The 57,331-nt window shown below is 62.3% G+C and carries 45 protein-coding genes, 1 tRNA gene, 1 pseudogene and 1 riboswitch; of the genes and pseudogenes, 11 read left to right on the top strand and 36 right to left on the bottom strand.

Translation table 11 applies throughout. The features are described from left to right. Positions 1-279: 279 nt before the first annotated feature. From AC6R19_RS18680 to djlA, 5 genes are all read right to left on the bottom strand, one after another. Entirely contained in the window at positions 280-1,095 is an 816-nt protein-coding gene (locus tag AC6R19_RS18680) for an OmpW/AlkL family protein (protein WP_500581369.1), read from the bottom strand. Between the two features lie 125 nt (positions 1,096-1,220). After that, on the bottom strand, positions 1,221-1,892 hold the full coding sequence (locus tag AC6R19_RS18675) for an OmpW/AlkL family protein (RefSeq protein ID WP_500581368.1): 672 nt from the start codon (positions 1,890-1,892) through the stop codon (positions 1,221-1,223). A gap of 465 nt (positions 1,893-2,357) precedes the next feature. Then, the gene (locus AC6R19_RS18670; RefSeq protein WP_500581367.1) at positions 2,358-3,158 is read right to left on the bottom strand and encodes an OmpW/AlkL family protein; all 801 of its coding nucleotides are present in this window, start codon (positions 3,156-3,158) and stop codon (positions 2,358-2,360) included. A gap of 327 nt (positions 3,159-3,485) precedes the next feature. Continuing rightward, positions 3,486-3,791: a BolA family protein gene (locus AC6R19_RS18665; RefSeq protein ID WP_500581366.1), complete on the bottom strand. Its 306-nt coding sequence runs from the start codon at positions 3,789-3,791 to the stop codon at positions 3,486-3,488. Between the two features lie 33 nt (positions 3,792-3,824). After that, the gene (djlA, locus tag AC6R19_RS18660; protein ID WP_500581365.1) at positions 3,825-4,607 is read right to left on the bottom strand and encodes a co-chaperone DjlA; all 783 of its coding nucleotides are present in this window, start codon (positions 4,605-4,607) and stop codon (positions 3,825-3,827) included. 361 nt (positions 4,608-4,968) lie between these two features. Between djlA and AC6R19_RS18655 the strand changes: the two genes are divergently transcribed. From AC6R19_RS18655 to AC6R19_RS18645, 3 genes are all read left to right on the top strand, one after another. Continuing rightward, positions 4,969-5,277 (top strand): hypothetical protein, encoded by a 309-nt coding sequence (locus tag AC6R19_RS18655; protein ID WP_500581364.1) that lies wholly within the window; start codon positions 4,969-4,971, stop codon positions 5,275-5,277. Further along, positions 5,274-5,573, top strand: coding sequence for a hypothetical protein (locus tag AC6R19_RS18650; protein WP_500581363.1), 300 nt, complete (start codon positions 5,274-5,276; stop codon positions 5,571-5,573). Before AC6R19_RS18655 ends, AC6R19_RS18650 begins: the two co-directional genes overlap by 4 nt. A 680-nt stretch (positions 5,574-6,253) precedes the next feature. Further along, positions 6,254-8,254 (top strand): NHL repeat-containing protein, encoded by a 2,001-nt coding sequence (locus AC6R19_RS18645; protein ID WP_500581362.1) that lies wholly within the window; start codon positions 6,254-6,256, stop codon positions 8,252-8,254. Between the two features lie 149 nt (positions 8,255-8,403). Here AC6R19_RS18645 and AC6R19_RS18640 read toward each other — a convergent pair whose 3' ends face one another. From AC6R19_RS18640 to AC6R19_RS18630, 3 genes are read right to left on the bottom strand one after another with little or no spacing between them, the layout of a single operon-like run. After that, the gene (locus AC6R19_RS18640) at positions 8,404-9,717 is read right to left on the bottom strand and encodes a sodium ion-translocating decarboxylase subunit beta (RefSeq protein WP_500581361.1); all 1,314 of its coding nucleotides are present in this window, start codon (positions 9,715-9,717) and stop codon (positions 8,404-8,406) included. 19 nt (positions 9,718-9,736) lie between these two features. Further along, positions 9,737-11,524 carry a sodium-extruding oxaloacetate decarboxylase subunit alpha gene (oadA, locus tag AC6R19_RS18635; protein WP_500581360.1) on the bottom strand — a complete coding sequence of 596 codons (1,788 nt, stop codon included), beginning with the start codon at positions 11,522-11,524 and terminating at the stop codon, positions 9,737-9,739. A gap of 54 nt (positions 11,525-11,578) precedes the next feature. Next, on the bottom strand, positions 11,579-11,812 hold the full coding sequence (locus AC6R19_RS18630) for an OadG family protein (RefSeq protein WP_500581359.1): 234 nt from the start codon (positions 11,810-11,812) through the stop codon (positions 11,579-11,581). A gap of 413 nt (positions 11,813-12,225) precedes the next feature. On the opposite strand from AC6R19_RS18630, the gene AC6R19_RS18625 reads away from it, so the two are divergent. The 4 genes from AC6R19_RS18625 (at position 12,226) to AC6R19_RS18610 (ending at position 18,189) form a co-directional block, all read left to right on the top strand. Continuing rightward, positions 12,226-13,224, top strand: coding sequence for a tRNA dihydrouridine synthase (locus tag AC6R19_RS18625; protein WP_500581358.1), 999 nt, complete (start codon positions 12,226-12,228; stop codon positions 13,222-13,224). A 213-nt stretch (positions 13,225-13,437) separates the two neighbouring features. Beyond that, on the top strand, positions 13,438-15,501 hold the full coding sequence (gene ligA / locus AC6R19_RS18620; protein ID WP_500581357.1) for an NAD-dependent DNA ligase LigA: 2,064 nt from the start codon (positions 13,438-13,440) through the stop codon (positions 15,499-15,501). Positions 15,502-15,684: 183 nt separating this feature from the next. Beyond that, the gene (gene polX / locus AC6R19_RS18615; RefSeq protein ID WP_500581356.1) at positions 15,685-17,403 is read left to right on the top strand and encodes a DNA polymerase/3'-5' exonuclease PolX; all 1,719 of its coding nucleotides are present in this window, start codon (positions 15,685-15,687) and stop codon (positions 17,401-17,403) included. Positions 17,404-17,406: 3 nt separating this feature from the next. Then, on the top strand, positions 17,407-18,189 hold the full coding sequence (locus tag AC6R19_RS18610) for an Fpg/Nei family DNA glycosylase (RefSeq protein WP_500581355.1): 783 nt from the start codon (positions 17,407-17,409) through the stop codon (positions 18,187-18,189). A 9-nt stretch (positions 18,190-18,198) separates the two neighbouring features. Here the strand turns inward: AC6R19_RS18610 and ftsH are convergent, their stop codons facing one another. After that, positions 18,199-20,130, bottom strand: coding sequence for an ATP-dependent zinc metalloprotease FtsH (gene ftsH, locus AC6R19_RS18605; protein ID WP_500581354.1), 1,932 nt, complete (start codon positions 20,128-20,130; stop codon positions 18,199-18,201). 347 nt (positions 20,131-20,477) lie between these two features. Between ftsH and AC6R19_RS18600 the strand changes: the two genes are divergently transcribed. Beyond that, positions 20,478-20,554 (top strand) — tRNA-Arg (locus tag AC6R19_RS18600). 174 nt (positions 20,555-20,728) lie between these two features. Here the strand turns inward: AC6R19_RS18600 and AC6R19_RS18595 are convergent. Further along, entirely contained in the window at positions 20,729-21,100 is a 372-nt protein-coding gene (locus AC6R19_RS18595) for a hypothetical protein (protein WP_500581353.1), read from the bottom strand. A gap of 198 nt (positions 21,101-21,298) precedes the next feature. Here AC6R19_RS18595 and AC6R19_RS18590 point away from each other — a divergent pair, with 198 nt between their 5' ends. Then, the gene (locus AC6R19_RS18590; protein ID WP_500581352.1) at positions 21,299-22,174 is read left to right on the top strand and encodes a M90 family metallopeptidase; all 876 of its coding nucleotides are present in this window, start codon (positions 21,299-21,301) and stop codon (positions 22,172-22,174) included. Between the two features lie 49 nt (positions 22,175-22,223). On the opposite strand, the pseudogene AC6R19_RS18585 reads toward AC6R19_RS18590, so the two are convergent. The 14 genes and pseudogenes from AC6R19_RS18585 to AC6R19_RS18520 all read right to left on the bottom strand — a co-directional run. Then, a pseudogene (locus AC6R19_RS18585) lies at positions 22,224-22,733 on the bottom strand (nucleotidyltransferase family protein); the annotation flags it as partial. 41 nt (positions 22,734-22,774) lie between these two features. After that, positions 22,775-23,962 (bottom strand): c-type cytochrome, encoded by a 1,188-nt coding sequence (locus AC6R19_RS18580; RefSeq protein ID WP_500581351.1) that lies wholly within the window; start codon positions 23,960-23,962, stop codon positions 22,775-22,777. A gap of 288 nt (positions 23,963-24,250) precedes the next feature. Further along, positions 24,251-24,796 (bottom strand): (2Fe-2S)-binding protein, encoded by a 546-nt coding sequence (locus AC6R19_RS18575; RefSeq protein ID WP_500581350.1) that lies wholly within the window; start codon positions 24,794-24,796, stop codon positions 24,251-24,253. Positions 24,797-24,812: 16 nt separating this feature from the next. After that, entirely contained in the window at positions 24,813-27,638 is a 2,826-nt protein-coding gene (locus tag AC6R19_RS18570; RefSeq protein WP_500581349.1) for a xanthine dehydrogenase family protein molybdopterin-binding subunit, read from the bottom strand. Between the two features lie 185 nt (positions 27,639-27,823). Continuing rightward, positions 27,824-31,891 (bottom strand): translocation/assembly module TamB domain-containing protein, encoded by a 4,068-nt coding sequence (locus AC6R19_RS18565; protein ID WP_500581348.1) that lies wholly within the window; start codon positions 31,889-31,891, stop codon positions 27,824-27,826. A gap of 1 nt (position 31,892) precedes the next feature. Further along, positions 31,893-33,704 carry an autotransporter assembly complex protein TamA gene (locus AC6R19_RS18560; RefSeq protein WP_500581347.1) on the bottom strand — a complete coding sequence of 604 codons (1,812 nt, stop codon included), beginning with the start codon at positions 33,702-33,704 and terminating at the stop codon, positions 31,893-31,895. A gap of 67 nt (positions 33,705-33,771) precedes the next feature. Then, positions 33,772-34,152: a hypothetical protein gene (locus AC6R19_RS18555; protein ID WP_500581346.1), complete on the bottom strand. Its 381-nt coding sequence runs from the start codon at positions 34,150-34,152 to the stop codon at positions 33,772-33,774. A gap of 467 nt (positions 34,153-34,619) precedes the next feature. After that, positions 34,620-34,760, bottom strand: a complete 141-nt coding sequence (locus tag AC6R19_RS18550; protein WP_500581345.1) for a hypothetical protein — start codon at positions 34,758-34,760, stop codon at positions 34,620-34,622. Continuing rightward, positions 34,760-36,511, bottom strand: a complete 1,752-nt coding sequence (locus AC6R19_RS18545) for an asparagine synthase-related protein (RefSeq protein WP_500581344.1) — start codon at positions 36,509-36,511, stop codon at positions 34,760-34,762. The genes AC6R19_RS18550 and AC6R19_RS18545 overlap by 1 nt, the downstream gene beginning before the upstream one ends. Beyond that, positions 36,508-37,449 (bottom strand): hypothetical protein, encoded by a 942-nt coding sequence (locus AC6R19_RS18540; protein ID WP_500581343.1) that lies wholly within the window; start codon positions 37,447-37,449, stop codon positions 36,508-36,510. Before AC6R19_RS18540 ends, AC6R19_RS18545 begins: the two co-directional genes overlap by 4 nt. Beyond that, on the bottom strand, positions 37,446-37,883 hold the full coding sequence (locus AC6R19_RS18535; RefSeq protein ID WP_500581342.1) for a lasso peptide biosynthesis B2 protein: 438 nt from the start codon (positions 37,881-37,883) through the stop codon (positions 37,446-37,448). The genes AC6R19_RS18540 and AC6R19_RS18535 overlap by 4 nt, the downstream gene beginning before the upstream one ends. Then, on the bottom strand, positions 37,880-38,155 hold the full coding sequence (locus AC6R19_RS18530) for a PqqD family protein (RefSeq protein WP_500581341.1): 276 nt from the start codon (positions 38,153-38,155) through the stop codon (positions 37,880-37,882). The genes AC6R19_RS18535 and AC6R19_RS18530 overlap by 4 nt, the downstream gene beginning before the upstream one ends. A gap of 21 nt (positions 38,156-38,176) precedes the next feature. Beyond that, the gene (locus AC6R19_RS18525) at positions 38,177-39,418 is read right to left on the bottom strand and encodes a nucleotidyltransferase family protein (protein ID WP_500581340.1); all 1,242 of its coding nucleotides are present in this window, start codon (positions 39,416-39,418) and stop codon (positions 38,177-38,179) included. 361 nt (positions 39,419-39,779) lie between these two features. Further along, a complete protein-coding gene (locus tag AC6R19_RS18520) occupies positions 39,780-41,756 on the bottom strand; it encodes an acetoacetate--CoA ligase (RefSeq protein WP_500581339.1) in 1,977 nt (658 codons plus the stop codon). 334 nt (positions 41,757-42,090) lie between these two features. Here AC6R19_RS18520 and AC6R19_RS18515 point away from each other — a divergent pair, with 334 nt between their 5' ends. Beyond that, positions 42,091-42,978 (top strand): LysR family transcriptional regulator, encoded by an 888-nt coding sequence (locus AC6R19_RS18515; RefSeq protein ID WP_500581338.1) that lies wholly within the window; start codon positions 42,091-42,093, stop codon positions 42,976-42,978. Positions 42,979-43,019: 41 nt separating this feature from the next. On the opposite strand, the gene AC6R19_RS18510 is transcribed toward AC6R19_RS18515, so the two are convergent. The 9 genes from AC6R19_RS18510 to thiC all read right to left on the bottom strand — a co-directional run bounded on the left by AC6R19_RS18510 (position 43,020) and on the right by thiC (position 51,628). Continuing rightward, on the bottom strand, positions 43,020-43,490 hold the full coding sequence (locus AC6R19_RS18510) for a Dps family protein (RefSeq protein WP_500581337.1): 471 nt from the start codon (positions 43,488-43,490) through the stop codon (positions 43,020-43,022). A gap of 158 nt (positions 43,491-43,648) precedes the next feature. Continuing rightward, positions 43,649-44,671 (bottom strand): Vgb family protein, encoded by a 1,023-nt coding sequence (locus AC6R19_RS18505; RefSeq protein WP_500581336.1) that lies wholly within the window; start codon positions 44,669-44,671, stop codon positions 43,649-43,651. A gap of 26 nt (positions 44,672-44,697) precedes the next feature. After that, positions 44,698-45,072: a c-type cytochrome gene (locus AC6R19_RS18500; RefSeq protein WP_500581335.1), complete on the bottom strand. Its 375-nt coding sequence runs from the start codon at positions 45,070-45,072 to the stop codon at positions 44,698-44,700. A gap of 6 nt (positions 45,073-45,078) precedes the next feature. Next, complete coding sequence (locus AC6R19_RS18495) at positions 45,079-45,831, bottom strand: HesA/MoeB/ThiF family protein (protein ID WP_500581334.1); 753 nt, start codon at positions 45,829-45,831, stop codon at positions 45,079-45,081. Between the two features lie 88 nt (positions 45,832-45,919). Beyond that, the gene (thiE, locus tag AC6R19_RS18490) at positions 45,920-47,458 is read right to left on the bottom strand and encodes a thiamine phosphate synthase (protein WP_500581333.1); all 1,539 of its coding nucleotides are present in this window, start codon (positions 47,456-47,458) and stop codon (positions 45,920-45,922) included. 9 nt (positions 47,459-47,467) lie between these two features. Further along, positions 47,468-48,274 carry a thiazole synthase gene (locus tag AC6R19_RS18485; protein ID WP_500581332.1) on the bottom strand — a complete coding sequence of 269 codons (807 nt, stop codon included), beginning with the start codon at positions 48,272-48,274 and terminating at the stop codon, positions 47,468-47,470. A 14-nt stretch (positions 48,275-48,288) separates the two neighbouring features. Next, positions 48,289-48,489 (bottom strand): sulfur carrier protein ThiS, encoded by a 201-nt coding sequence (thiS, locus tag AC6R19_RS18480; RefSeq protein ID WP_500581331.1) that lies wholly within the window; start codon positions 48,487-48,489, stop codon positions 48,289-48,291. Beyond that, positions 48,489-49,562, bottom strand: a complete 1,074-nt coding sequence (thiO, locus tag AC6R19_RS18475) for a glycine oxidase ThiO (protein WP_500581330.1) — start codon at positions 49,560-49,562, stop codon at positions 48,489-48,491. The genes thiS and thiO overlap by 1 nt, the downstream gene beginning before the upstream one ends. 140 nt (positions 49,563-49,702) lie before the next feature. Beyond that, positions 49,703-51,628: a phosphomethylpyrimidine synthase ThiC gene (gene thiC, locus AC6R19_RS18470; protein WP_500581329.1), complete on the bottom strand. Its 1,926-nt coding sequence runs from the start codon at positions 51,626-51,628 to the stop codon at positions 49,703-49,705. Positions 51,629-51,710: 82 nt separating this feature from the next. Further along, positions 51,711-51,809, bottom strand: a riboswitch (TPP riboswitch). A gap of 301 nt (positions 51,810-52,110) precedes the next feature. Between thiC and AC6R19_RS18465 the strand changes: the two genes are divergently transcribed. After that, positions 52,111-53,037, top strand: a complete 927-nt coding sequence (locus AC6R19_RS18465) for an SGNH/GDSL hydrolase family protein (RefSeq protein WP_500581328.1) — start codon at positions 52,111-52,113, stop codon at positions 53,035-53,037. Positions 53,038-53,091: 54 nt separating this feature from the next. Here AC6R19_RS18465 and AC6R19_RS18460 read toward each other — a convergent pair whose 3' ends face one another. The 3 genes from AC6R19_RS18460 to AC6R19_RS18450 form a co-directional block, all read right to left on the bottom strand. Then, positions 53,092-54,663: a thioredoxin domain-containing protein gene (locus AC6R19_RS18460; RefSeq protein ID WP_500581327.1), complete on the bottom strand. Its 1,572-nt coding sequence runs from the start codon at positions 54,661-54,663 to the stop codon at positions 53,092-53,094. 139 nt (positions 54,664-54,802) lie between these two features. Continuing rightward, positions 54,803-56,170, bottom strand: a complete 1,368-nt coding sequence (gene safD / locus AC6R19_RS18455; protein ID WP_500581326.1) for a sulfoacetaldehyde dehydrogenase SafD — start codon at positions 56,168-56,170, stop codon at positions 54,803-54,805. A gap of 10 nt (positions 56,171-56,180) precedes the next feature. Further along, positions 56,181-56,933, bottom strand: a complete 753-nt coding sequence (locus AC6R19_RS18450; protein ID WP_500581325.1) for a sulfite exporter TauE/SafE family protein — start codon at positions 56,931-56,933, stop codon at positions 56,181-56,183. Positions 56,934-57,331: the final 398 nt, after the last annotated feature.

Below are 57,331 nucleotides of genomic sequence, written 5' to 3'. Positions count from 1 at the left end.
GGGGTGAGGGCCAGGGATGGCCCGAATGACAAAACGGTACGGACAGCCGTTTTGCACAGCCGAAAGGCTGCCCCAAAGGGGTGAGGGCCAGGGATGGCCCGAATGACAAAACGGTACGGACAGCCGTTTTGCACAGCCGAAAGGCTGCCCCAAAGGGGTGAGGGCCAGGGATGGCCCGAATGACAAAATCATGGACAGCCGTTTTGCACAGCGGGAACACCGCCCATACAAAAAAGGCGCCGAAGCGCCTTTCTCTGCCGATTGGCAATCGGGAGAAGATCAGAACTTGTAGCCGATGCCCAGGTTGTATACCCAGGAATCGAGTTCAATTTCTGTTCTCGCCGCATTGATGACGACGGGGTCGAAGAATCCGGGCACCGGATAGTGCAAGTCGGTCTGGACTTCCAAATCCAGGTACTGCACGGCGGCGTTCACCAGCCAGTTGCTGTCCCGGCCCAGCATGATGTCCACTCCTATCTGGCCCGCCCAGCCCCAGTCGTCGTCCACAATCAACCGGGCCGGCCCGATTGCGCCGGCCACTTCTGCCAGATAGTCATTTGCGATCTGGCGGTAGCTCTCATTGTCAAAGTCCGTGTAGTGACCGCCGAGACCGATATAGGGCTGTACCCAGGATTCCTTGCACACCGGGAACCAGTTGACCATCAGGGTACCGGTACGGCGCTCTATGCTTCCTGCACCAATCCTGGTGACCCCGAACTCATCGACAAAGAACCCCTGCAAGCCGGTCAGGTCCAGATCGTGCTCAGATTCGCCGATGTAGCCGAACTCCACCGAGAAGTGGTCCACTGGCATAAAGCCCGCGGTAAAGTTCCAGGTGGTTTCGCTATCCAGTTCGTACCTGAGCCCGTCGAGGAACGGGAACAGGTCCCGGTCGTATCTCCACTTGCCAGTGTCGTCATCGGGGTCGACATAGGAGGCACCGATGCGAAGCATCACGGTGCCGGCCTCATAGACAGCCGGGGGCGCTGAGGGGGCCGGCGGAGCATAGCCGGACGGACCGGCCAGTGCCTGCTGCGCTCCCACCGTGGCGAAAACTGCGACTGCCAGGGGTGTCAGAATGCGCGTCTTTTCCATAAGGGGTAACTCCGTTGATATTCGGCTGATTCAACAACAATCAGCCCAATCACCTTCAGTCTAGACACGGAAAGGCACGACTGTAGAAAAAGGGGCGCGAAGCGCCCCTTGATTGACGAGTGAAATCACATGCTGAATTTGTATCCCAGGCCGAGATTGAAGACCCAGGGGTTGTAGTCGTAGTCGGCCCTGACGCGGTCGATGGTGGCGCCAGTATTCCGATCGATAAAGCGGAAAGTGACATCAGTATCTGAATCGATATACATCAGTGCGGCGTTTGCCAGCCAGTTGCTGTGCCGGCCGAACACCCAGTCCACACCCACCTGGGCGGCAACGCCCCAAGAGTGGCCCAGCTCCAGGCGGCCATCCACATCGTCGAAGTCCGGGCTGTCAAACAGTCCCCGGCGGAAATGAGCTCCGTCGAAATCGGTGTAGTTGACTCCCAGACCGAGGTACACCTGGCCGAGGCAGTTGGGATCCATCGGATACCAGTTCACGAACAGGTTGCTCATATTGGCTTCGAATTCGCCAATGTCGCGCAGGCGAACGGTTTCGTCGACCACGATATCGGGGCCGATGAAAAACTCATCCCTCAATCTCAAATCCGTGTCCGCCTCGGTACCATCGATATAGTTCACCTCCAGGCCCCAGTGCTCCACCGGAATCCAGAAACCGCTGATCTGCCAGGTCCACTCCTCGTCGGCCTCCAGCCGAGCACTGAACCTGTCGTCGTCGAACGTCTCGAAGTGGCGGAAATTCAGGTCGTCATCGTCCGGGCTCACATAGGCAGCGCCCACGCGTACCCCTGTGGTTCCGGCCCCCCAGACAGGGGGCGGAGCAGAAACCGGCGGGGCATAGCCCGAAGGTCCAGCCAGCGCCTGTTGCGATCCCACAGTGGTCGAAACTGCAATTGCCACAGCTGTCAGGATTGGCGTCATCTTCATCGTTGGTAACTCCGTTGATTCTCGGTAATTTGGACAACAATCAACCCAATCACTTTCAGACTAGACGCGAGATAGATCTTTGTAGAAAAAATATCCGGCATTTCGGCAGGCAATTGGAACTTTCGTGTAAAGTTGGCGCGCAATTTTTTGCGGCGCCTGCCTGGCGCATATTTCATCAACTGAAATGCTACAACCTGGCCAAAGCAGGCTGCCGGAAGAAAATGAAGAAAATTGCGCCACCCAAAAAACCTCACCAAAATTTTCGCACAAACTAAAAAGGGCGCCGAAGCGCCCTCGATAGTGTTCCTGTTGCAGGAGTCAGAAGTCAAACCTGTAGCCAACGGACAGGTTGAAAACCCACGGGTTGTAGAGATAGTCGCCGGAAACGATTATGGGAAAGTTAGGATCCGGCTCTACTGAAGGCTCTTGCCGGACATCGAATCCCAGATCAGTTTCCGAATCCACATAGATCGCTGCCACATTCACCAGCCAGGCGCTGTCGTGGCCGAAATTCAAGTCGGCGCCGATCTGCCATGCATATCCCCAGGAATGTCCCATGGTCATGTCCGCGGTCAGACCGAGATCATCGAGATCCTGGCGCACAAGGCTCCGGAAGCTCTCGCCACTGAAATCCGTATAGTTGAGGCCGACACCGACATACGGCTGGAACATGCAGGACGGATCCAGCGGATACCAGTTGGCAAACGCGAAGCTCATGTCTGCCTCGAATTTACCGAGGTTCCGAATCTCGGTGCCCTCTATTCCGGAAATCGAGAAGAATCCCTTGCTGTCGCCTCCGACATGGTCATCGCCGTCGACATACATCAACTCGAATCCGAAATGATCGTGGGGCTTCCAGACACCGCTGATATTCCAGCCCCATTCGTCATCCGGATCCATGGTTGCCCGGAAGCCGTCGAAGAACAGGAAAGATTCATCGATAAAAGTCATCTGGTCCGAATTCGCGTTTATATAAGACGCACCGATTCGGACGATAAACTCCTGGGTTTCGGGAGGAGGCGGGGCGGGAACATATCCAGAAGGCCCTGCCAATGCATTGGTGGAGACCGCCAGTGCCAGGGGCGCCAGAACCGGGGTCAGGATACGCATCATCTTCATCTGAGGTAACTCCATTGATTTTCAGCAGATTAAAACAGCAATCAGCCCAATCAATGGTCAGTCTAGTCGCGTGAAAACACAGCTGTAGAAAAAAACACCAATTATTGGCGCCAAAAAAGAACACTACTGCGATTTAGGCGCGCCAGTTATTTTTTTGGCAGGAAATAACTCCACCCGCGGCAGGGGTATGGAGGCGTCTCGCACACTTGCCGAGTGAGGAAAACCGGTCAGGAAATGATGTTATACGCCGGCGCAGCCCGACGACCGAACTGCGAACCGGCGGTAGATAAGGAGGGATAGAGGCACAAAAGCCGCGTGAAAAACGCGTTATTTTTTGCCGCCGCCAAGGCACTCTGGGCTCTGCGGCGCCTCCCCCTCCCACTCCTCGGGGCTGAAGGTGTGCAGTGCCAGTGCGTGCACCGGCCCGGCCATCTCCTCGGCCAGCACCGCGTACACCTTCTGGTGGCGCTGCACCTTGCGCAGCGGTGTGAAGGCATCGCTGACCAGCACCACGCGAAAATGCATTTCCGAGCCGGGCGGCACATTGTGCATATGACTCTCGCACTGCACCTCGATATGCTGCGGCGCGAAGGCCTCCGTGAGTTTCTCCTCGATTTTTCTTGCCAGGCTCATCGGGCACCTCGAATAGTCAGTTTACTTTTCCGTTCAGGAAGCGATACTCGCCTTGCGCTTGCGCGCCTCGATAATAGTCTCGTAGGCCACGGTAACGCTCTTCATCTGGTCTTCCGCATAGCGCATAAACTCCTCCGGCAAGCCCTTGGCGGCGATCTTGTCCGGGTGGAACTCGGCCGCTTTGCGCCGATAGGCGAGCTTCAGGTCGCGGTCACTGGTTTCGGGGGAGCAGCCCAGCACATCGTAGTGCTGTTGCAGGCTCTGCGCCGACGCCGGCGCGCGGTGCCCGAATTCGCTCTGCATCGCGGCGAAGATGGATTCGTGCAAACCCAGGTCGGCAGGAATGCGGCGCAGTATCTCCTCCTCCGCCGCGTGCATTTCGCCATCCGCATAGGCCACGGCAAACAGCAGGCGGTAGACCATTTCGCGCATCGCCTGGTTGTGCACCAGCTGCCGGTACTGCTGCGCATAGTCATAGATGCTGTAGGCATCGGTCTTGGCGTTGCGGAAAATCTTGATCGCCTGGGAGCGATCCTCGGCACTGAGGCGCAGGTTGTTCCGCATGAAGTCTTCGATCAGCTGGACCTCCGCCCTGGAGACCTGCCCGTCCGCCTTGGCCATCTTCGCCAGCATGGAAAACAGGGTGACGATAAAGACCGTCTGCGCCCCCTCGCGGTTCAGGCCCGCCGCCGCGGCGCCGACGCGCTGCAGGCCCCCGCCAAAAGAACTGCCGATCCAGGCGCCCAGCGCCGCGCCTATGGGGCCACCAAACATCAGGCCGATACCGGCCCCAATTCCCGCGCCCAACCAGGACATAACGATTCCTCCGAGCGCCTGCTTGCGCCCCATCAAGACAAAAAACGCGCCTATCATATCATGTGGATACCACGCACACTGCCACCCCATGGAATTGCAACGACTTCGCGGTCATTCGCGCAGATTCCGGCGCGAGACTGCACTTGCCCCCGCCGCCGTCACCCGCCCCGGTGCGGGTTTATGCTTGCTGCATTCTTCCACTCTCCACGTGCACAGGGAATCGGAGGTGGCCAATGAGCAGACAACTGGACGTGTCCCTGTCCCGGCGCCGTTTCTCAAAGCCGCGGTATCCACCGTCTTCGAAATCGGCTTCTACGTGCCTTTCGGTCGCCGAGCACTTGCGCAGGGCCAAACACAAGGTATGGAGACACCGGCACCGAACCTCTTCCTGAAGATCGATAGTGACAACATCATCACCATCGTCAGCAAGTACCTCGAGATGGGCCAGGGCGTCACCACCGGTGTGGCAACCCTGCTGGCGGAAGAGCTGGAGGCGCCACAGGACCCGACACTGAAGGATCCCGCCGACTGGAAACTGATCGGCAAGCGGTTGCCACGGCTCGACTCCGGGGACAGGACCGACGGTAAAGCCATCTTCGCGATGGACATCAAACGCCCCGGTATGCTCAACGCCGCCGTGCCCACCCTCCCCTGTTCGGCGCCGGGGTGAAGCGTTTCGAGGCCGCGGATGCAGAGAAGATCCCCGGTGCCGAACAGGTGATGCAGATTCCCTCCGGTGTCGCCGCGCTGGCCAAGGACAGCTGGAGTGCACTGCGAGGTCGCGATGCCTTGAAAGTGGAATGGGACGAGAGCGGCGCCGAGACCCACTCCAGCGAGCCGATTTTTGCCGACTATCGCGAGCAGGCCCAAGGCGAGGGCCTGGTCACCGCCAAACGCGGCTATGCCGACAAGACGCTGCCTGTGGCGGCAAAGAAGCTGACCGCGGAATTCACCTCCCCTACCTGACGCGCACGCCGATGGAGCCGCTCACCCGAGGCGCGGGACAGGGCGGTACTGCAGCTGCTCGCGGACAAATCCGGCTGGGGGGAATCCGCCGGGGAGAATCGCGGCCGGGGCATCGCCTTCCACAAATCCTTCGGTACCCGGGTGGCGATGGTAGCGGATGCATTCGATGCCCTTCTAACTCTGCCCCCCCCGGAAAAACACTGAACCCTAATCTGTAGATACTCTGTTTCAAGTCAGGCCTTCACTGGCTCGTCATACCGGCGCAGGCCGGTATCCAGTTTCGGGGTACCTAGATTCCGGCCTGTGCCGGAATGACGAGAAAGCTGACCAGTAGGGGCGAACCTTGTGTTCGCCCACAAGCCTGCCGCCACACACTGCCTCAAAGCGCGGCTGGTTTAACGCCTGTCCCTGTACCATACTTTTTTGAAATGGAGTTTCTTCTTCGCCCATCTTATCGTGAACTGAGTTGTAAGGAAGTGACGTTCATGAAGGTTTCCCTTTCCCCCCCCCTCCTTCGCATCAGTGTCACAGCCTTCTCCATTACGCTTACGCTAGTGGTGTTCCTGACGGGTGTTTTCCCGACAGCCCAGGCAAGTGACGCATGGCGCGCCAGTGGTGGGGAGAGTATCGATACGGACTCGCCATTTGCTGCGGGAAAGCATATTGGCTGGCTACCGCAGGTGGAAACACTGCGCGGCACGGTGGAAGGCAATGGTGGTGTGTTGCGCGGATACAGGGTTTCGCTGCGTGTCAGCTATGCCGGAACTCCGTCCTTCGACCATATCGTCGGCACCGCGATTACCAACGCCGCCGGTGAATTTGAAATCCGCTACCGGTTGCCGGGCAATCTTCCCCCATGGCTCAAGCCGGTGTACTTCGTCATTGCCGAGAAGCGCCCGGCAATGCTCGCCAGCGCGGTAGGCGCAGGCACCAAAATTCCGAAAAAAGTGATTGTCAATGAGCGCACCACCATCGCCACCGGCATGGCGTTCGCGCAGTTTATAAAAGGACGCAAGATCCGCGGCAATACCTATGGCATGCGCAACGCGGTGAAAATGGCCGAAAATATGGCCAACCCGAAAACCGGGCAAGTGGGCGAGATACTGGCGCGCACGCCGAACGGCATGAAGACGTCGACCTACCCCACCTTCAATTCGCTGACCAATGTGGTCGCCGGCTGTGTCTCCGACAGCAACAACTGCCACAAGCTCTTTGCGGCCACGACCCTCGCCGGTGAGCCCGCGCCGAAAACGGTGCTGCAGGCCATAGCCAATATCGCCAAGTCGCCCGCTTACCCGAACTACCCGTCAAACGCGAACGATCCGCTGTTCCAGCTTTCACTGGTATCGCCGATCTACCAGCCGGCGCTCACCGACAGGCCCACCAACTGGCTACTGTTTCTCAAATTCACCGGCGGCTTCTACAGTAAACAGGACAGCTCCAACCTGATGAACGGCCCCGGCAATATCGCCATCGACGAGCGTGGTTTCGCCTGGGTGGTCGACAATTACGAGCCCGAGGCACCCGAGGATTTCGCCTGTACCGGACTGCGGCTGTTGAAATTCCAGCCCTGGGGAGCAAAGTTCCCGGGCTCGCCCTACTTTGGCGGCGGCCTCAGTGGTGCGGGTTTCGGTGTCACTCTCGATCCCCGCGGCCATATCTGGGTAAGCAACTTCGGTTTCGAGGCGCCCGCCTGCGCGGACGGCACCGTGCCCCCGGACCCGGCAAAGAAAATCCCCGCCACCCACAACAGCATCTCGCTGTTCCATCCCAGCGGTATTCCGCTATCACCGCCCAGCGGTTTCACCCGCGGCAATATCTGGTGGCCCCAGGGCACGGTATCGGACAGGAAAGGTAATATCTGGGTGGCCAACTGCGGCAACGATACCATTACCCTGATTCCCGAGGGCAATCCGCTGCACGCGCAGAACATTGCCCTGCCCGGCGCGACCACCGGCGACACACCGAACTTGAAGCCTTTTGCCATCGCCATAGCCCCCGATGGGCGCGCCTGGGTAACCGGCAACCAGTCCGCGGAGGTCTACATCGTTTCGGAAGATGGCAGCGTGGAGGTAGTGGACTCCTCCACGGTCAATCTCTCCTGGCTGATCGGCATTTCCGGGGACAGCAAGGGCAACATGTGGGTGTCCAGCTCCGATGCGGTGAAACTGCCCTGTGCCGATCCCTTCGACCCCCAGGATGGCAACCAGCCGTCGATTGTGCTTTACCCGGCAGACGGAGGAGCACCCACGCAGATTACCAACAAGGGCGGGCTCACCCTCCCATGGGGCAGTGCGATCGACGGCAACGATTCGCTCTGGGTATTCAACTTCGGCCGCACGCCGCTAGAAGACGTCACCGACGATACCGAGTGGGACGATACCGGCATCTCCCACTTTTGCGGCTCCGGCAAATGCCCGCAGGGGCTGGGCATGGGCGATCCCATTTCACCACAAACCGGCTACACCAGCGACGCCCTGGAGCGGGTTACCGGCGGCGGCATAGACCCCTCGGGCAATATCTGGCTGATGAACAACTGGAAAAAGCCCGGCCCCCTGCTCTACGACATCAACCCGGGGGAGAACTCCATCGTGATTGTCCCCGGCGCCGCAGCACCGGTAAAGACACCGCTGATAGGTCCGCCACGGTCTTTCCACAAATCACAGCACCCGAATCTTTAGATATTTTGTTTCAAGTCAAGTATTTGTTCACTCGTCATACCGGCACAGGCCGGTATGACGAGAAAGCTGTCCTGTAGGGGCGAACCTCGTGTTCGCCCGCGACCCCGACCAAGTGCTCAATTCGTCAGACCGGAACCCGCTTGAATCCATCAACCGGTTATGCCCCGTACCATGGTGATCATCACACCGGCCGCCACCGCCGAGCCGATCACACCGGCCACGTTGGGGCCCATCGCGTGCATCAGCAGGAAGTTGTGCGGGTTGCTCTCGAGGCCGATCTTGTTCGACACCCGCGCCGCCATGGGCACCGCGGAGACGCCAGCGGAACCGATCAGCGGGTTGATCTTGTTTTTACTCACCAGGTTCAGCAGCTTGGCCATCAACACACCGGCGGCGGTACCGATGGCAAAGGCGATGATACCCAGGGCCAGGATGCCGAGGGTCTTCGGATCCAGGAACTTGTCCGCAGCCAGTTTCGAGCCCACGGACAGGCCGAGGAAGATGGTGGTGATATTGATCAGCGCGTTCTGCGCGGTATCCGACAGGCGCGACACCACACCGCACTCGCGCATCAGGTTGCCAAAGCAGAACATGCCCAGCAGCGGCGCCGCGTCCGGCAGGAAGAGCGCCACCAGGATCAGCAGCAGCAGCGGGAAGGTGATCTTCTCGCGCTTGCTGACGTGGCGCAGCTGCACCATCTCGATCTTGCGCTCCTGCTCGGTGGTCAGCGCGCGCATGATCGGCGGCTGGATCAGGGGCACCAGGGCCATATAGGAATAGGCCGCCACCGCGATGGCACCGAGCAGGTCCGGGGCCAGCAGGCTGGAGACGTAGATGGCCGTGGGGCCGTCGGCGCCGCCGATGATACCGATGGCGGCGGCGTCGGCGATGGAGAAATCCATGATGCCGGCCACCGACAGACCGACGGCGCCAAGTACCGTGGCGAAGATGCCGAACTGCGCCGCGGCGCCCAGGAACAGGGTGCGGGGATTGGCCAGCAGCGGACCGAAGTCAGTCATGGCGCCGACGCCCATAAAGATCACCAGCGGTGCAACACCGGAGGCGATGGCAACGTTGTAGAAGTTGTACAGCATGCCGTTGCTGAAGCCGGCATCCAGGGCCTGCTGTGTGGCCTGCGCCTTGATCGCCGCCGGCGCATTGGCCAGGGCCTCCTTCAGCGCATAGAGGTCACTCGTACTTTCGACCCCGAGGATCCGGGCCATCTGCGCCAGCACCCCGGCATCGCCGGAGACCAGTGCAGTCTCCGCCGCCGACAGCGCCAGGTCGGCTCCGGGAATATTGGCGAGGAGGCCCCCGAAGCCGATAGGCACCAGCAGCAGAGGCTCGAAGTTCTTGCGAATGGCCAGGAACAGCAGCACCAGGCCGATCAGGATCATCACGAACTGACCCGACGACATCTGGTAGGCGCCGGACGACAACCAAAGATTCAGTAGATTATCCACGTGCGACTCCTATCCTGCGTTACGCGATTGACAGCAGGGCATCGCCCACCGCCACGGAATCGCCCTCCTTGATCGCCACGCTGGTGACGCTGCCGGCGCGGGGCGCGCTGATGGCGGTTTCCATTTTCATGGCTTCCAGCACGATGATGGTCTGGCCCTCGGCCACCCGATCGCCGGGCTTGACCATCACCTTGAAGATATTGCCGGCCAGCGGCGCCTTGACCGGCTCGCCGCCACTGGCGGCCGGTGAAGAGCTCGCGGCCGGCGCCGCGGCACCGCCGGAAACCGGCACAACACCGGTCAGGTCGCCGCCGTCGGCGACGGTCACGGTGTATTTCTGGCCCTCGACGGTCACCGTGTAGACTTCCTCGCCCTGCTCGTTCTTGACCGCGCTGCCCTCGTTGCCGGTAGGCACCGGCTCGAAGGCATCCGGGTTGCCGCGGTTCTTCAGGAACTTGAGGCCTATCTGCGGGAAGAGCGCGTAGGTGAGCACGTCGTCCATCTCGCGCTCGCCGCCGGCCAGCACGACATTCTCTTCACCGGCTTTCTGCTTCAGCTCCGCGGTCAGTTTGTCCAGTTCCGGCTCCAGCAGGTCCGCCGGGCGGCAGGTGACCGGCTCGGCGCCTTCCAGCACGCGCTCCTGCAGCTCCCTGTTCACCTCTGCCGGGGTCGCGCCGTACTCGCCCTTCAGCACCGCGGCGGTCTCCCTGGAGATGGACTTGTAGCGCTCGCCGGTGAGCACGTTCAGCACCGCCTGGGTGCCGACGATCTGCGAAGTGGGGGTCACCAGCGGGATAAAGCCCAGGTCCTCGCGCACGCGGGGGATTTCCTCCAGCACTTGGTCCAGCTTGTCGCCGGCGCCCTGTTCGCGCAGCTGGTTTTCCATATTGGTCAGCATGCCACCGGGCACCTGGGCCACCAGGATGCGCGAGTCGACGCCGCGCAGCGAGCCCTCGAATTTGGCGTACTTCTTGCGCACCTCGCGGAAGTAGGCCGCAATCTCTTCCAGCAGATTGATATCCAGGCCGGTGTCGCGATCGGTGCCCTCGAGAATCGCCACCAGCGCCTCGGTGGGGCTGTGGCCGTAGGTCATGGACATGGAGGAGATGGCGGTGTCCACATTGTCGATGCCCGCCTCGATACATTTCAGCGCGGTGGCGGTGGAGAGGCCGGTGGTGGCGTGGCACTGCATGTGGATGGGGATATCCACCGCCGCTTTCAGGCGCTTGACCAGTTCGTAACCCTCGTAGGGGCGCAGCAGGCCGGCCATATCCTTGATGGCGATGGAATCGGCCCCCATGTCCTCCAACTGGCGGCCCAGGTCTACCCACAGGTCCATGGTGTGCACCGGGCTGACGGTATAGGAGATGGTGCCCTGGGCGTGCTTGCCCTGCTTCTTCACCGCCTTGAGCGCCGTCTGCAGGTTGCGCATATCGTTCATGGCGTCGAACACGCGGAAGACGTCCACGCCGTTCTCCGCCGCGCGCTCGACGAATTTTTCCACCACGTCGTCGGCGTAGTGGCGGTAACCGAGAATATTCTGGCCGCGGAACAGCATCTGCTGCGGCGTGTTGGGCATGGCCTTTTTCAGCTCGCGGATGCGCTCCCAGGGGTCCTCTCCGAGATAGCGGATGCAGGCATCGAAGGTGGCACCGCCCCAGGATTCCAGTGACCAGAATCCGACTTTGTCGAGCTTTTCCGCAATCGGCAGCATATCGTCCAGTCGCATGCGGGTGGCAAACAGTGACTGGTGCGCGTCGCGCAGGACTACATCGGTTATGCCCAGTGGCTTCTTAACCTCAGTCATGGGTCGTCTCTCTCGGCGAATTTACGGGAAGTGGTTCAGCAGTTTTTTTTGTGGTCAGCGTCTCTTGCGATGCTGGTCTATGGCCGCCTTGATGATCGCGCGCAGGCGCGCGTCGTCACCGGCTGCACTGCCGGGTGTGGGAGCCGCCGGCTCCGCCTCGGGAAAATTGCGGGTAATGATGCGGGACATGATGCCGGTGCCGATCACCAGCAGTAGCAGGAATGAAAAGACAATCCCCATGCCGAACAGCGTGATGTCCAGCCCCTGTTGTAAAAGCGTGTCTTGCACGTTATTCCCCTATTCCAATCAGGCGATAAAACCGGCCATCCTGAACGGTTTTATTTGCGCCCGCAATATATCCGCTCATTAGTGCGGATTTATTTATGCGATATGGCTTCCTACCCATCTGCGGCCCGCAGAGGCAATATCCGTTTCGACCAGCTTCCCTAACAGATTTTATGACAACCATATGCGCCATAGCGGGCGCTATTATCAATACAACTTCCTTTTAAAATCAAACACTTATTAGTTTCAGCCGCAACGAACAACCTATAAATGAAGCAGTAATCGACGCCATTAAAGAGTGACCAAAAACCCCCTTTCCCACCGTTGGCCCCCTCCCGGTTCCAGCTGTTCACTTTCACACCAGACCCGCCACAAGCTGTTAGAATACGCGCCCTTTCCGGACCCGATACAGAGTTATGACCGCGGAGACAGATTCGTTAACCATCTACCAGGCCCCGATGGAGGGGGTGATCGACCACCATGTGCGCGCCCTGCTGTCCGCCAACGGCGGCGTGGACGTCTGTGTCACCGAGTTTGTGCGCGTCACCCACACCCGGCTGCCGCGCCGGGTCTTCACCCGCCTGTGCCCGGAGCTGGAATCCGGCGCCGCCACCGCCACTGGCACCCCGGTGCGCCTACAGCTGCTGGGTGGCAACCCGGAGGCCATGGCCCACAACGCCGCACGGGCGGTGGAGGTGGGCGCGCGGGCCATAGACCTGAACTTCGGCTGCCCGGCCAAGTCGGTCAACAACAGCGACGGCGGCGCCTGCCTGCTGCAGAGCCCGCAGCGGGTGGAGGCCATCGTCGGCGCCGTGCGCCGGGCCGTCCCGGAGAGTATTCCGGTAACCGCCAAGATCCGCCTCGGCTATTCGGACAGGTCCGGCTATATGGACAATGCCCGCGCCGCCGAGGCCGGCGGCGCCAGTGAACTGGCGGTGCACGCCCGTTCCAAGGTGGACGGCTACCGGCCGCCGGCCTACTGGGAATACATTGGCGAGATACGGCAGCAGCTGTCGATCCCGGTGATCGCCAACGGCGATATCTGGACGCTGGACGACTTCCGCCGCTGCCGCGAGGTGACAGGCTGCAGCCGCTTTATGTTCGGCCGCAGCCTGCTTGCGCGACCGGACCTGGGACTGCAGATCAAGGCCCACTGTGACGGACGCCGCCATGAACCGATGGACTGGCGGCGGGTGGTGACACTGTTGTGGGACTACTACCTGACCACCCGCGAGATCTACCCGGCCAAATACCTGGGCAACCGCATAAAGCAGTGGCTGGCCTACCTGAAGCTCGCCTTCCCGGAGGCACAGTTGTTCTTCGAGCGGATCAAGCGGCTGCGGGAGGCGGAGTTGATCGAAGCGGAGTTTGCGCGGGAATTGGCGGTGGAGGTGCCGGAAATAGAGGCGGCCTGATCCGCAGGGCGAGCACAAGATTTGCCCCTGCGAGTCAACCCCAGAGTTTCGTCCGTAGCTATTCTGCTCTAGCTCAAGTGTTTATTGTTCGTCATGCCGGCGCAGGCCGGTATCCAGTCTGGTGGCACCCGGATTCCGGCCTGCGCCGGAATGACGAACGAATATCGCTGGGACGAACGCCCGCAAACCTCGCGAGGAATTTCCCCTGCTATCTTGAATATCCATATGGACTTCAAGAAAAAGCCGGACACCGATTTCAGGCAGCTCGACGAACTCGATAAAAAAGAGGCCGCCGAGGAGGCCCGCGCGCTCCGCGAGGGCATCAATTACCACGACCACCTCTACTACGTAAAAGACTCGCCAAAAATTTCCGACGCGGTTTACGACAAGCTGTTCCAGCGCCTGCAGGATCTGGAGGAAGCCTTCCCCGAAATAAAAACCGACGACTCCCCCACCCAGCGGATCGGCGCCGAACCGGTCAGCCGGCTGAAAAAAGTCGAGCACAGGGCACCGCTGCAAAGCCTGCAGGCCACCCTGGAAGCCGATGCCGTGCGCTCGTTCCTGAAGAGCGCGCGCGACAAGGCGGGCAGGCGGTCCATCCGCTTTTTCCTCGAACCCAAGTTCGACGGCCTCTCCGTGGAAGTGGTCTACGAGAAGGGGCGCTTCCAATACGGCACTACCAGAGGCAACGGCGAAGTGGGCGAGGACATCTCCCACAACCTGAAAACCATCCGCGCCCTGCCCCTGTCGCTGCGAGACCGGGATGCGGCACCCGAGTCCCTGGCCCTGCGCGGCGAGGTCTATATGACCAGGACGGGATTCACCCAACTGAACAAACGGCGGCTGGAGCGCGACGAGGAGCCCTTTGCCAACCCGCGCAATGCGGCCGCCGGCCTGATGCGCCAGTACGAATCCCGCCGCGCCGCCGGCAAACCGCTCAGCATCTTTTTCTACGAGATACTGGCGATGGATGGAGATATGCCGCCCAGCCACAAGAAGACACTGGAGCGGCTGGACGACTGGGGCCTGAAGACCAGTCCACTGAACGAATCCGCGTCCTCCTTCGAGGATATCGAGCGCTACCACGGCAAGCTGGCCGAGGAGCGCGACGAACTCGACTACGAAATCGACGGCATCGTGATCAAGGTCGACGACCATGAATTGCGCGACGCCCTGGGCAGCCGCGACCGCAATCCGCGCTGGGCGCTGGCGTGGAAGTTCGAGCCCCGCGAGGAGACCACCCTGGTGGAGGACATCGTCGTGCAGGTGGGCCGCACCGGCATACTGACCCCGGTGGCGCTGCTGCAGCCGGTGGATGTGGGCGGCGTCACCGTCAGCCGCGCCACGCTGCACAACGAGCGCGAGGCGCAACGGAAGGATATTCGCGTGGGCGACAGGGTGCGCATCATCCGCGCCGGCGACGTGATTCCAGAGGTGGAAGAGCGGGTCAAAAGACCGGGAGTGAAGCGTGGCAAGTCGTTTGAGATGCCGAAACGCTGTCCGGTGTGTGACGCGAAAGTGGTGCAGGAGGGCGCCTATCACCTGTGTACCGCCGGCCTCTCCTGCCCCGCGCAGCTCCGGGGGCGTATCACGCACTATGCGGCCCGCGACGCCATGGATATCGATCATCTGGGGGAGAAGGCCGCCGAGCAGCTGGTCGGGCGCAAGCTGGTCGAGAATCTCGCCGACCTCTACGAGCTGGGAGCCGAAGACCTAGAATCCCTGGATGGCTTTGCCGAGCGCTCCGCCAAGCAACTCCATGATGCCATCCAGGGCGCAAAGGAGCCGCGCCTGGACCGCTTCCTCTACGCCCTCGGCATACCCCTGGTGGGCCGGCGTGTCGCCGGGCAGTTGGCGGATGAATTCCGCAGCCTGGAAAAGGTCATGGCGGCAAACAAGGGGGAGATCGAGAGAATATCCGGCATAGGTACGGAGATAGCCGCGGCGGCGGCGGACTTCTTTGCCGACAAGAGCAATCGCAAGGTACTCGAGCGCATGCGCAAAAGCGGTGTGAAAGTGAAATCCATGCCGGAGCGGGAAAAGCAGCCACTGCGGGGCAAGACTTTCGTCTTCAGCGGCGCACTGGAAAGCTTCACCCGCGGCGAGGCCAGGGAAAAGGTAGAGGCCTTGGGCGCCCGCGCCACCGCCTCCGTCAGCGGCGAGACGGATTACCTGGTGCTGGGCGAAAACCCCGGCAGCAAAAAGGACGAAGCCGAAAAACAGGGCGTACAGTGCATCGACGAAGACGCGTTCAAAAAAATGCTGGACGGGTCCTGATCCGAGTGGCACCAAGTCAAGGGGACAGCTGGCACAATGCAAGTCCCTGCCGCCGGTGGCCGCCCGGGAAATGTTCGCCGATGAGGCTTTTTCCCGGGCGGCCACCGGCGGCAGAGCCGAAACGAAGCCCCTCAATCAAGATCCTATACTGAATCTGCCCAAAGCAACTCCCGTTCCACTGCCATGCCTGTCCACAACAGTGAAATCGCCGACAAGTTCGACCGCCTGGCGGACCTGCTGGAAATCGAGGGCGCCAACCCTTTTCGCGTGCGCGCCTACCACAACGCCGCCAACACAGTGCGCGGCTACCCCCGCGCCATGTCGGACCTGCTGGACGACGACGTGGACCTGACCGAACTCCCGGATATCGGCAAAGACCTCGCGGAAAAAATCCAGAAACTGGTGGAAACGGGCAAGCTGCCGCTGCTGGAGGAAGTGGAGGCGCGCACGCCCCCCGCGCTCAGCGAACTGATGAAGATCGAGGGCCTGGGTCCCAAGCGGGTCCGGGCCCTGCACCTGGAACTCGGCATCGAGACCCTCGACGACCTGAAAAAGGCGGCGGAGAGCGGCAAGATCCACGAGGTTGCCGGTTTCGGCGACAAGAGCGAAGAGAAAATCAAAAGGCGCGTGGAGAAGTTCTCCGGGGAAAAGGAGCGCACCAAGCTGATCGACGCAGAGGATATCGCCAAACCACTGCTCGAATACCTGAAAAAAGCCGAGGGCCTGAAAGACATCATGATTGCCGGCAGCTACCGCCGGCGCATGGAGACCGTCGGCGACCTGGATATCCTGGTCACCGCCAAGAAGGGCTCCTCGATCATGGACCACTTCACCGACTACGACGAGGTGGAGGAAGTGGTATCCAAGGGCAAAACCCGCTCCACCGTCTACCTGCGCTCGGGCATGCAGGTGGACCTGCGGCTGGTGCCCCAGGTCGGCTTCGGCGCCGCCCTGCACTACTTCACCGGCTCCAAGGCGCACAATATCGCGGTGCGTAAAATGGGGGTCAAGAAGGGTTACAAGATCAACGAGTACGGGGTTTTCAAGGGCGACGAGCGCATCGCCGGCAAGACGGAGAAATCCGTCTACGACAAGGTCGGCCTGCCGTACATAGAGCCGGAACTGCGGGAAAATCGCGGTGAACTGGAAGCCGCGAAAAAGGGCAAGCTGCCGAAACTGATCACACTGGACGACATCCGCGGCAACCTGCACGCCCACACCAAGGCCACCGACGGCCACAACACCCTGAAGGAAATGGCCGAAGCGGCGGCCGGGCTGGGTTACGAATACCTGGCGATCACCGACCACTCCAAACATCTGTCCGTCGCCAACGGCCTGGACAAAAAGCGCCTGATGAAGCAGCTCGAGGAGATCGACAAACTGAATGACGAGCTGGACGATATAACCCTGCTCAAATCCAGCCAGGTGGACATCCTCGAGGACGGCTCCCTGGACTGGCCGGACAGCGTGCTGAAGGAGCTGGATTTCACCGTCTGCGCCGTGCACCACAAGTTCGACCTGCCGAGCAGGAAGCAGACGGAGCGGATACTGCGCGCGATGGACAACCCCTATTTCAATATCCTCGCCCACCCCAGCGGCCGCCTGATCAACGAGCGGGACCCCTACGACACGGACCTGGAAAAAATCCTCGAGGCGGCCAAAGACAGCGACTGCTTCGTCGAGCTGAACGCCCAGCCCCAGCGGCTGGACCTGACCGACGAAGGCTGCATGATGGCCAAGGAGCTTGGGGTAAAAATATCCATCGCCACCGACGCCCACAGTACCTCTGACCTGGAGCATATGCGCTGCGGCGTGGACCAGGCGCGCCGCGGCTGGCTGGAGAAGAACGACGTGATCAACTGCCTGCCGCTTAAAAAACTGCTGAAGCTCTTCGAAAGGTAGCCGATGCCGGAGTTACCCGACGTCGAACAATTCCGCCGCTACTTCAACGCCACTGCCCTGCACCAGTGTATCCGGAAGGTTCATGTGCAGGGCCCGGAGCTGTTGGTCGACACTTCACCCCAGGGGCTGGGGCGCGCACTCAAAAATCACTGCTTTGCCTCCACCGAGCGCCACGGCAAGTACCTGTTCGCCGGCCTGGACGGCGACAACTGCCTGGTGCTGCATTTCGGCATGAGCGGCTCGCTGCACTATTCGAAATCGGCGGACAGGCCCGAATACTCGCAGCTGTCGGTGGAATTCGATAACGGCTACGAACTGGACTATGTGGCACCGCGCAAGCTGGGCCGCATCGCGCTGGCGGACTCCCCGCAGGGCTGGATCGAGGCGCGGCAGCTGGGTCCCGATGCGCTGCAGATCAGCGAAGAGGACTTCCTGGCATTGGCCGGCAAACGCCGCGGGCAAGCCAAATCCTGGCTGATGGACCAGCACAGTATCGCCGGGCTCGGCAACTACTATTCCGACGAGGTCCTCTACCAGTGCCGTATGCACCCGAAACGCAAAATGGAGGCGTTGGAGAAATCGGATTACCGGCGGATCTACCAAAAGATGCGCTCGATACTGGAGACTGCGCTCGATAAAAAGGCGGAGCCGGAAAAGCTGCCACGCTCGTTCCTGTTGACGCAGCGCCACAAGGGGGGCCACTGCCCGCGCTGTGGCACTGCACTGAAAACCATCCAGGCCGCGGGCCGTACATCCTGGTACTGCCCGCACTGCCAGGCAGACTGAGGGCCCGAATCAACCCTGCCGGTCGCCCACGTCGCCGATGATCGACTGGATTTCCCCGGCCTCCAGGGTCTCCTTCTCCAGCAGCGCCTTGGCCAGTGCGTCCAGCTCGCCGCGGTGTTTTTCCAGCAGCGCCCGCACCTCCTTCTCGATGCCGCGCACCAGCTCGACGATTTCCTCGTCGATTACCTCGGCGGTGTGCTCGCTGAAATCCTTCTGCTGGGTCATCTCCTTGCCGAGAAAGATGTGCTCCTCGCCGCGGCGGAAGGCCACCGGGCCCAGTTTTTCGCTCATGCCCCAGTGGGTCACCATGTGCCGCGCGAGGCGGGTGGCCTGTTTCAGGTCCTCCTCGGCACCGGAGCTGAGTTCGTTGAATACCACCAGCTCCGCGACGCGCCCGCCCAGCATCACGCCGATGCGGTCGCGCAGGTAGCTGACGCGCAGGTTGTGGTGCTCCTCCTCGGGAATCTGCTCGGTGGCGCCGAGGCTGCGGCCGCGGGGGATGATGGTGGCCTTGTCCAGCGGATCGGCGTGGGGCAGCAGGCTGGCGGCCAGGGCGTGGCCGGCCTCGTGGTAGGCGATGGTCTTCTTGTCCTCCTCGCCGATGACCATCTCCCGCTCGCCGCCCAGCACCACCTTGTCGCGGGCCAGCAGCAGGCAGGCCATGTCCACCTCGTCCCTGTCCTCGCGCCCGGCCAGCAGAGCCGCCTCGTTGATCAGGTTTTCCAGGTCCGCGCCGGAGAAGCCCACCGTCAGAGCCGCCAGCCGCTCCATATCCACGTCGTCGGCCAGGGGCACCTCCCGTGCGTGGATGTGCAGTATGGATTTGCGGGCCCGCTTGTCCGGCAGGTCGAGGGTGATCTTGCGGTCGAAGCGGCCGGGGCGCAGCAGTGCCGCGTCCAGTACGTCCGGGCGGTTGGTGGCGGCTATCACCACCACCGCCTCGTGGGGGTCGAAGCCGTCCATCTCGCCGAGGATCTGGTTCAGCGTCTGCTCGCGCTCGTCGTGGCCGCCGCCGAGGCCGGTGCCGCGGGCGCGGCCCACCGAGTCGATCTCGTCGATAAAGATGATCGACGGCGCCTCCTTCTTCGCGCTGGCGAACATGTCCCGCACCCGCGAGGCGCCGACGCCGACGAACATCTCGATGAATTCCGAGCCGCTGATGCTGTAGAAGGGCACATCGCTCTCTCCCGCCAGGGCCTTGGCCAGCAGTGTCTTGCCGGTGCCCGGCGGCCCCATCAGCAGTATGCCCTTGGGTACCTTGGCGCCGAGCCGGCGGAAGTGTTCCGGGTTCTTCAGGTACTCGGCGATCTCGCGCAGGTCGCGCTTGGCGTTCTCCAGCCCGGCCACGTCGTCGAAGGTCACATTCGACTCGCCCCGCTCGAAGCGCTTGGCCCGGGAGCGGCCGAAACCGAAGGCGCCGCCGCCACCGCCGATACCGCCGCCCATGCGCTCCTGCATCCGCCGCCCGGCCCAGATAAACAGGCCGATGATCAGTATCCACGGCAGTATGCCGATCAGCACCCGGGTCCACAGGTCCGCCTGCTGCGACTCGGCCCGGATCTCCACCTGGTGCTGCTCCAGCAGCGGCATCAGTTCCGGGTCCTCCACCGGCGGCAGTATGACGATGAATCGTGTGGCGCGGGGATCGCCGGATGCTATCCGGCCGTCCTTGGCCCCCTCGTAGGTGCCCGTGAGCCGGTCGCCCTTCAGGGTCACACTGGCCACCTGGCCGCTGCGGACCTTTCCCTTGAATTCGGTATAGGAGAGCGCCTGCTGTTGCTGGTCCTGCAGGAAGTTGGACCAGTACTGGGCGATCAGGAACACGAAGAAGATCCAGATCAGGTACTGGCCCCACGGCAGCGACGGCCGGGGCGGCGGCCGCTGTGGTGGCGGGGGGCCCTGCCCGCGCGCCTGCCTGTCTTCGTCCTGCTCGTCTGCCATATGCCTTTCGCTGTGCCTTTGGCGGGGGAATGCGCCCACAAAGGGGCCCGGATCGAGGCGATCCGCGCTCCGCGACAGCGCGCCCCGACTGGCACCAGTATAGTTTCCCGGCCGATCGCACGAGACGCCGCCAGCCGCCCTCCCGGGGCAAAAACAGCTATCTTCAAAATAGTGCTTGCAAAGCGCCGCCCACCGCGGCAGAATGCGCGCCCTATCGAGCTTCACCGGCATCTCCCGGGAAGTCAGGAAGTTCGGTAAGCTGCGGATTTTTAAGGCCTTTTTCTTAAAAAGATCTTAAAAAAGAGTTGACGAGGCAAGGCCAACTCTCTATAGTTCGCACCCACAACGCGCTCGTAGCTCAGCTGGATAGAGTACCTGGCTACGAACCAGGCGGTCGGAGGTTCGAATCCTCCCGAGCGCGCCATACAGAGAGGCCAGATCCGAAAGGATCGGGCCTTTTTTGTTTTGGGTGTTCGGGCCGACAAATCGAATATTCGACCAATCTGCGGAATAGTATTTATATCGAGCGACGCGGCCCAGAGAATCGCGAAAAGTGCCAAGGCTTGTATTGAGCCCTACCTTCCCCCACTCCCCTCACTCACGGGGAGTAAGCCTTGCAGCGACGTTTGAACCAGTTAACCCGCTTTTTATAATTTACGGGGCAATTGTCCTGGCAGGCACTGCCCAACTCAGACAGAGCAGTTGCCTCCGGATAATCGGAAACCACCTCCCCGGAAACCACATGGCGATAACCGGGCTCGCCTGCAGTGACCAGAAAGTGGTTTTCTCTATTGCCAATTAGAATCTTATCTCCCGCAAGGGCGTAAACGTCAAATTGCCAAAGCCCCCAAGACGTCCAGTCGTGCATTATCAAGCATGTGGACATTGTGCCCATGGGCTCCTGGTCATCACTTGCAAAGGCCGACGGCGCGAAGATTAGAGAGAACACCACTATTTTTGTTATTTTCATCTGTTTTCCTTCCAGATTGCCAGTCAACACTGCCAGCCATTAACTCCAAGCGCCGGCGCCACTGTCAAATTTAACCCAGAAGATGAAATGGCTTCTACCCCAAGCGCCTTTGCTTCCTCAGCAGCCAATACTCGACAATCACACCCGCTACCAAACCAAGATAAAATTCCCAAAACCAAAACCGCAATCCCAAACCTTATGAGCACCTTCCTAGCCATTATCCTCCTCGCCATCCTTCTCTGGCTGGTTCCGCACTACTACCGAACCTGGCGCCGCCACTACCTGCGCTCCAGGCCGCTCACCACCGAACAGCTGCAACTGCTGGCGGACAGCCTCCCCCTCTACCGCCAGTTGCCGACGGAGCAGCAGCGGGAGCTGCAGGCCAATATTGCCCTATTCCTGCGCGAAAAGGCGTTCGTCGGCTGTGAGGGCCTGCAGGTCACGGAGAAAATGCGTATGGCGGTGGCCGCCCACGCCTGCCTGCTGCTTCTCGGCCGCGAAAACCACTGCTACCCGAACCTCTACAGCATACTGCTTTATCCGGGAACCTATGTGGCCGAAGAGGTCCATCACGACGGCTATATCGAGACCACCGGGCACAGTGTGCGCGAGGGGGAGGCCCACTACCGCGGGCCGGTGGTCCTTTCCTGGGGGGACCTGGAGGATGACCTGTTGCACCCGGAGAACGGGCGCAATGTGGCGCTGCACGAGTTTGCGCACAAGATCGATGAGGAGGATGGCTACTATGACGGGCGGCCGCTGTTCGGCGGCACCGACGAGGGCAAGAGCTGGGCTTCGGTCCTGCGCCCGGAGTTCGAGAAGCTGCGCCGGCGGCTGGATCGCGAAGAGGAGGACATGGAAAGCGGTGAAGAGGAAGAGCCCTCGGTGCTGGATCTCTACGGTGCCGAGTCACCGGCGGAGTTCTTTGCTGTGGCGACGGAGGCTTTCTTTGTCATCCCGGACGAGATGCGGGCAGCGCATCCGCAGCTGTACCGCGAGCTGTGCAGTTTCTACCGACTGGATCCGGCTGCACTGCTGAGTGGAAATCCTGCGGCCGGTCGATATCCAGGATAACGCCCGCATCCTCCACCGGATATTCCCGGATCGCATCCGGATGCGCGCGCAGTATTTTCTCCGCGCCGCGGCTGCCGCGCAATTTGAGCAGGTGCGGTAAGAAATATTTTCCGAACACCACGGGGTGGCCCCGCTGCCCCTCGAACAGCGGTACGCAGATGTTCTTCGGCCGGGACGCAAACATCAGCCGCTGCAGGGTTTCCGGGTCTATAAACGGCATATCCGCCAGGCAGATGGCGACGGAATCCGGCTTGCAGCCGCGGCGCAGCAGCGCATCCACTCCCGCGGCGATACTCACCCCCATACCCACCGGCCAGGCCGGTGCCTGCAGCAGGCGCTCCGGCTCATCGCGCACAATGCCGGCCAGCATCGGCGCTACCAGCGGATCCCTGGCTCGCACCACTATCTGCAGGTCGACTCTGGAAATACCCTTCAGGGCGGACTGCAGGTTGCGCAGGCTGGCCAACAGCATGGGCTCGCCGTCGATACAGGCCAGGCGCTTGTCGCTGCCGAAGCGGCGGGAGAAGCCGGCGGCGAGCAGAATTGCGGCGTGTTTCATTCGTTGACTCCTTCTGGAGGGTTCTTGCCGAAACAGGGGAATCAATTCGCTGTCTGTTCCGCGGTATCCAGATAACCGTGCTCTTGCAGCTCGCGGCGGATTCGCGCCACCTTCTCTGCAGTCACCTCGCCCCTGGAATCGCCCCAGGCGGTGCGCATAAAGTTCACCAGCCCGGCGATCCGCGCGTCGTCCAGTTCGCGATGGAATCCGGACATGCCGGCGCGGGCATTGTTGCGGTCCATGCGCTGGGCCGGCAGGCCGCGCAGTATCACGGCAATGGCGTTGTAGGGTTTTTCCGCGCGTATGCCGGCGTTGTTGTCCATCGGCGGCGCGAAGTCGAGCACTATGCCGCGCCCCTCGCGGCCGTGGCAGCCGGCGCAGTAGGCCACGAAGTCGGCGCGCCCCTGGGCGTAGCGCTCCGCGGCCAGTTCGGGTTTGCCCACGACCCGGGGTTCGCTTTCGCTGTCGTCGAGCAAATAGGTGATGATCGCGTTGATGTCATCGTCGGAGAGATGGCTGAGGCTGTGCTCCACCACGCGAAACATCTCCCCGAAGACGGTGCCGCGCTCGCTGGCGCCGGTGGTGAACAGCTGCCGCAGATGCTCCCTGTCCCAGCCCTGGCGGCGCAGTGCCCGGGGCCTGATGTCCACCGCGTCCCAGCCCTCGAGCACATTGCCGGCGAAGCGCTGGTCCTCTCGCATCGCTTGGGCCCCTTTCATGGCATAGGCAAAGTTGCGCGGTGTGTGGCACTCGCCGCAGTGCCCCAGGGCGTTGACCAGGTAGTTGCCCCGCTGCCACTCGGGACTTTTGTCCTGCGGCTGCGCCAGCGGCTCCCTGTCGAAAAAAGCCCAGTTCCAGAAGGTCAGGCCGAAGCGCAGGTTGGCGGGAAACATCAATCGGTTTTTCGGCGGTGTGTACTCCACCGGTGGCAGCTGCATGAAGTAGCCGTAGAGTGCCTCTACATCTTCATCGCTGACCAGGTAGTAGGAGGTGTAGGGCATGGCCGGGTAGAGGTTGCCGTGGGGGGCCTTGCCCCGGTGCATGGAGGCCCGGAAATCCTCCAGTGTGTAGTCGCCGATACCGGTCTTCCTGTCAGGAGTGATATTGGTGGAGTAAAGGGTGCCGAAGGGGGTGTGAAAGGGCCGGCCGCCGATAAAGGGGCGACCGTTGGTCGCCGTGTGGCAGGCGACGCAGTCGGCGGCAGCGGCCAGGTAGCGGCCTTTTTCCACAGAGGTCTGCGCAAACGCCGTACCGCCAAACAGCAACATGATAAAGGCGAAAGGAAGTATCGAAACTGCCAGCCCCCAGTTGCCAGTAAGAGAGGCTGGGGCGGCCCTGCTACCGGTGGAAGTTTGCGGGACACGGGCTAGGCGCCCCCCCGGCGAATACATCCATGTAGGCTTGGCGGCGAGGTCCCTCTCGCCGACAGTCCCGCAAACTTCCACCGGTAGCAGGGCCTTCGCATTAAGCTCTGGCATTCTTTTCCTGACCCCGAGGGGCAAGTAGTTACTCGGCATTCACTCCGCCTCCTTTACCAGCCCGGGAGTGGCTTCGATCACCTCCCTGACCGCGCGGAAGTAGCGCACATAGCCGGTGCAGCGGCAGATATGCTCGCCCAGCGCCTCATCGATGGTGTCCTCCACGCTGTCCGCGGCCACCGGTTCGCGCTTGAGACGGTCGATCAGTGCGGTGGCGGCGTTGACGAAACCCGCGGTGCACCAGCCGCACTGGAAGGAGAAATTGCGCAGGAAGGCCTGCTGGATCGGCGACAGGGCCACGATGTTGCCCTCGGCATCCCGCTCCGCCTGGCCCTCGACGGTGGTGATTTTTTTGCCGTCGAAGCGACCCACATTGTTGATACAGCTGCGCACCGATTCGAGCGAGCCGTCCTCCCGCTCGACGACGATTGCACAGGCGTGACAGACGCCGATGCCGCAGCCCAGCTTGGTGCCGGTCAGGTTCAGGTATTCCTGCAGGAAATCCAGCATGGAAGTGTATTCATCCACTTCCATAGGGCCCACCTGCTCGCCATTGATCACCATCGACACCGGAATACGGGCCATCTAAAGCATCTCCTTATTACAGCACCTGGGGATTGAGGGCGCGGCGCAGTTTTTCCGGCGTGATCGGCGTGTCGTTGAAACGCTTGCCGGTGGCCTGGTAGATGGCCTCCGCCAGGGCCGCGACAATCGGGATCATCACCACTTCGGCGATGCCCTTGTGGGGGTCTTTATCCGTCTCTGGCGGCAGTATTTCGTGCTGCTGGTTCCAAACCGGCACATGCCTGGCCAGCGGCACCTGGTAGCGGTTCAGGTTCCAGGTGCCGTTGCCGGCACCCTCGGCGAGCGGCGGCAGGACCTCGTAGAGGGCGTGGCCGATACCCATGGCCACGCCGCCCTCTATCTGTCCCTCCACCAGTTGGCGCACTATGGGCTGGCCGCAGTCCATATAGTTTTGCAGCCCGTGGATATTCACTTCGCCGGTGCCTGGATTCACCGCCACCTCCACCAGCGCCGCGGTGGGCGCATAGTAGGTGACCATGGCGTTGTTCAGAGCGGTTCTCGGGTAGCGCACCGACTTGCGCTTCACCACCTGGTACTCCTCGGCGCGGACCTTCTCGGCGCTGCCGCCGCGGCGCAGGGCCAGGCCGTCGATGACCCAGGTCTGCGGTTCGCCCCCCTGGTCGCCATTTAAATCGAAAGTCGCCTCCGCCCACTCCCAGCGGTTGAAGCCGTGCACCATCGCGCCGGTGACACCGCCGCTGCGGTGGGCCTCCGCCGCCAGCCGCGACAGCGGCAGGGCGGGCAGGGCCTCGAACAGAAGCTCGCCGTTGCGCCATTGCAGCTGCGCCGGATCTATGTCGTCTCGCTGCCACAGACGCCTGGCCGCGGGCAGTAGCCCCTGCTGGAAGAGGATGCGCGCCGCCTGCAGGGTGACGTGGGCCTGGAAATAGGAAGACATGGATGCGGCACTGGCCATGGCGGTCACCGGTGTCCACAGGGGATTGGCGGACATCTGGTCCTGGTGTTCCTGGCTCATGGTGTAGGGGCTTTCGGTCTGGAACTGCTGCAGGGCGTGCCAGGCGTCGACCGCCCCCACTTCGCAGTGATCCGCGGCGCGTCCCAGCACCTTTTCCAGTAACAGGGACTGGGAGGTGCCGATGCCGGTGCCCATTTCCATGAATTCCACCGCCAGGGACAGCCTGCCCTCGGCGTCGAACTGCACCGCGGCGCTGGGGGCGGCGGCGCCGGTGCCGTAGTCCTTGGTGGCGATGGCGTAGCCGGTGCCGAACAGGTAGCCGGGGTTCTTGCGCTCGAAGATTTTCTTGCGCTCGGCGCGCTCCTGCCAGATCGGATGCTGGCGGGCGCGCTCCAGCATTTCCCGGTAGCGCACGCCCACCAGCGGCACGGCGCCCTGGGTGTTGCGCCAGCCGGTCTCGAAGGCGTTGCGCAAGCGCAGCTCTATGGGATCCATGCCCAGTTCTTCAGCGGCCTGGTTCACCATCATTTCCATGGCGGTCATCGTCTGCAGGGTGCCAAAACCGCGCATGGACCCGGAGTCCACGTTCATCGACTGGTTGGCGACCGCGGAGATGTCGTTGCGCGGCAGGTAGTAGATGCTCTGTATCGCGCTGGCGCCCACCATGGCGACGGCGGGACTGAAATTCTGCCGGCCGCCGCCGTCCACCTGCATCTCGGATATCAGTGCCTGGAATTTTCCGCTCTTCCTGTCCACCGCCAGGGTGTTGTGCATGCGGAAGGGGTGGCGCTTGAGGCCAGCCTGGAACTGCTCGAAGCGGTTGTTGGCCAGGCGCACCGGCGCCGTACCGAAGAGCGCCGCAACCAGCCCGTAGTAGGGAAAGATGGTGTGGTCCTTGCCGCCGAAACCGCCGCCGACAAAGGCGGAGTGCACCACGATGTTGCTTATGTCCCCGGCGAAGTCGCTCTCCGCGACCATATGCGCGGCCATCTCCTGGAAATCCTGCGGCGACTGGGTGGTTAGCACCAGGTGCAGGGTGCTGCGGGCGCTGTCGAGCCAGCCGTTGGCGGTCTCCGGCTCCATCATCATCGGGTCGACGATCTGGGTTTCGTACTGGCCGCGCACCAGGTGCCAGTTGCCGGCGGCGGCCTCGCGCTCCGCCTGGTTGCGGATCTGGCTCGCATAGTAGATGCCGCGCTCACTGGCGTCGCCGGCCTGATTCGCGGTCGTGGGCCACTCCGCCTTGCGATCGCGGTAGCTGGGAAAGAAGAGGCCGTCCTGCAGCGGCGAATAGAGATCCTCACCGGTCGGGCCGCCCGGCCCCTCGACGCGGATGATGCGCCAGCTGGCGTAGGGGTTGCGCTCCACCGGCGACGTCTCCTCGCCATAGTGGATCACTTTGTTGTTGAACTGCAGCGCCTGCTTGGCGGTGGCGTATTTCTCGAAGTCGTCGAACAGCAGCATGGCCACTGCGTGGCCGTAGTAGTGGGGTGACTGTCCCTCCGGCAGCAGCATCGCCTCGCCGTAGAAGGGCGGCAGCTTCAGTTTTTTCTCGGCCAGGCTCTGCGCGGTGATGCGCGCGTAGGGTTGTGCATCGGCGGGCACCTGAGCCCAGTCGATGCCGTCAAAGCGTCGCTCTACCCGGTTGCAGCGCAATGCCAGGGCATAGTGCTGCTGTTGTGGCCAGTCAGGCATGTCCCTGGCGCGGAAGTCGCGGCCGAAGATCTTCTGGCCGGTGACCTTGGCGATACCGTCGCTGCGAAAGGCGGGATCCGGGCCGGTGCCGCGCCAGTCGAGGCTGCCCGCGGCAGCGTCCGGCTGCCGGGCGCGGCCCAGCTGCCACAGCGCCGGCGCGGCGAAAATTGTGATGCCGGCGACGGTGCACAGCTTGATGAAGTTGCGGCGGTCCTGGCGGAATCCTTCCATGGTATTTCCGGCTTATTGTGTTTCCCGGTCCCGCTGCTTGTAGCCGGATCCGTGGCGGCCCTGCTGCCGGTGGCCGTCTGGGAAAAAGCCTCATCGGCAAACATTTCCCAGACGGCCACCGGCAGCAGGGCCTTCGCATCAGGTTTCAGTATTCTTCCCGAGTCCCGAGTCCCGAGTCCCGAATACTAATAGTCCCTCTTCCACTGGAGCTCCACACTGCCGGCGCCGCTTTCCCCCTCGTCGGCGGATTGGATCTCCAAATTCAGATTGCGACGCAGTTCTATCTGCATTTCCGCCTGCCAGGGATTCAGCGGATCGGTGCTGCGCTGCAGTTCGATATAGATGCGGTTGGTGATGTACTTGCCCAGGCTGAGGGCGTACTGATCGCCTTCGTCCGTCGTATCCTGTTCGATATCCAGGGTATCCACCCCCAGCAACTCGCGGGTCCTGGCCACCGGGTCGAATACCGAGCCGCCGCTCTGCAGGCTGCGCACCACGCTGACCAGGCGCACCGCCTGCAGCGGCGATATGTCCGACATGGATTTGCCGAACAGCAGCTGGGCGAAGATCTCGTCCTGGGCGGCTGCCGGGGTGGAGCTGAAGGTCACGTCCAGGTCATCTGTGGTGCCCGATATTTCGGCGGTGATCTCGCCCTCGCTGTACTCGTGCAGTCCCTTCACATAGATGGCGGCCTCGCTGTTCTCGAACTGCACCAGCCCCTCCTGCAGCTCGAACTTCTTGCCCAGCAGGTCGAAGCTGCCGCGCACTATGCGCAGTTCGCCGGAGGCGTCGGGTTTGGCCGCGGTGCCGCCGATGTCCACCTGGCCGCGCAGTTGCGAATCCAGCCCCAGTCCGCGCACGTAGGACTGCTTGTCCAGCACCACCTCGATATCCAGGGCCATTTTCTGCAGCAATGGCGGTGCCCGCTCCACTTCGGGGCCGTCCACCTCCACTTCCACCACGTCGATTTCCGGCACGCTGCTGCCGATCAGCTGTTCTATCTGCACGGCGAGCGGGCGCAGGGTCAGGCGCCCTTCGAGTTCCGCATCCTCGGTGGTACCGGTCAGCGCCAGGGTGCCGGAGATGGCGCCGCGCACCGCCGGGGTACTGAGCAGTTGGGCCCTGTCCGCACGCAGCTCGAAGTTCATCGACGGCGGCCCTGGCGGGGAGAAAGCCACGGCGCCACCGAGAGCAATACTGCCCCTTTCGCCGTCCTCGGCCCTGGCCCGCTCGATGCGCCACTGGCTCGGTGTCAGGTGCGCGAGAAAATCGATATTGCACAGGCGGGTGTTGCTGGGGCGATGCTCATAGTCGCCGTTGGTCAGTTCTATGCGGCCATTGAGTTCGGGCCTGGCGAAGTTGCCATCGGCACTGACAGAAAAATTCAGCTGGCCGCGCATGGCGTGGATTTCCGGGTCGACAAACTCGGCCACGACGGAGAGGTCCGCGCTGCCGCTGCTGCTCAACTGCAGCGGCAGCGGAGGCACCTCTTCGCCCTGCGCACGTTCGGCAAACAGCTGCTCCAGTATCGGCGCCACCGTCAGCCTGGCATCGATGTCTACGGCCCGGCGCTCGCCGTGGTGCGCATCGAGGGCGATCAGCAGGTCCCTACTCTCGGTCTGCCAGCCGAGCAGCAGGCTGAGCGGCTTCACTTCCACTCTTTCCCGCACCAGCCCCGGCGCCTCGCTGGTGATCTTCAGCTCGCCAGCCAGTTGCGGCCGCTGGGGGCTGCCGGCGGCGCTGGCGGTGAAGGTAAGCTGGCCGCGCTCGGCGATATCCGCCGGCAGCCCGGCGTCTATATCCGCGAGCATGGCTTCCCCGCGTATATCCAGGTCCAGCTGCTGCGGGTTCAGGCTGCCGTGGGCGGACAGCCGGTTGCGCTCCGCCCACAGCAGTTCCACGCCCGCCAGGTCCACGCTGCCGCCGCCGTAGTGCATATCCCCCTGCAGCTGCCAGCGCTCGCCGCGGTACTCCCCCAGCGCCAGGATATTGGCGCCGGCCTCGGGTTTGGCGAAGGGGCCGGAGAATTCGCCGTCGATACTGATTTCCCCGGCCAGCGACGGCGGCAGTTCGACGCCGGCCAGTTCCGCCAGGGACAGGGGGATATTGCGCGCGGCGAGCTTGCCTTGGGCGCGCGCGGCCTTGGGCTCGATGACGCCATTCACTTCGAGCCAGGCCGCGCCCCTGCGACCCAATTGCTGTGCCTCCTCGGCCAGCGCCGCGGTGCGACTGTGGTTCTGCAGCGGCTGTGCGCCACCGGCGATGTCCGCCTCGGTGAGTTTTTCCGGTATCAGCGACTGGGGGCCGCGCAGCTCGCGCGGGTCGAACTGCCCCGGGCCATTGTCTGCGGACAGCTCCAGGCGCAGCCGGTCGAGGGCGATTTTGTCGAGATTGCCGGCGGCGCCGCCGCGCAGTGTGTAGCGGTAGCGATAGCGACTGTCTGAGGTGTCGAGATAACTGCCGTCGGAGCGGATGCGCGCATCCAGTTGCGGATTTGCCCAGGGGCCGTTGACACCCACACTCGCTTCCAGATCGATGGTGAGTCCTTCGGCGGCGGCCAGCTCCAGCTCTTGGGCCGGGCGGAAGTCCCGCGCGTCCACCTCCAGCTGCAGCTGCAGGGATTCCCCGGCGATGGCGACGGCGCCGCCGCCTTTGATAGTGAGGGTTTCGCTCTGCAGCCGGAATTCGGAAACCTCGAGTTCTTCCAGGTTTCCTTCCACCGACGCGGTCAGGCGGCTGTCCATCTGGCGGTAGATGGGGTTGGCATCCAGGGTCGCGCTCAGTGCCGGGCTCTTCCAGGGCCCCTCGGCCGAGACCTGCAACTTTTCCACCGAACCGTTCAGATCTGCCGGAATCTCCACCGCCCCGGTGCCCGGCAGTGCCGCCAGCAGGCGGCGGATGTCGTCCAGGCCCAGTTTTTCGATTTCGCCGCGCAGGTCCAGGGATTCACTGCCAATATCCACACTGCCCCCGGCGTCGAGGCTGGCTTGCGCGTAGCCCAGGGTCGCGGACTCGATGTGGATCACCTTGTCGCGGCTCTGCACCCTGGCCTGGAGCCGCAGCGGCTGTTCGCGCTCCCGGCCGTTGAAGCGGAAGTAGCTGTTCAGGTCGAGGATGCCGGACAGGGACGGCAATGCCCCCTGCCCATTTTGCGACAGGGGGCCGCGGACACTGAGATCCGCGCTGAGCCGGCCGCCCACCAGATAGTCCTGCCAGGGCTGGGAGATGGCCACCGGCAGGCGATTGAGTTTGATCTCGGCGTCGACCTCGTCGGCACTGACGCTACCCGTGATACGGTGGCGGCTATCGTCCACCTCCAGTAGCAGCTCCTCGGTGGCGACTTTCCACGGCGACAGCGCAATCTCGGTGCGGCCGGAGAGTGCGAAGCGGTGCTGCACCAGCGGCAGGGAAAATTCCTCGATATTCACCAGCAGCTGGTTGTCCCGCGGCTGCCACAGAGAGACTCTGCCGCGGGCGTCCAGCGCCTGTCCGTCCGGCAGCTGCAGGTATCTGCCGGCAAATCCCCCCGGCTTTTCACTGGCCGAGAATTCGAGCGTGTAGCGCCCGCGCTCCACCTCCCTGCCCTTTACCAGGATGCGCAGGTCGGCGCCGCCCAGTTCGCGCACTTCCAGGTCTATCCTTGCCAGCTCCCGCTGCCACAGGTAGCGCCCGTCGGAGGTGACGGACACAACGGGAAAATCCGGGAACCTTCTGTCGACCACTTGCAGGCGGTCTACCTGCAGGGCGCCCAGGCGCATCTCCGGCAGCGACAGGGGTTCGTCGCTCGCGTCGACCAGGTCCTCGGCACTCTGTGCCTGGGCCTCGAGCAATTCATTCAATATGTCGTTGTCGACGATCAGTTCCGCCGCAGCGATCCTCTCTATATCGATGCGGTTGCGCAGCAGTCCGCCGAGATCGATATCCACGGCGAGATCGCTGGCCTGTGCCAGGGTGCCTGCGCCGTAATCGATTTTCAGGCGGGAAAAATACCATGCGCCCAAATGCTCGCTGCCGATATGCTCCACCTGGAACTCCAGTTCCGGCAGCAGTTTTTCCGCGACAAGGATGGCGCCGCGGGTCAGGGTTACGCGCCCATGCTCGGTGCCGAGCAGGTAGAGCAGCGCCAGCAGCAGGACAAAGAAGAGGCTGAACAGCAGCGAACCGCGCCCGCTGAGCGACTGCCACAGGCTCCGCAGCAGGACGCCGAGGGCGCGGACATATCCGGTGGCCAGTGAAAGCAGGGCTTTCCACATATCAGAACGCCTGCCCCAGGCTCACATAGATCTGGAAGTCATCATCGATATCCTCGCGCTGGTCGAGGGGGAAGGCGATATCCAGGCGCAGCGGGGCGAAGGAGGTAATATAGCGCACCCCGAAGCCGGCACCCCAAAAGAGATCGGAGAAGCTCGGGCTGGGATCGGCGTAGGCGTTGCCGCCGTCCACGAACAGCACCCCGCCCCAGGTGTCACTGAAGCGGAAGCGCCCCTCCAGGGAGATCTCGCTGAGGGCGCGACCACCGATGGGATCGCTCAGGGTCGGCTCGCCGCCGGGCTCCTCCGGCGGTATCACCAGCCGCGGCCCCAGCGCCTGGTAGCCGTAACCGCGCACCGAGCCGCCACCGCCGGCGTAGAAGCGCTCATCCGCCGGAATTTCCAGGTTGGGAATGCCGGAAATGGCCCCGGCCTTGATGCGCAGCGCCAGGGTCGGCTCGTAGCGCATTTCGCTGGCGGTCTTGTAGCCGGTCAGCACCAGGGTATTTTTGACGAACGTGATATTGGAGTTGCCCAGGTCCACATAGGGCCTGACCTCCACGGCTGCGGTGGCGCCGCGGCCGGCGTCCAGCAGGTTGTCGGTGGTGTCCCACTTCATGCCCAGGGGGAAGGACAGCAACTGGTAGTTCTCGTTCTTGCCGCCGCCCTGTCGCAACACCTCCTCTTCCACCTTTTCCTCCACCTGGCTGAATTTCAGCTCGGCGCCGACGCTGGCGGTGCGGTGCTTACTGAGCTGGCGCGCGATTGTGGCACCGACGGTAAATGCCTCGGCATTGTAGCTGTCCGTATCCTCGCCGGAGAGTTCCGCCTTGGCGATAAAGTTCTGGTCTTTGCGCAGGAAACGCGGCACCAGCAGCTCCCCCTTCAGCGACTGCCGCACCGGATTTACCTTGCTCTCGATTTCGATCCTCTCACCGCGGTGAAAGACGTTGCGGTGCTCCCAGCCGGCAGACACGCCCGCGCCTTCATCCGACGTATAACCCACCCCCAGCTTCACCGTGCGATGGCGGCGCTCCTGGACCAGGAAGGTGATATCCACCGCGCCCCCGTAGGGTTCGGAGACCTGGCTGTTGACGCTGGTAACCAGGTTGGTGCGCAGCAGGCGCAGGCGCGCGGCATCTATCTTGTTGCGGTTGAAGCATTCGCCGCGGGCTATCTGCAGCTTGTCCTTCAGGTAGTCCGGTTCCACCGCCGTGAGTCCCTCCAGGCGCACCTCGCCCACCGTCACCTCCGGACTGGGCGCCACGCGGTACTCGAGGCGCGCGGCGGCCTCACTGTGAATCACTGAGGCCCGGTAGCTGACATCGATATTGAGCAGGCAGGCGTTTTCGCTGAGGTACTTCTCGATGACCTTGACGCCGTCCAGGACCTTGCTCGCCACCAGCGGATCCCCCACCCGCAGCGGCAGGCCGCTGAAACCGCGGCGCAGGTGCTCCGGCATGGCGATGGAAAGACTCTTGATATGGTATTGGGGACCGGGATTGACCCGGTAGAGGATCTCGCCGTCCGCCACATTCTGGCGCACACGGGCGTCGTAGTAGCCACGGGAGCGCAGCAGCTTCTCCAGGGTGCCCCGCTCGTAGCGGGCCACGTCGCGCGGGTCCTCGTAGCTCTTGAGTACGCTGCTGCCCTTGCGCAGTTTCTCCAGTTCCTCGCGCAGCCAGTCCTGCAACGCTGGGTCGTCCTGCACGCGCAGCTTGAACTTGGGTAGTTGGTCAAAAAAGGGAATAGCGCGCACCGGCTGCAGTGGTGACAGCAACAGAGCAGCCAGCAGGATACCTATGAAAACTCGCAAAGGACCTATCCGTTGTCAGCGACTGGGATTCCGATTCCTGTTTTATCAATAAGTTGCCCCACGGGCCCTAGGGGCGCGGGGCAGACTGATCCTGCAGCGGATTGCAGTCGCGAATGATCACCCGCCCCTCGAGCAGGTTGCCCTTGGAGTACTCGGAGAAGATGCATTGATTAGTCTGGGGATCGTAGTTCTCGATCCACAGGTTGTCCTCCTTCCAGGTGGCGCTGATATGCCGGTGCCCCTTCGGCACCGAGATGTGCATGACGCCACCGAAGCGCTTTACGAATACCTGCTCGTAGTGGAAGTAGTAGGCAAACCAGCCGATCAGGAAAATGATCAAGGCGGCTATGCCGCCTATCTTGAGACTGCCCAGGCGGCTGCCGGCGAAGAGGGACAATACGACCAGGGCGATCACCGCCGCCCAGTAGAGATATGTGACCATCGGCATTCATCCGTGATTCTTATTGCGTTGCCTTAGGGTAGCTCAGATTGGCGCCTTATTGAATGACGTTTGGATAGTCGGTGGGTGGGAGGGGCGAACCTTCTGTTCGCCCAAATAAAGCCCGACCGGGTGGCAAGGCTGACAAGAAGCCCCCGGAGCAGGGGAGCCATAGGATTGACCCGTAGGGCGGATAAGAGCAAGCGCGGGAAGCTCAGAGTCACCGAGCATGACTGATGCACCACTGTACCGCAAATACGGGGGTGTCGAGATACCGTGGAGGCGAAGGATGTCAAGGCACGGCTGGCTAACAATGATCTGGAAGCCACCGCCCATCACAGTGCCGGCAAGTTAGCCTGCACCAAGTGTGGCAAGGTGCGAGCGAAGGGTCCGGAAAGGCGTTAGCCCTTACCGAGGCGGGCTTCCGCAGTCTGCGAACCTATCACGGCCGATTAGCTGGCACAAATGAAGAAAACTCAGGCAGAGCCGAGAAGAAGAGCGTCGTCTCCGCCGCCAGCTATTCCCTTGGTTTCATCCGCCAAACGCCCCAGGTCTTCGATTTCGGGGCTTGAGTAGCTGACGCCAGTATTGTTTTCCATGTCGGTAGAGGTGTCCATTAGTTGTTTCCCCAAGTGGCATTGCCCAGAACATAGACCAGTTTTTTCTGGAGTTCAACAATCCGCCTTTGTCGATGCACTTTTTCACGCCCGGGTATTAACTGATCGATGTTTGGCGCCAGCGCTGCCGGGTCTGAGAAGTCGATCTCCGCTGCCTTCCCTTCCGGCAAAACTCCACCCCATAGGCCCTTGTCGGCGCGTTCCACTCCAGCCTGGGGTGCGAGGGGCTTGAAGGCTTCGGTGAAGAGTTCTTTGGTACGCGGGCCGAGCCGGTGGCGCGCGCGCGTGCTCCACAGCAGAGACAGGGTTTCTCGGGTGACCAGGGGAAAGCTGCGACGAATCCCCAGCCGGGTGCAAGCCTCCCAGTTCATGGTCAGTATCGGGGCGTATTCCCGCTGGTAGCGAATAAGCATCCGCTCAGCGGGAGAGTCTTTGCTTCCCAGGACCCGGGCAAGCAGGCTGCGAACCTCCTGGTGCAGCGCGCGATCAAAGGCGGTATGCAGCAAGCGCGGATCCGGCTGGCCGCGCAATCGGCTTATGGCCTGGTCCAGCCATGCAAAACGGTACCTGAGCACCTGTTTCCAGGTCAGGGACGCGCGCTGGGTGATAATCGGCGCTTTTTTTAGTGCGGAAACAAGGCCAACATCGGCCAACCATTCGTCGAAGACGGCTTCCCCGCCGATAAGCTCGTCGCAGAACTCGCCGCCCAAGTAGGTATCCACTGCTGTTTTTTCCAGGAGGCCCGGCATTTCACACAGCAGGGGGTGCAGCGTCGGCTGGATGGACGGTTTCGCTTTTTCCAATATGTTGGCCTGGTAATGGCTGTCCGGCCAGTCGAGCACGATGCGCTGCCCGTCCGGCAGGCCCCGCAGTGAGGGTTCGGCGAAGGCCAGTTCCCTGGCGCGCGTTGCGGGATCGGTCGGCAGCAGGGACGCCGTGGTCAGCGGCAGCTTCAGGTGCTGGTGGACCAGGGCGGCGAGGGTGGAGGAATCCCGCCCGCAGCTCAAGGCCAGTAAGTTGACGCCGTCTGCGACCAGGTCCCGCCGGAGGTTGTCGAGCACGGCCTCGCGCAGCCATTCGCCGCAGGCCTTGCGGTCCAGGTGGGCTTGCCCCAGTTCCGGGCCCAGGAACTCGGTGTCGCCGTTGATGATGCTCGGCTCCCCGCCTACCTGCGCCCTGACCCGCGATCCCCTGGGGTATTCCGCCACGCCTTTGAGGATTGAACGGCCAGAGAAAAATAGTGGGTAGGCATTGCACCAGGTGGCCAATATGGCGCGGTCGATGTCGGGTCTTTCCGGGCAGGCCATGGCCATGAGGTTCAAAGAGGTCGACCAGGCCAACCAGTCCTTCTGGCTGGCAATGAACAATGGCATCAGCGTGGCATGGGTTTGCACAACATTGATGGCCCCCCTGGGCTGGAGAGCGGCAAGCGCAAAATCCCCTCGGGTCAATTGCCCACAGTAGCGGGTGGCATCCCGGGCGTCTCTGGCGAGTTCTTGCCAGAGGGGTTCCAACAGGCCGGGAGGGCGCAGCAGGTCGGCGCCCTGCGGTAACAGAATGCCGCGCTCCGCATTGTAGACATCGGAAATTCGGGTGCCCGGCAGGCACTGGATGGCGACTACCCAGCCGTCGGGAGCGGGTGGCAGGGCGACGCCCTCCAGGGCGGAAAGGCGCCGGCAAGCCTCGGCGACCCGCGCAGGATTGGGCTGCCACAAGGCCAGCATATTGGCGAAGGGGCGGCGCTGGCTCACAGGGGCGCTCCACCGTTGAGTTGTTGAACGGCAGCCATAAGCCCTTCGGGACGCAGTTGGCCGCGCCGCAGGTTCAAATGAAAGGCCGGCGTGGACTGTGCCAACCTGGACAGGCGCTCCAGGTCGCGCCGGCGCCACTGGGGATCTCGCACGCCCAGTGAGCGCTTACCGTGTTCCAATAATGCCAGCAGGGCCTCTTTGGGCGCCAGGCGAGACAATAAGGAAGGCGTTTGGCCGTCGACAAAACGCGGGAACAGCAGGCTGTGGATGGGCAATGGTTGTTGTGAGCACAGGCGACTCGGCTGCCACAGGATACGCTCATCGGCGGTGATGGCGGTCGCTGCGCCGGCGGGCAGAAAGGCCTCGCCAATGCTGCCCTGACGCAGGCGCAGGGATTGGGAACAGGGGTGTGTCAGCAGTTGCCCGCCGCTCTCCGCCAGCGGCATGAAATCGTCGGTGCAGAGGCTGGCGCCTGCAGCCATCAGCGCCGCGGCGACGGAAGTCTTGCCGCCACCACTGGCGGCGATGATGGCGATCAGGCGCTCATCCACCACCACACCGGAGGCGTGTAAGGGGGTATAACCGCGCAGATTGAAGGCAGGCGCCAGGATGCTGGCGGCGAGCATCACTTCCAGCATGCCGGCTGGAAAGTCCGGGTCCCGCCGCAGGGTGATGCGCGTAGCACCGGCGGCGTAAACTGCCTCCAATTTGCCCCAGTAGCGCAGGCAAAAATCCTGCTCTCGCTGACTCAGGCTGACCCGCCAGCCGCCGAAATCCACCTCTTGCAGCAGCCGCCCGTCGGGCCGCGATGCGGGCACCAGCCGCGTGGCGAGCAGTGCAATGTCCACATCCACACCCTCGCTGGTGGCGAGCCGCGTTACAGGCAAGGGGATGGGGCTGCGAAAGGTCAATCCGCCCAGTCGGTATAGTGCGCTCACTGGTTTACCCCCAGGCGCCAGATGATGGAAAAGGCCCGGTTTGGTGGGCCGCCGCTGATGACCCGTCCTCGACTGAGCAGCCAGGCATGACTTTGGAATTGTCCACTGCTGTCAAAGCGCACACCCACCAGGATCTCTGAGGGCTGAGACAGCACGCTCAACAGCCAGCTAGCGGCGAGGGCCAGGCTCAGGCAGTTCAGCGTTATTGGGGAGTGGCGCTGGAGCCAAGCTATGGACGCCGCCGCTTGGTGCAGTGTTTTTGTGCCGGACTTATAGGGCGCGCCAACGGTGAATTGTTGGGTGGATTCGATCTGCGCCCGGGTTCCAGGCAATCGGGATCGGAACTTGCGTTTTCGCCAAATAGACGCTGCAGGCAATAACAGGATAAGGGCGGCAGCCATGGCCGCCTTCTGACAGCGCTGCGATTGAATCACCGGCTTTCCACCAGTTTTCGCTCCCGGCAGGCGGCCAGGAATGCGGCGACATCCTGCCGCGCCCGCTTATCGGTGATCCCAAAGCGTTCGACCAGGGCGGCGACCAGTTCGTCCACAGTTTTTGGCGCCACCAGTGCATTCCATAAGCAAGTGCCGGAAGCGTTCAGGGCATGGTATGCGCCGGTCTGCAGCTGCAATAAGATGCACCTTCCGGGCTCGGGCTCAGTGGAGACCGCATCGGGATCGCGCAGGTAAAGCAGTGACTCACTCATATCCCTATCTCATGAAGCGATTTACTGGAGAGAAGCTGCCAATATTCGCCGGGCCAGGCGAATAGCGCGCGATGCTATGGCGAGGAGGGGGTATTTGGAAGTGAGGCTAAAAAGCCTGTCATGAGTCGGGGCATGATCCATTGAAAAATATCTCGCATGCAATTGGAGGCGATTTCGCCAGCCCGTTTCCAGCATCATGCGGGTCACATAGTGCAGGCACTTGAACCGAATGGCCAACAATAGTGCCTGCGCCTTGCCCGGTTCGATTGCACCCCGCTCGCAGAGCGCCCTATATTGAAAAGCCTTGCTGTAGGCAACAAGTATCGGGGTTTGACGGCGGATGGCGGGAGGCGCTTTGTAGGCCGCAATCCCGAGCCTGCGCGCCATGATGGCAAGGGCCAGGTGTTCGGCCCGTGTTCGTTGCGCTTCCTCGCGCCACGGTGGTCCGCCAGTAGCCTGACAGACCAACTCCAGCACGTCGTAGCCCCATTTCCAGCCGCTGCTCCCCTCCCGCACCGCATGTTCTGCAACCGCTTGGCTGAGCAACCGCCGAGACAGGACCTGTATGTTCAGCGTTCCGACGGATCCGTTTTGCAGCTCGTCTCGCAGCATGCCCAGCGGCGGCAGTGAGCGGGTCATCGAGGGTTCGTTTCGCCAGTGCAGCTCCACGCACTGCCCACTTGGGGACAGCCACACCATATGATGATCCGCGCGCAGGAGCATGGCCACTTCCCTTGGGTCCTGCGGCTGGCCAAATTGACTGATAAAACCCGCCTCGTTCAATGCGGTGAACGCCTGGTTAAATTGTGAGGGGTCTATCAGAATATCCACGTCAGCGCCTTGCCAGACGCCGATATCACCGTAGAGTGCTTGCGAGAGCAGCAGCCCCTTGAGCGGCACGTGGAGTATGCCGGCCGCTGTCAGCGCGGTGGAAGCCTGGGTCAGGGCCTGGAGCTGACGAAGTACCCGCGGCGCATGTGCTATATGGAGTTCCCGCGCCGCATCCCGGTATGCAGGCGGCAGGCAGTGGAGGGCATCGGCATGTTTTTTCATCACGATGCCGGCCAGGCCATGCCAAGCCAGGGCTTGCCGCCATTGGGCAGGCGTACAGCACTGGAGGCGTTGGGGGATACGCGTCAGTCGTTCGCCATCCCAGCGGGATGCGATGACGGTTGCCAGCAGGGCTTCGCCGGGGGCGAGCGGCGCTGTACCCGCCATCGCCTCAGAGCGTTGAGGGCTTGAGCATTCTTCCATGAATGTCATGTTATTCCACATGTGGCATTATCTGGCCCGGTGGCCGCCTATCTTACGGTGAAACGCCGACCTTTAAAACTCCGGCGGAATCTCGCAAACACGCTTGCCATGATCGACCAGGTCTTCTATTCGCCGTTGGACAAATCTTGCCTTGGACCCGAGAAAGTTAGCAGCTGCAAAAGCAGGCTGCACATTAAAGGGTATTCGGTCAGTGGTCGGTAGAATCGCAGGGGGGAACATTGTGTCCGCCCCTTCGCTGTTCTCTCGTCATACCGGCGCAGGCTGGAAGTCCAGGTGCCACAGAACTGGATACCGGCCGGCGCCGGTATGACGCCAATAAATTACTTGGTATGCAGTAGAGTATCTACAGTCAGTCCTGTGCCAGCTCCGGCAGGTTTTCGTACAGCTTCAGTGCCTCCGGGTTGGCCAGTGCCTCCTTGTTCTTCACCGGCTTGCCGTGCACCACATTGCGCACCGCCAGTTCGACGATCTTGCCGCTGATGGTGCGGGGGATATCCGCCACCTGGATTACCTTGGCCGGCACGTGGCGCGGGGTGGTGTTGGCGCGTATCGTGCTGCGGATTTTCTGCACCAGTTCATCGTCCAGTTCGACGCCTTCGCGCAGCACCACGAAGAGCACCACGCGCACATCGTCGCGCCAGTCCTGGCCGATGCAGATGCTGTCCAGCACCTCTTCCACCTTTTCCACCTGGCGGTAGATCTCGGCGGTGCCGATGCGCACACCGCCCGGGTTCAGCACTGCGTCGGAGCGACCGTAGATGATCACGCCGCCGTGTTCGGTGATCTCGGCATAGTCGCCGTGGGCCCAGACACCGGGCCAGTTCTCGAAATAGGCGCCGCGGTATTTGGAGCCGTCCTCGTCGTTCCAGAAGCCGATCGGCATACAGGGGAAGGATTTCGAGCACACCAGTTCGCCCTTCTCCCCGACCACCGCCTGGCCGTCGTCGTTCCAGACTTCCACCGCCATGCCCAGGCCCCGGCACTGCAGCTCGCCAGCGTAGACCGGCAGTGTCGGGTTGCCGAGAGCGAAGCAGGAGATGATGTCGGTGCCGCCGGAGATGGAGGACAGGCAGACGTCTTCCTTGATGTCGCGGTAGACATAGCGGAAGCCCTCGTGGGCCAGGGGCGAGCCGGTGGAGAGCACCGCGCGCAGCTTCTCCAGCTTGTGGCTCTCGCGCGGCTTGCGCCCGGATTTTTCCAGCGCGGCGATATATTTGGCACTGGTGCCAAAGACGCTGATGTTCTCCTCGTCCGCCATATCCCACAGACTCTCCGCCGCCGGGTAGAAGGGCGAGCCGTCGAAGAGCACCAGGGTGGCGCCGCAGGCCAGGCCGCTCACCAGCCAGTTCCACATCATCCAGCCGCAGGTGGTGAAGTAGAAAAGCGTATCGTCCCGCTTCAGGTCGCAGTGCAGCCGGTGCTCCTTCAGGTGCTGCAGCAGTGTGCCGCCTGAACCATGAACTATGCACTTGGGCACGCCGGTGGTGCCGGACGAATACATGATATAGAGGGGGTGGCTGAATTCGGTCTGGGCGAAGGTGAGCGCCCGCTCCGGCGCAGAGTCAACAAAGGACTCCAGGGTGACGGCCTTGTCCAGGGATTCGATGGCCGCGGCAGTATCCGACCCGCTGCGCGCCACCGGCACCACCACCAGTTTCTCGATGGAGTCGATGCGCGCGACTATCTCCTCCAGGCGCGGCAGGGAATCGATGGTCTTGCCATTGTAGAAGTAGCCCTCGCAGGCGAAGAGCACCCTGGGCTCCACCTGGCCGAAGCGGTCCAGCACGCCGTTGATGCCGAAGTCCGGCGAGCAGGAGGTCCAGATGGCGCCGAGGCTGGTGGTAGCGAGCATGGCCACCACGGTATCGATGATATTGGGCATAAAGCCGGCGACCCGGTCGCCCTTCTCCACGCCCTGCTCGGTCAGGGCCGCGGCCAGGCGCTCCACCCGCCGGTAGAGTTCGGCATAGCTCAGCTGGCGGCGGCTACCGTTCTCCAACCGCTCCACCAAGGCGATCCGCTCATCACGATAGCGCAGCAGGTTCTCGGCGAAGTTGAGCCGTGTCCCGGGGAACCACTCGGCGCCGGGCATGGTGTCCCTTCCCAGGACCTCATTGCCACGCTCGCTGGCGATCACCTCGGTGAAGTCCCACAGATCGCTCCAGAACTGCTCGCGCTCGTCCACCGACCACTGGTGCAGCTCGGCGTAGTCCGCCAGGGCCAGGCCGTGGCGCTCGTTGACGAGGCGACGGAACTGGTCCATCTGGGTGGCGTGTATGGCTTCCGCGGTGGGCTGCCACAGGAGCTGGGCGTTGTTGTTGTTCATCTCAACTGACCTTGTCCGTTCGCTTGTTCTCAAGATTTATAGTTCTCAATGGTTGACCATTATTCGCGCGGACGCGATTCGGGCAATCATGCCTTGGTCTGACAGTTAAAACTATTTTAAACTTTCTTATATTTGTTAAATTTTACTTAATTATTGAAATCGCGCCTGTAGGAGTGGCCCATGGCCGCGATCGATGTCCGGGGTGAACTGAGAGCCCGATCGCGGCCATGGGCGGATGGCCGCCCCGCCGCTCCTACAAAGCCCTCTCCCCCGGCCCCTCTTCCGCGAGCGGGAGAGGGGAACAAGAGCGGGGCGTCGAATCACAGGAGAGTTCGTGAGCGCCACCATCAAACAACTCCGCGCCTTCACCACAGTCGCGCGCACCCGGAGCCTGGCCGAGGCCAGCGCGCAGCTGCATATCTCCCAGCCGGCCCTGTCGGTGGCCATACGCAACCTAGAGACGGCCGCCGGCGGACCCCTGTTCAGCCGCGACAGCCGCCAGTTGGCACTGACGCCGGAGGGACGCGAGTTCCTGGGCCGGGCGGAGCAGCTGCTGCACAGCTGGGACCAGTCCCTGGACGCGATCCAGCAGCGCTTCCGCCTGCAGCGGGGCCAGCTGTCCCTGGCGGTGATCCCCGCCTTCGCCCTGAACCGGCTGCCGGCGCTGCTGGCGGATTTCCACCGGCTGCACCCGGAGATCAACATCCTGCTGGAGGATATTGTGATGGAGCGGGTGCTGCAGGCGGTGCAGGAGGGGCGCGCGGAACTGGGAATCAGCTTTCGGCCGGACGACCTGGGCGGACTGGAATTCACCCCCTTCGATCGCGACCGCTTTGTCGCCGCCGTGCCGCCGGATCACTCACTGTCGGGCAGGAAATCGGTGCGCTGGAGCGATCTGGCGGCGGAGCCCTTTATCGCCATGAACCGGGGCTCCGCCGTGCGCCGCTGGACCGACGGGGCCTTCGCCCACTGTGGCAAACCGGTGCAGCTGCTGTGCGAAGCGAACCAGCTGAGCACCATAGGCCAGTTGGTGAAAGTCCGGCTGGGCGTCAGTGCCGTGCCCAGCCTGTGTGAGGGACAGATGCGGGATTGCGGCCTGGTGTGCCTGCCGCTGTCGGCGCCGGTGGTCGCCCAGGAGGTGGGTGTACTGGTAAAGAGCCGCGGCGCGATTTCCGCACCGGCCAAAGCTTTCCTGGACTTGCTGACTGCCGTAAACAGCTAGGGGCAACTCCGTCGTTCGCCCCTCGCTGCGAAGGACTGCGCCTATTTCGACGTGGCCCGCAGCATCCACGCGGTTTTCTCGTGCACACGCATACGGTCGGAGACCAGGGCGATGGTGGACTCGTCGTCGCCTTCCTGTGCTGCCTTGAACACGTCGCGGCAGGTTTTTACCACCTGCTCGTGGCCGCGGGTCAGTATCCGCACCATTTCCTCCGCCGGCGGAATCTCCGGGACTTCCTTGATGGAACTGAGTTTGGCGAACGCCTCGTAGGTGCCCGGTGCCGGCACACCCAGGGTGCGAATCCGCTCGGCGATGTCATCCACCGCTTCCGCCATCTCGGTGTACTGCTCCTCGAACATCAGGTGCAGCTCGCGAAACAGGGGCCCGGTCACGTTCCAGTGAAAGTTGTGGGTCTGCAGGTACAGGGTATAAGTGTCCGCCAGCAGGTGCTTCAATCCGTCGGCGATCTTCTCGCGATCACGCTCGCCAATGCCAATATCGATCTTGCTCATAACAACCTCGTCCATTTGAGTTTCGGGATCAGATGACTCTCTGACTGTTAGGGTATCCTGCCAAACAGTGATTAAAAAATTTATTTAAAGAATAGAAACCATAAATAATGACTATAGGAAAGCGATGGTAATATTCTGCAAGCCTAGCCGGATTTCGATCAGTTAGTCCTCGGCACACCCTGGGCCAGGTAACCGGTATCCACCCCGAACCAGAAGCTGCCGTCCTCGCCGTTGAAAACCATATGCCGTATATTGCCGCCACTGGGCACCCGGCTCTCGCTGACAAATTTTTCCGCCACCATATCAAAGGCGAGAATACGGTTCGGGATAGCGCCGGTATCGGCGATCCAGAGACGCCCCCTGTCGTCCAGGACCGTGCCGTAGGGGCGTGGCGACTCGCCGGGAATTTTCCACTCGGTAAATTTCTTGGTTTCAGGTATATAGCGGCCCAGGTAACCTTCCGCATAGTCCACATACCAGATATTGCCGCCACCATCGATCTCCAGCCGGCGCGGGCGGGCATCGGCGCGGGGGAGCACTATCTCGGTCAGTGCCATGGTCGCCGGATCCACCCAGGCCAGCCTGTTGGTGCCGAACAGTGCTATCCAGGGCCTGCCTTTGCCATCCATCTTGATGCCATATGGGCGCGCCCGGGGAGTCTGCGGCGCCACCACCCGCACTTCGCCGCTGGTGACATCCAGCAGGCCGACGCGATTGCTGCTCTGGGCGGTAAACCAGATATTGCCGTCGCCGCCGAATACCATGGTGTGGGGGTCCTCGACCCCTTCCGGCATCGCAAAGCGCCTTATCTCACCGTTTTCCGGATTCAGGCGGCCGATATGGGCGTTGCGGTTGCCGGCATACCAGACCTGGTTTTCATCGTCGACGATCAGGTTGTGCGGATGGGAGTTATCCGGTACGGAGAATTGCTTGAAGATGCCGCTGACCGGTGCAAAGCGGCCGATATAGTTGCCGGCCTGGCCGCAAAACCAGACATAGCCCTCGCCGTCCACAAAGGGATCCCGCGGGCGCCCGGCCCAGGGCACCTTCCACTCGTTCAGTGCCAGCTTGTCCGGCAGGGATGTATCCTGCGCCGCGATATCGGCGCAGAACAACAGAAGAGAAATGAAGGCGAGAATGGAAGGGAGGGAGAGACGGTACCGCCGGGAAGAGGCGCACATGGCTGACTCCAGTCGTCGATGTCTGTTTACTCCGGTTCAGTATTGGCCATATATCGAATCAGTGCGGCGAATTCGGCCTCATCGCAGTCAAAGCAGAGGCCGCGCGGCGGCATCGCCCGATAGCCGTTGATCGCGCTGGCGACCAGCGCATCCATGCCCTTGGCCAGCCGCGGCGCCCAGGCATTGGCATCGCCGGTGCGGGGTGCGCCGGCGACGCCGCTGCCGTGGCAACTGTGGCAGCTGCGCAGGTAAGTTTCCCGGACCGCTGCCTGGCTCAATTCCTGTGCTTTGGGCTCGGCGGCAACGGCGGCGCTGCCCGGCGTCCCGTCGCGCGAACAGCCTGCCAGCGCGGTCACCGTCGCGAGTGTCGCCAGTAGAAAAAACTTTGCTGTCGATTTCACTGCTTTTTATTTCTGACTGCATAGCGGGCAGTCATTATCGCCCTGCAATTGCAGCGGCCGCAACTCCAGGGTCTCCGCCTCGAACAGCTGCAGCCGCGCCAGGCTGGCCAGCGGCAGGCCGAGCAGAAACTTGAGCGCCTCCAGGGCCTGCATGCTGCCGATCACCCCCAGCGCCGGACCTATGACACCGGCGGTGGAGCAGTTCTGTATCTCCTCTTGCTGCCGCGGCGGAAACAGGCAGGCGTAACAGGGGGAGCTGCTGGTGAAAAAATCGAAGCTGATCAGCTGCCCGGAAAAGCCACGCACCGAGGCCATGATCACCGGCCGCCCCGCGTCGCGGCAGACGCGATTGATCGTGTGGCGAATCTCCAGATTGTCGGTGCAGTCGAGCACCAGATCCATTTCCGGCACCCTGTCCCGCAGCCAGGCCTCATCCGCCATGCGGGGGTGGGCGTGTATGCGGATTTCCGGATTGGCTGCGGCCAGTTGCTGCGCCGCCACCTGGGCCTTGGGTTTGTCGCGGTGATTGGTCTTGTAGAGAATCTGCCGCTGCAGGTTGGAGATATCGACCTGGTCGCCGTCCACCAGGTGCAGCTCGCCCAGGCCCGCCGCGGCCAGGTAGAGGGCCACCGGGCTGCCGAGGCCACCCAGGCCGACAATCATCACCTTCGCATTGGACAACTTCTGCTGCCCGACCTCGCCCACCTGGGGCAGCATTATCTGGCGGCTGTAGCGCTGCAGTTCTTTTCGGCTCAACATAATTCAGGGTACCTATAAATTGCGAACGTAGGGTGCGCCGTGCGCACCCTACGGCAGGAGCCAAGGTAGCGATTTTTAGAGATTCCCTTCAGTGCTCGATGATAGCCCGAAGCTGTTGCGTGGCGCTCCTGTAGTCCCCCGCTTTGGTCACTGCGCTGACCACCGCGATGCTGCCCACACCGGTCGCCGCCACCGCCGGCGCCCGCTCCAGGTTGATGCCGCCGATGGCCACCAGCGGGTAATCCGGCAGCAGCGCCACCATGCGCGCGAGTTTTTCCGTGCCCTGCAATTGGTCGCTCATATCCTTGGTGTCCGTGGCGAATATCGCTCCTATGGCCAGGTAGCTGGGGCGATAGCGATAGGCGAGCAGCAGTTCATAGAAGCCATGGGTGCTGATACCCAGCTTCAGGCCGGCCTGTTTGATCGCGGCCAGATCCGCGCCCTGCAGATCCTCCTGCCCCAGGTGCACGCCGTAGGCGCCGCAGTCTATCGCCAGCTGCCAGTAGTCGTTGATAAACAGGCGCAAGTTGTATTTTTCACCGACGGCCACCGCACGCGCCACCTGCCCGCGAAGGTCATCGCCGGGATCCTTGATCCGCAGTTGCAGCGTGCGCACGCCCTGCTCCGCCAGCTTCTGCAGCCACTCCACCGAATCCACCACCGGGTAGAGTCCCAGCGCCGAGGTATCGGGCGCGGCAAAACCCTGCACGAAAGCCCTGCCGTCCGCGCTTCGGGAGTAGCCGTAGGCCGCTGCCCGCTCTTCATTGGGCAGCAGTATCTCGGGGAAGTCCTGCAGTTCGGTCGGCCAGCCGCAGTGTCCCACGGGCCCGGCGCCGGAACCGATGCCGCCGGTATTCCCCAGGCGCAGTCCGCGCTGCACAGTGGCCTTGGCCACCACGCAGGCATCCCGCAGCGGATAGCCCAGCGCCAGGCAGGCGGCGATGGCGGAAGACAGTGTACAGCCGGTGCCGTGGTGGTGGTTACCGGTAATTTTTTTGCCGATAAACCAGTCGGCCCTGTCACCGTCCCACAGGAGATCGGCGATTTCCCTGGCGACCAGTTCGCCGTGGCCACCGGTTACCAGCACGGCGCCGCAGCCGCTAGCCCTCAGCTGCTGCGCGGCGCTCACTATCTGCCCGGCGTCTCCCACCGGGGCGCGGGCCAGCCACTCCAGTTCGTGCAGGTTGGGCGTAACCAGGTCGCACAAGGGAAAGAGTTTTTCCACAACAACTTCACCGGTGCTGCCCTCGGTCAGTATCGCGCCGCTGCTGGCCACGGCCACCGGATCGTAGACGATGGGCACCTTTTTGATCTGCAGCAGCGCGCAGAGAAACTCCGCCACGGCGGCGACCTGTTCGGCGTTGGCGAGCAGGCCTATCTTGATGGCCGCGGGGAAGAGGTCGCGCTGCAGCGCTGCCAGCTGAGAGATCAGTACATCCCGGCGCACCGCGTTGATGGCTACTACTTCCATCGTGTTCTGTGCAGTGTTTGCGGTGATCGCTGTGCAGCCATGGCAGCCGAGATCGGCAAAGGTCAGCAGGTCCGCCTGTATGCCGGCGCCGCCGCCGCAATCGCTGCCGGCGATGGACCAGACAATGGGTCTGTGAGTCGGGGAAACGTTTTGCATCACAACTCTTCAATCCTGTAACGCCTTGTCGGCCTGCTGCCAGAAGGGCATGTCCAGGGTGGGCGTGCTGGGACTCGCGGTCTGGCGCTTCACCATCAGGCCCGCCTCGTAGGCGCTGCGGCCGGCTTCGATGGCCAACCTGAAGGCCCGCGCCATCAGTACCGGATCCTGCGCCTTGGCGATGGCGGTATTCAGCAGCACGGCGTCGTAGCCCATCTCCATCGCCTCCGCCGCCTGGGAGGGCGCGCCTATGCCGGCGTCGATAATCAGCGGCACGTCCGGCAGGCGCTCGCGCAGCGTCTGCAGGTTATATTTGTTAAGCAATCCCTGGCCTGTGCCTATGGGCGCGCCCCAGGGCATCAGCACCTCACAGCCCAGATCGAGCAGCTTGCGGCACACCACCAGGTCGTCGGTACAGTAGGGCAAGACCTTGAAGCCGCGCGCCACCAGTTCCCGCGCCGCCTCGACCAGGCCGTAGGGATCCGGCTGCAGGTTGTAGTCGTCGCCGATGACCTCCAGCTTGAGCCAGTCGGTCTGGAAAATTTCCCGCGACATCTCCGCCAGCGCGATCACCTCCCGCGGCGTCTTGCAGCCGGCGGTATTCGGCAGCAGCTGGCAGCCGGAATCGCGGATATAGTCCCACAGCATTTTGCCCCGCTGCTGTTCCGGGTTCTGCCGGCGCAGCGAGAGTGTGATGATTTCCGCTGCCGAGGCCTGCACCGATTCGCGCATGATCGCCGGCGAGGGATAGAGGGCGGTGCCCACCAGCAGGCGGCTGGTAAAAGTCTTGCCGTATAAATTCAGTTGATCAGTCATGCTCAGCCGCCCTGCTATCCGCCTACTACCGGCGCCACCACATCCAGGGTATCGCCGCCCTTGATTTCCGTGCGCCGATAGTCCGCGCGCGGGACAAAATCGCCGTTCACGGCCACCGCAAAGGTGTCGCCGCTATATCCCAGCTGTTGCAGGAGGCTGCTGAGGTCAGTGGGGCTCTCGATAACCCGCCCTTCCCCGTTGACAAAAATCTGCATCAAGCTACCTGTAAAACCTGTTCTGTGACCAATTTTTCCACTTTCTCTGCCAGCGCCGGCGCCAGCAGATAACCGTGGCGGTAGAGCCCGTTGACCCGCACCAGCCCCGGCTCGCTGTGTATATGGGGCATATTGTCCATCGTGGCCGGCCGGCAGTTGACCCGCGTCTCCACGATACGTGCCTCGGCAAAGGCCGGGTGCAGTGAATAGAGCGCGGAGGACAATTCCATCGTGGAGCGCACCGAGATGGGGGACATATCCTCGCTCTCGATCTCCGTTGCCCCGATTACCGTGCGGCCGTCGCTGCGCGGAACCGCGTAGAGTTGGTAGCGCGGGTGCAGCAGGCGCACCGGGCGCTGCAGTTCCACCTCGCGGGTCTCCACCACCAGCACTTCCCCGCGCACACCACGCAGGCCATCGACCTGCGCCCTGGCGCCCAGGCCGCGGCAGTCGATCACACAGTCGAACTGCGCGCTGCCTTCCTGACTTTCGACCCGGTAGCCATCGCACTCCACCGGCGTCCGTTCTTTCAAGCCGACACCCTGCTGGCGCAATACGCTGAGCAGTACCGGCAATAGGCGGCGGTTGTTGATATCGCCCTCGCCGCGCAGGTAGAGGCCCCGCTCGAAACTCTCCAGGGCCGGTTCCAGTTGCTGCAAACCGGCAGCATCGAGCGACTGCACGTGGTCGGCAATATCGCCATCCAGCTTGCCGGCCAGTTCGCGCTGGAATTGCAGCAGCTCACTCCTGTCCCGCCCGTGCGCCACCAGCAGGCTGCCGGCGCTGCGGAATTCCACCGGGCGCTCGCTCAGGGCCTCGAGCCTTTCCACCCAGTCGGCCCAGAGCGCCAGGCTGCGAGTGCCCAGCTCGTAGATGTCCCGCTGGCTGTGCACCAGTTCCGACAGCGGCGAGATCATGCCGGCGGCGGTCCAGCAGGCACCGCTGGGCGTCGACAGGTCGCCCGCCTCGAACAGGGTGATGTCCAGCCCCTGCAGCGACAGCCGCCAGGCCAGCAGGCGACCCATCAGGCCGCCACCGGCGATGGCGATTCGGGGTAAATTGCTATTTGTCACAACACTTTTCCAGCGGTTTTTCTGTGTGGTGCCGTAGGGTGCGCCGTGCGCACCAAAAGGCCTGAAACCCGCACCAGCCCGGGCCGGTGCTACGAACGACGGTAGAAAGCCCAATGCATTCCGTATGTGGCGGTCAAGTATCAGCCCTTGTGATAAATCTCACTCCCCATATCCCTGAACTTGATCGCCATCTCCTCCATGCCCTTCTCCGCCTCCTGCTTGGCAGCCCCCAGCTGTTCTGAATAGGCCCTAACGTCCTGGGTGATCTTCATCGAACAGAACTTTGGACCACACATGGAGCAGAAATGCGCAACCTTGCCGGATTCCTTCGGCAGCGTCTCATCGTGGTAGGTGCGCGCGCGCTCCGGATCCAGGCCCAGGTTGAACTGGTCCTCCCAGCGAAACTCGAAGCGGGCCTTGGACAGGGCGTCGTCGCGCTGCTGCGCGCGGGGGTGGCCCTTGGCCAGGTCTGCCGCGTGAGCCGCGATCTTATAGGCCATCAGGCCCTCTTTTACATCCTCCTTGTTGGGTAGACCCAGGTGCTCTTTCGGAGTCACATAGCAGAGCATCGCACAGCCGTAAGTGCCGATCAGGGCCGCGCCGATACCGGAGGTGATATGGTCGTAGCCGGGCGCAATATCCGTGGTCAGCGGGCCGAGGGTATAGAAAGGCGCGCCGTGGCAGTGCTTCAGCTGCTCATCCATATTCTCCTTGATCTTGTGGATGGCCACGTGGCCGGGCCCCTCGATCATGGTCTGCACATCGTGCCGCCAGGCGATCTCGGTCAGCTCGCCGAGGGTGTGCAGCTCGCCGAACTGGGCCTCGTCGTTGGCGTCGGCAATGGAGCCGGGGCGCAGGCCGTCGCCGAGACTGAAGCTGACATCGTAGGCCTTCATGATCTCGCAGATTTCCTCGAAGTGGGTATAGAGGAAATTCTCCTTGTGGTGCGCCAGGCACCATTTGGCCATGATGGAACCGCCGCGGGAGACGATGCCGGTCACCCGCTTCGCGGTCAGCGGTACATAGCGCAGCAATACGCCGGCGTGGATGGTGAAATAGTCCACGCCCTGCTCCGCCTGCTCGATCAGCGTATCGCGGAACACCTCCCAGTTGAGATCCTCGGCGATGCCGTCGACCTTCTCCAGCGCCTGGTAAATCGGCACGGTGCCGATGGGCACCGGCGAGTTGCGCAGAATCCACTCGCGGGTCTCGTGGATATTGGCACCGGTGGACAGGTCCATCACCGTATCCGCACCCCACTTGGTGGACCAGACCAGCTTCTCCACCTCCTCCTCGATGGAGGAGGTCACCGCGGAATTGCCGATATTCGCATTGACCTTGCAGAGGAAATTGCGGCCGATGATCATCGGCTCCAGTTCCGGGTGGTTGATATTCGCCGGGATGATCGCGCGGCCCTCGGCCACCTCGCGGCGCACGAATTCAGGGGTGATCTCCTCCGGGATATAGATGCCGTCGCGGGCCTTCTGGTAGTGGGATTCCTTCAGCGCATCGGCGATCCGGGCGCGGCCCATGTTCTCGCGCACGGCGATGAATTCCATCTCCGGGGTGATGATGCCGCGGCGCGCATAGTGCATCTGCGACACATTTCGGCCCGTCTTCGCCCTGCGTGGCGAGGGCAGGTTTTCGAAGCGGATATGGTCGAGGCCCCGATCTGCCATGCGCTTCTGGCTGTAGGCGGCCTGGCGGGTATCGAGCACTTCGGTATCGTCGCGGGCCTCTATCCAGGCCTGGCGCAGCCTGGGCAGTCCCTCGTGCACATTGATCCTGTATTCCGGGTCCGAGTAGGGCCCGGAGGTGTCGTAGACCCGCAGTGGCGCATTGGGCTCCAGCAGCGGATTCTGTTCATCGCCACCGACGACGCTGTCGCCGAGGCAGATCTCCCGCACGCCCACGCGGATATCCGGCGTGCCGCCCTGCAGGTAGACCTTGCGGGAATTGGGGAAAGACTGCGCGGTGAGGTTATCCAGAAATTCCTTGGCGGAATCGCGGCTGGCGGCGCGGGAGGACTTTGCGGTGCGGCTGGGCTGCTCGGTGATCTCAGACATGCTTACCCCTGTGGCTTGCGGATGGTTGACGCCGCAGCGCCCAGGGGCAGACAGAGAAAAATCGCACATTTTTATAATGTATGCGACTTCAGACCTTGTTCCCTCCGCGGGGGTTACCCCGATCAGGTTCAACGGATCTCGCGACAGCGATCTCAGCCCACAGGCACTCCGACAAGTAGTGGTCGAGTATAGTAGAAGGCCGCTGGCTTGAACAGGAGCCCACTCACAAGGCCCCTTCCAATTCGCCCCTGTCCCCGCCCGTTTTGCCACTCCCCCGGATTTAAATTCGCGCCAGCGCCTGTTGCATAGCGCGACAGAAGTAAAACCCAGGTCAAAATCCAGAAAACTGACCAATCAGTCCGATTCGTTCACATAGGCCGCTACCAGCCGGGGGATTACACTGCAACGCGTTCACCGTAGTAACCCGAATTGCAATGACAAAAATAAACGGCTTCTTCAGAAGCCGGATGGGAGACAACAAAATGTGGAAGAAATACGGTGTAGTAACAGCAGTGGTCCTGAGCCTCATGTCCATTGGCCAGGCGTCGGCGGCGCCCGCCAAGGCCACCGCTGCCGGCGACAGCATCACCATGGGTTTCGGCGCGGACTGTACCCGCAATCGCTATTTTTGGGATCTGTTCTGCCTGCTGGGCGGAGACCAGCCGGAGCATTCCTGGTTTGACGGCTGGGATGATTCGGTAACCAGCGTGCACGACAAATACAAGGCGCTCGATCCCAATGTTGCCGCCAACAAGGATGCCGCCGAGTCCGGCTCCGAGATGCGCGGCGGTGACAACAACTTCTCGGTGCAGGCGGACCAGATACTGGCCCAAACCACAGTGCCCGACCATGTGGAGGTGGTACTCGGCGGCAACGATATCTGCAACCGCGACTGTGTCGATCCGGCCAACTGCGGCGATCCGCTATACAGCGAGAGCGAATGGCGTTCCGCGGTGCAGGCCGGACTGGACAAGCTGGTGGCGGGTCTGCCCAACGGCTCGACGGTACTCTTGGGCTCAGTGCCGCGGGTACAGGACCTGCGTGCTGCGGGCCTGGAGAAGCAGGCTTCTGATTCCGGAGTTGACTGCGAGAATATCTGGTCCAGCTACAGTATCTGCCGCATAGCCACCAACGGCGACACCATGAACGGCGAGGACTTCGCTACCCGCTATTCCGGTATCAATGCTGCGCAGCGGCGCTACAACGAAATCCTCGCCGAGGAAGCTGCCAGCTATAATGGCATCAACGGCGTGGAAGTGGTGGCCGACTACAACGGCGAGGAAAACCTGAACGCGGGCACCTTCCAGTTCGGCAAGGACGATATCGATGGAGGGGACTGTTTCCACCCCAGTATTCAGGGGCAGAATACAGTGGCCGATCTGTTGTGGAGCGGCAACCCGGATAAGTAACCAGCCAGACCACGGATACGGTGAACACTGGGCTTCGAATACCCGAAGCCCGGTTCAATCCGCATCATCCTGTTCGCTATTACCGGATTCCCCTTCCCTTTCCTCCTCGAAATAGCCCCGCTCCTCGACAACATACTGCAGCCGCTGCGGCAGGCCGTTGCGCATAAAGGCCACGTCCACCACCTGGCCACTGGTCAGGGCCTGCCAGAGGGTGTTCTGCCCGCTGTGCACCCAACTGTCGTTCACCCGCAGCAGCACATCATTCTCCTCAAACCCCAGCGCGGTAAAGAACTCGCTGTCCGCGATTCCTTCCAGGCGCAGCAGGTGGTGCCCCTCCACCTCCATCTCCGCCTCGACGAACTTCTTCTCCAGGGCAGCGCGATTCTGCAACTGTCGCTCCAGCCACTCCCGCCCCAGGGGCAAGACTCCAGATGGCTCGACCAGCTTGCGGCTGCCCTCTCCCAGCGGCTGCTCGATGCGGCGCAGGGTTTCCTCGTCTCTCTCCCTCGTCGCGGTCAGCGGAACCCTGGTGGCCTCCTCGCCCTTCAGCGGCAGCCTTTCTCTCTCCCCGCGATTGTCGAGCACGACAAAATTCTGGTGGATCTCGCGCAGCAGCACACCGGGCAAAATTTCGCCACCCCGGGGAAAACCCGTCGCCCGGCTTCCTTCCACCTCGATCAACGCGCTCGAGTTTTCCGCCTTATCTGACAGACTGACACCCACCAGAGCCAGGGGCAATTCCGTAACGGGCAGGTCCTTGCCCGGCTGTCGGCGCGTGGCCCAGGTGTGTCGCTGCCCTTTCGGGACACCCAGGTGGCGCAGTTCCTTCTCGACCCACATCGCATAGTGGTCGTATTCCCGGGGCCCCTTGATATAGAGCCCGTTGATAAATACCACCGGCACATTTCTCAAGCCCAGATCGGACGCAAACGCCGCGTCGGAACTGATTTCATTCCGGTAAGGCGCGGCCTGCATACAGCGTCTGAACGCACTCGGCTCCAGACCTGCCTGCACCGCCAATTGCCGGTAGATATCCTCGCTGAGCTTGCCGGTGTATGCGTAGAGCCCATCCTGGTAACTCCAGAGCGCCTCCTGTTCCCCTGCGCAGCGCGCCGCCATGGCCGCGGGAACACCCTCGCGGTGAAACTTCAGCGGCAGGTCGTATATTACTTGCTTGACCCACCCGACATATTCAGCCGCCAGTCGGCGCAGTGCGGGCTGGATGGCCTTGCAGTGCGGTGACTGGTAGGAGCAGAAAACGGCAATGGTAATCGGCGCCTCCGGGTTGCCCCGGGGAGTGCGCGTATTTTCCGGCAGGTCTATGCGCGGTGGTTGTGGCACCGGCAGGTAGATTTCAGCTTTGCCTTCGCCCTGGCGCACAAGCTCCGAGAGCTTGTTGAGGCGCAGTTCATACTCCGCCAGCGCCAGGTCGTGAAGCTCCAGTTTCAGCGACTCGTCCAGCTCGGCCGCGGTGATTTCGCGCTCGCCAACGCGAGCAACAACCTGGGCGGAACCGGCTCCGGGATTAGTAACTTCGCTGTTTTTTTCCGACTCTGAACAGGCGGAAAGGCAGAGGGCGATAAAAAAAAGCAGGATCCATCGCGGCGCGGTTCCGGGATTTCTCATGGCTTGGTGTTATTGTTATTGGCGACCAGGCCATGCTAGCAGCAAGGCGCAGGAGGGAAAACACTCCCGCGAATGCAGCCGGGATAAAAGCCTCAAATTGAGAAGTAGCTTTCAGGCACGGCGGGTAAATACACTCCGGTCAAAGCACCAGGGTTTTCCGGATACTCATTTCCCGTATCGCATAGCGCACCCCTTCGCGCCCGACGCCGCTCTCCTTCACCCCTCCGAAGGGAAAATGCTCGGCGCGGAACCCTGGGCCGTCGTTGACCGCCAGCAGGCCTACATCCAGTTGGTTGAACAACTGCTTGGCCAGTGCCAGGTTCCCGGTGAAGACGCCGGCCTGCAGGCCGAAAGGGGAACTGTTGACCAGTGCCACCAGCTCATCGAGGGTATCAAAGGGGCGCAGGGGTATCACCGGGCCGAAGGTCTCGTCAGCCACCAGTTCCGCGTCGTCCGCCACCTTGTCGAGGATAGTCGGCCAGATAATATTGCCTTCGCGCCTGTTGCCTGCGAGTACGCGGGCGCCGCCGACCACCGCCGCGTGGATGCGCTGCTCCACCTGATCCGCCGCCCCGCTGTGAATCAGCGGGCCGACGAAGGTGTCATCCTCGGCGGGATCGCCGACCTTCAGTTTCCCTGTCGCCACCACCAGCTTTTCGGCAAAAGCGTCGTAGATTTCCCGATGCACGAACAGGCGTTTGGCCGCGGTACAGCGCTGGCCGGCGGTGGCGAAACGCTGGTTGATCGCCGCCTTGACCGCCGCATCCAGGTCGCCGTCCGGCATCACGATCAGTGGATCGTTGCCACCCAGTTCGAACAACAGTTTCTTGTAGCCGGCCCGCGCGGCTATCGCATTGGCCGCTATCGTGCCGCCGGTGAAGTTGATCCCATGCACCTGCGCGTGTGCCACCGCATAGCCAGTTGCGTCAATGTCGGGGATCGACATCTGTAATACAGAGCGATCCATACCGGCGGCATAGCAAAGTTCTACCAGCAGCTCCGCAGAGCATTTGTTCTGGGGACCCGGCTTGAACAGTATCGTATTGCCGGCGGCGAAGGCGGGCCCTATCTTGTGCATCGCAATATTGATCGGGAAGTTGAACGGGGTAATGCACAGGACTGTGCCCAGCGGTTTCCACAGCACCACACCGATCTTTTCCCGCTGAGGCGGAAAGGCATCCGAGTCCAGGGCCTCACCGCTGATCCCGCGCGCTTCCATGGCACTGGCCAAAGCCGTGTTGTAGGCGCGGTCTATCTCCACCCGGCTGTCGCTGATGGTCTTGCCGGTCTCTTCGGTGATCAGGCCGGCCAGCGCCTCCTTGCGCTCCAGCAGTAGCTGCGCCAGGCGCAGCAGGATATTGGAGCGCTCGAATGCCGGCGTGGCCTGTTGCAGCTTCCTGCCGCCGACCAGCAAAGCCAGAGCCCTCTCGACATCCTCCCGACCGGCAAAATCGTACTCCTCGATCAGCGTACCGCTGTAGGGGTTCAGTATCTGGTAGTCCGCCATGTCGCACACCTTATCCCATTGTGACCAGCTGATAGACGATCCGCAGACCGGCAACCAGCAGGGCCGCTCGCATCAGCTTGAAAAACAATTCGCTGTTCAGCCTGTTCAACAGCGTCACACCGACTCGGGTGCCGATTACTGCGGCCAAGGTCAACAGCAGTATCAGCCCCAGATGATCGGAGAAGGCAAAGCCGAGATAGATAAACGCCGGAATCTTGAGCGCGTGGCACCACGCCTGCATCACCGACTTGTTGGCCACTACCTCTTTTGGGCTCAGGTCCCCGCGCACAAAGAAGGCGGCCAGCAGCGGGTCCACTGCCCCGGCCAGAATTCCCAGGGTGCCCGTGGCCAGGCCTACCCAGAAATAATTGTGCGGCGCCAGGCGGACCTCCGGCAGCCTTTTGGGTTTGAATACGGTATAGAAGATCAGCAGGGCCAGGAGCGCCAGCGGCAGTTGCTGCCAGCTAAGACTCGCGAGGCCCAACGTCATCGCCGCGGAACCCAGGGTACAGCCGATAAAGAAAGGAACGCACAGATCCCAGCGGATATGCCCGCGAACATACCAGATACGCGCGAGATTGTTCATCAGCTGCACGGCGCCGTGGATGGGAACCAGCATCCGCAGCGGAATGGCCGTGTTCAGGGCCGCGAACATCAATACACCGCCAGCCCCGCCGGTAACCGCGGAGATAAATGCACTGGCGACGCACACCGTCAGCAGCAACGCCAGTGTCAGATTGGGAATCTCCCCCAGCTCCGCCAATTTGAGCCTCGTTGTCGAGTTTCTTGATCGGGGCAGTCTATCTGGAGGCGGGAAGCAGACCCAGTATTCATGGGCCCTGGGTCGGTTAAATAAGGACAGTGTGTGTACCACTTGTAGGAGCGGCCCATGGCCGCGACCGGAGTTTAAATCTGGCGGGGTGGTATCGGCGGGCTTTGGGTATCCATGTGCCGCAGTTCCTTCGGGCAGCCTTCGGCTGTCCAAATCGGCAGTCCCGCCGATTTGTCACAAAGGTGTTCGGCACCAAGTCGTCGCCAGGCTTCTAAACAAAAAAAAAGGGCCACCCGTTTGGGTGGCCCTTTCTTTATTTAGAAGCCTGACGATGACCTACTCTCACATGGGGAGACCCCACACTACCATCGGCGATGTTGCGTTTCACT

It is taken from the genome of Microbulbifer sp. SE14, from assembly GCF_059834885.1.
The sequence above is the reverse complement of the archived record's forward strand: the minus strand, read 5'-3'. Positions and strand labels throughout refer to the sequence as shown.

What these genes read in the sequence shown, in the direction of transcription:
- oadA (WP_500581360.1), bottom strand. Translation starts at nt 11,524, where the DNA reads ATGACTGAGGTTAAGAAGCCACTGGGCATAACCGATGTAGTCCTGCGC.
- AC6R19_RS18595 (WP_500581353.1), bottom strand. Translation starts at nt 21,100, where the DNA reads ATGAAAATAACAAAAATAGTGGTGTTCTCTCTAATCTTCGCGCCGTCG.
- AC6R19_RS18460 (WP_500581327.1), bottom strand. Translation starts at nt 54,663, where the DNA reads ATGAGAAATCCCGGAACCGCGCCGCGATGGATCCTGCTTTTTTTTATC.
- AC6R19_RS18510 (WP_500581337.1), bottom strand. Translation starts at nt 43,490, where the DNA reads ATGAGCAAGATCGATATTGGCATTGGCGAGCGTGATCGCGAGAAGATC.
- thiS (WP_500581331.1), bottom strand. Translation starts at nt 48,489, where the DNA reads ATGCAGATTTTTGTCAACGGGGAAGGGCGGGTTATCGAGAGCCCCACT.
- djlA (WP_500581365.1), bottom strand. Translation starts at nt 4,607, where the DNA reads ATGTCCTGGTTGGGCGCGGGAATTGGGGCCGGTATCGGCCTGATGTTT.
- AC6R19_RS18505 (WP_500581336.1), bottom strand. Translation starts at nt 44,671, where the DNA reads ATGTGCGCCTCTTCCCGGCGGTACCGTCTCTCCCTCCCTTCCATTCTC.
- AC6R19_RS18530 (WP_500581341.1), bottom strand. Translation starts at nt 38,155, where the DNA reads ATGAGTGAGTCACTGCTTTACCTGCGCGATCCCGATGCGGTCTCCACT.
- AC6R19_RS18655 (WP_500581364.1), top strand. Translation starts at nt 4,969, where the DNA reads ATGGAGACACCGGCACCGAACCTCTTCCTGAAGATCGATAGTGACAAC.
- AC6R19_RS18680 (WP_500581369.1), bottom strand. Translation starts at nt 1,095, where the DNA reads ATGGAAAAGACGCGCATTCTGACACCCCTGGCAGTCGCAGTTTTCGCC.
- AC6R19_RS18670 (WP_500581367.1), bottom strand. Translation starts at nt 3,158, where the DNA reads ATGAAGATGATGCGTATCCTGACCCCGGTTCTGGCGCCCCTGGCACTG.
- AC6R19_RS18665 (WP_500581366.1), bottom strand. Translation starts at nt 3,791, where the DNA reads ATGAGCCTGGCAAGAAAAATCGAGGAGAAACTCACGGAGGCCTTCGCG.
- polX (WP_500581356.1), top strand. Translation starts at nt 15,685, where the DNA reads ATGCCTGTCCACAACAGTGAAATCGCCGACAAGTTCGACCGCCTGGCG.
- thiE (WP_500581333.1), bottom strand. Translation starts at nt 47,458, where the DNA reads ATGCAAAACGTTTCCCCGACTCACAGACCCATTGTCTGGTCCATCGCC.
- AC6R19_RS18555 (WP_500581346.1), bottom strand. Translation starts at nt 34,152, where the DNA reads ATGCCGATGGTCACATATCTCTACTGGGCGGCGGTGATCGCCCTGGTC.
- AC6R19_RS18610 (WP_500581355.1), top strand. Translation starts at nt 17,407, where the DNA reads ATGCCGGAGTTACCCGACGTCGAACAATTCCGCCGCTACTTCAACGCC.
- AC6R19_RS18550 (WP_500581345.1), bottom strand. Translation starts at nt 34,760, where the DNA reads ATGGACACCTCTACCGACATGGAAAACAATACTGGCGTCAGCTACTCA.
- ftsH (WP_500581354.1), bottom strand. Translation starts at nt 20,130, where the DNA reads ATGGCAGACGAGCAGGACGAAGACAGGCAGGCGCGCGGGCAGGGCCCC.
- AC6R19_RS18495 (WP_500581334.1), bottom strand. Translation starts at nt 45,831, where the DNA reads ATGTTGAGCCGAAAAGAACTGCAGCGCTACAGCCGCCAGATAATGCTG.
- AC6R19_RS18625 (WP_500581358.1), top strand. Translation starts at nt 12,226, where the DNA reads ATGACCGCGGAGACAGATTCGTTAACCATCTACCAGGCCCCGATGGAG.
- AC6R19_RS18520 (WP_500581339.1), bottom strand. Translation starts at nt 41,756, where the DNA reads ATGAACAACAACAACGCCCAGCTCCTGTGGCAGCCCACCGCGGAAGCC.
- AC6R19_RS18590 (WP_500581352.1), top strand. Translation starts at nt 21,299, where the DNA reads ATGAGCACCTTCCTAGCCATTATCCTCCTCGCCATCCTTCTCTGGCTG.
- AC6R19_RS18485 (WP_500581332.1), bottom strand. Translation starts at nt 48,274, where the DNA reads ATGACTGATCAACTGAATTTATACGGCAAGACTTTTACCAGCCGCCTG.
- AC6R19_RS18465 (WP_500581328.1), top strand. Translation starts at nt 52,111, where the DNA reads ATGTGGAAGAAATACGGTGTAGTAACAGCAGTGGTCCTGAGCCTCATG.
- AC6R19_RS18525 (WP_500581340.1), bottom strand. Translation starts at nt 39,418, where the DNA reads ATGACATTCATGGAAGAATGCTCAAGCCCTCAACGCTCTGAGGCGATG.
- safD (WP_500581326.1), bottom strand. Translation starts at nt 56,170, where the DNA reads ATGGCGGACTACCAGATACTGAACCCCTACAGCGGTACGCTGATCGAG.
- AC6R19_RS18575 (WP_500581350.1), bottom strand. Translation starts at nt 24,796, where the DNA reads ATGGCCCGTATTCCGGTGTCGATGGTGATCAATGGCGAGCAGGTGGGC.
- thiC (WP_500581329.1), bottom strand. Translation starts at nt 51,628, where the DNA reads ATGTCTGAGATCACCGAGCAGCCCAGCCGCACCGCAAAGTCCTCCCGC.
- AC6R19_RS18570 (WP_500581349.1), bottom strand. Translation starts at nt 27,638, where the DNA reads ATGGAAGGATTCCGCCAGGACCGCCGCAACTTCATCAAGCTGTGCACC.
- AC6R19_RS18565 (WP_500581348.1), bottom strand. Translation starts at nt 31,891, where the DNA reads ATGTGGAAAGCCCTGCTTTCACTGGCCACCGGATATGTCCGCGCCCTC.